48 protein-coding genes, 2 tRNA genes and 1 pseudogene are annotated in these 48,184 nt (G+C 58.3%); 20 read left to right on the top strand and 31 right to left on the bottom strand.

Annotated features, from left to right (window positions below):
- Positions 1-200: pseudogene (locus BN874_RS24855) on the bottom strand (hypothetical protein); the annotation flags it as partial.
- Between the two features lie 59 nt (positions 201-259).
- Between BN874_RS24855 and BN874_RS21060 the strand changes: the two are divergent.
- Positions 260-1,360, top strand: coding sequence for a 5'-nucleotidase C-terminal domain-containing protein (locus BN874_RS21060; RefSeq protein ID WP_051498172.1), 1,101 nt, complete (start codon positions 260-262; stop codon positions 1,358-1,360).
- A gap of 236 nt (positions 1,361-1,596) precedes the next feature.
- Here the strand turns inward: BN874_RS21060 and BN874_RS21055 are convergent.
- The 11 genes from BN874_RS21055 to wrbA form a co-directional block, all read right to left on the bottom strand.
- Positions 1,597-1,686: transfer RNA gene (locus BN874_RS21055), tRNA-Ser, on the bottom strand.
- A gap of 92 nt (positions 1,687-1,778) precedes the next feature.
- Entirely contained in the window at positions 1,779-3,857 is a 2,079-nt protein-coding gene (pnp, locus tag BN874_RS21050; protein WP_034436763.1) for a polyribonucleotide nucleotidyltransferase, read from the bottom strand.
- Positions 3,858-3,894: 37 nt separating this feature from the next.
- The gene (gene rpsO / locus BN874_RS21045; RefSeq protein ID WP_034436760.1) at positions 3,895-4,164 is read right to left on the bottom strand and encodes a 30S ribosomal protein S15; all 270 of its coding nucleotides are present in this window, start codon (positions 4,162-4,164) and stop codon (positions 3,895-3,897) included.
- A gap of 70 nt (positions 4,165-4,234) precedes the next feature.
- A complete protein-coding gene (gene truB, locus BN874_RS21040) occupies positions 4,235-5,161 on the bottom strand; it encodes a tRNA pseudouridine(55) synthase TruB (RefSeq protein ID WP_034436756.1) in 927 nt (308 codons plus the stop codon).
- 2 nt (positions 5,162-5,163) lie between these two features.
- Positions 5,164-5,580 carry a 30S ribosome-binding factor RbfA gene (gene rbfA, locus BN874_RS21035; protein ID WP_034436753.1) on the bottom strand — a complete coding sequence of 139 codons (417 nt, stop codon included), beginning with the start codon at positions 5,578-5,580 and terminating at the stop codon, positions 5,164-5,166.
- Positions 5,581-5,605: 25 nt separating this feature from the next.
- Positions 5,606-8,425 carry a translation initiation factor IF-2 gene (gene infB, locus BN874_RS21030; RefSeq protein WP_034436750.1) on the bottom strand — a complete coding sequence of 940 codons (2,820 nt, stop codon included), beginning with the start codon at positions 8,423-8,425 and terminating at the stop codon, positions 5,606-5,608.
- Between the two features lie 25 nt (positions 8,426-8,450).
- Complete coding sequence (gene nusA / locus BN874_RS21025; RefSeq protein WP_051498171.1) at positions 8,451-9,995, bottom strand: transcription termination factor NusA; 1,545 nt, start codon at positions 9,993-9,995, stop codon at positions 8,451-8,453.
- A 42-nt stretch (positions 9,996-10,037) separates the two neighbouring features.
- A complete protein-coding gene (rimP, locus tag BN874_RS21020; RefSeq protein ID WP_034436793.1) occupies positions 10,038-10,496 on the bottom strand; it encodes a ribosome maturation factor RimP in 459 nt (152 codons plus the stop codon).
- A gap of 237 nt (positions 10,497-10,733) precedes the next feature.
- Positions 10,734-10,810 (bottom strand) — tRNA-Met (locus tag BN874_RS21015).
- Positions 10,811-10,888: 78 nt separating this feature from the next.
- Positions 10,889-11,275, bottom strand: a complete 387-nt coding sequence (locus BN874_RS21010) for a DUF2069 domain-containing protein (protein ID WP_081756577.1) — start codon at positions 11,273-11,275, stop codon at positions 10,889-10,891.
- Positions 11,272-11,871, bottom strand: coding sequence for an NAD(P)H:quinone oxidoreductase (gene wrbA / locus BN874_RS21005; protein ID WP_034436747.1), 600 nt, complete (start codon positions 11,869-11,871; stop codon positions 11,272-11,274). The genes BN874_RS21010 and wrbA overlap by 4 nt, the downstream gene beginning before the upstream one ends.
- A 176-nt stretch (positions 11,872-12,047) precedes the next feature.
- Here wrbA and BN874_RS25250 point away from each other — a divergent pair, with 176 nt between their 5' ends.
- The 3 genes from BN874_RS25250 to BN874_RS20990 are packed head-to-tail and all read left to right on the top strand — an operon-like array spanning position 12,048 to position 13,210.
- Complete coding sequence (locus tag BN874_RS25250; RefSeq protein ID WP_051498170.1) at positions 12,048-12,365, top strand: DUF4398 domain-containing protein; 318 nt, start codon at positions 12,048-12,050, stop codon at positions 12,363-12,365.
- Between the two features lie 21 nt (positions 12,366-12,386).
- Positions 12,387-12,893 (top strand): TlpA disulfide reductase family protein, encoded by a 507-nt coding sequence (locus tag BN874_RS20995; protein ID WP_051498169.1) that lies wholly within the window; start codon positions 12,387-12,389, stop codon positions 12,891-12,893.
- 44 nt (positions 12,894-12,937) lie between these two features.
- Positions 12,938-13,210, top strand: coding sequence for an acylphosphatase (locus BN874_RS20990; RefSeq protein ID WP_034436744.1), 273 nt, complete (start codon positions 12,938-12,940; stop codon positions 13,208-13,210).
- 281 nt (positions 13,211-13,491) lie between these two features.
- On the opposite strand, the gene BN874_RS20985 is transcribed toward BN874_RS20990, so the two are convergent.
- Together BN874_RS20985 and BN874_RS20980 are read right to left on the bottom strand one after the other, a co-directional pair.
- The gene (locus tag BN874_RS20985; protein WP_034436741.1) at positions 13,492-15,213 is read right to left on the bottom strand and encodes a proline--tRNA ligase; all 1,722 of its coding nucleotides are present in this window, start codon (positions 15,211-15,213) and stop codon (positions 13,492-13,494) included.
- A gap of 27 nt (positions 15,214-15,240) precedes the next feature.
- The gene (locus tag BN874_RS20980; protein WP_034436738.1) at positions 15,241-15,705 is read right to left on the bottom strand and encodes a DUF4124 domain-containing protein; all 465 of its coding nucleotides are present in this window, start codon (positions 15,703-15,705) and stop codon (positions 15,241-15,243) included.
- A gap of 306 nt (positions 15,706-16,011) precedes the next feature.
- Between BN874_RS20980 and BN874_RS20975 the strand changes: the two genes are divergently transcribed.
- The 3 genes from BN874_RS20975 (at position 16,012) to ilvC (ending at position 19,357) form a co-directional block, all read left to right on the top strand.
- Positions 16,012-17,757, top strand: coding sequence for an acetolactate synthase 3 large subunit (locus tag BN874_RS20975; protein WP_051498168.1), 1,746 nt, complete (start codon positions 16,012-16,014; stop codon positions 17,755-17,757).
- Complete coding sequence (gene ilvN, locus BN874_RS20970) at positions 17,754-18,257, top strand: acetolactate synthase small subunit (protein ID WP_268258848.1); 504 nt, start codon at positions 17,754-17,756, stop codon at positions 18,255-18,257. The genes BN874_RS20975 and ilvN overlap by 4 nt, the downstream gene beginning before the upstream one ends.
- Before the next feature lie 86 nt (positions 18,258-18,343).
- Entirely contained in the window at positions 18,344-19,357 is a 1,014-nt protein-coding gene (ilvC, locus tag BN874_RS20965; RefSeq protein WP_034436736.1) for a ketol-acid reductoisomerase, read from the top strand.
- Between the two features lie 89 nt (positions 19,358-19,446).
- On the opposite strand, the gene phaR is transcribed toward ilvC, so the two are convergent.
- From phaR to BN874_RS20945, 4 genes are all read right to left on the bottom strand, one after another.
- Positions 19,447-20,019 (bottom strand): polyhydroxyalkanoate synthesis repressor PhaR, encoded by a 573-nt coding sequence (gene phaR, locus BN874_RS20960; RefSeq protein WP_051498167.1) that lies wholly within the window; start codon positions 20,017-20,019, stop codon positions 19,447-19,449.
- A gap of 52 nt (positions 20,020-20,071) precedes the next feature.
- The gene (gene phbB / locus BN874_RS20955; RefSeq protein ID WP_034436734.1) at positions 20,072-20,815 is read right to left on the bottom strand and encodes an acetoacetyl-CoA reductase; all 744 of its coding nucleotides are present in this window, start codon (positions 20,813-20,815) and stop codon (positions 20,072-20,074) included.
- Between the two features lie 51 nt (positions 20,816-20,866).
- Positions 20,867-22,048, bottom strand: coding sequence for an acetyl-CoA C-acetyltransferase (locus BN874_RS20950; protein ID WP_034436732.1), 1,182 nt, complete (start codon positions 22,046-22,048; stop codon positions 20,867-20,869).
- Between the two features lie 202 nt (positions 22,049-22,250).
- On the bottom strand, positions 22,251-23,270 hold the full coding sequence (locus BN874_RS20945) for an esterase-like activity of phytase family protein (protein WP_195912252.1): 1,020 nt from the start codon (positions 23,268-23,270) through the stop codon (positions 22,251-22,253).
- Positions 23,271-23,355: 85 nt separating this feature from the next.
- On the opposite strand from BN874_RS20945, the gene BN874_RS20940 reads away from it, so the two are divergent.
- Entirely contained in the window at positions 23,356-24,669 is a 1,314-nt protein-coding gene (locus tag BN874_RS20940) for a phenylacetate--CoA ligase family protein (protein ID WP_051498175.1), read from the top strand.
- Between the two features lie 7 nt (positions 24,670-24,676).
- Here the strand turns inward: BN874_RS20940 and BN874_RS20935 are convergent, their stop codons facing one another.
- Positions 24,677-25,732: an AI-2E family transporter gene (locus BN874_RS20935; RefSeq protein ID WP_034436729.1), complete on the bottom strand. Its 1,056-nt coding sequence runs from the start codon at positions 25,730-25,732 to the stop codon at positions 24,677-24,679.
- A 29-nt stretch (positions 25,733-25,761) separates the two neighbouring features.
- Positions 25,762-26,358, bottom strand: coding sequence for a CDP-alcohol phosphatidyltransferase family protein (locus BN874_RS20930; RefSeq protein ID WP_230314511.1), 597 nt, complete (start codon positions 26,356-26,358; stop codon positions 25,762-25,764).
- A 125-nt stretch (positions 26,359-26,483) separates the two neighbouring features.
- Here BN874_RS20930 and BN874_RS20925 point away from each other — a divergent pair, with 125 nt between their 5' ends.
- Entirely contained in the window at positions 26,484-27,017 is a 534-nt protein-coding gene (locus tag BN874_RS20925; protein WP_034436727.1) for a zinc ribbon-containing protein, read from the top strand.
- Positions 27,018-27,238: 221 nt separating this feature from the next.
- Here the strand turns inward: BN874_RS20925 and BN874_RS20920 are convergent, their stop codons facing one another.
- Genes BN874_RS20920 through BN874_RS20905 form a run of 4 tightly spaced genes read right to left on the bottom strand, consistent with a single transcriptional unit; the run spans position 27,239 to position 31,717 of the window.
- Positions 27,239-28,471: an esterase/lipase family protein gene (locus tag BN874_RS20920; protein ID WP_034436726.1), complete on the bottom strand. Its 1,233-nt coding sequence runs from the start codon at positions 28,469-28,471 to the stop codon at positions 27,239-27,241.
- Between the two features lie 2 nt (positions 28,472-28,473).
- Positions 28,474-29,910, bottom strand: a complete 1,437-nt coding sequence (locus BN874_RS20915; RefSeq protein WP_051498166.1) for a VWA-like domain-containing protein — start codon at positions 29,908-29,910, stop codon at positions 28,474-28,476.
- A gap of 1 nt (position 29,911) precedes the next feature.
- On the bottom strand, positions 29,912-30,997 hold the full coding sequence (locus BN874_RS20910) for an AAA family ATPase (RefSeq protein ID WP_034436724.1): 1,086 nt from the start codon (positions 30,995-30,997) through the stop codon (positions 29,912-29,914).
- Positions 30,998-31,036: 39 nt separating this feature from the next.
- On the bottom strand, positions 31,037-31,717 hold the full coding sequence (locus BN874_RS20905) for a hypothetical protein (RefSeq protein WP_154725059.1): 681 nt from the start codon (positions 31,715-31,717) through the stop codon (positions 31,037-31,039).
- 250 nt (positions 31,718-31,967) lie between these two features.
- Here BN874_RS20905 and parE point away from each other — a divergent pair, with 250 nt between their 5' ends.
- The 6 genes from parE (at position 31,968) to BN874_RS20875 (ending at position 39,083) form a co-directional block, all read left to right on the top strand.
- On the top strand, positions 31,968-33,860 hold the full coding sequence (gene parE / locus BN874_RS20900; RefSeq protein ID WP_034436719.1) for a DNA topoisomerase IV subunit B: 1,893 nt from the start codon (positions 31,968-31,970) through the stop codon (positions 33,858-33,860).
- Positions 33,861-33,984: 124 nt separating this feature from the next.
- Positions 33,985-34,485 (top strand): cache domain-containing protein, encoded by a 501-nt coding sequence (locus BN874_RS20895; protein ID WP_051498165.1) that lies wholly within the window; start codon positions 33,985-33,987, stop codon positions 34,483-34,485.
- A gap of 157 nt (positions 34,486-34,642) precedes the next feature.
- Positions 34,643-35,167: a gamma carbonic anhydrase family protein gene (locus tag BN874_RS20890; protein WP_034436717.1), complete on the top strand. Its 525-nt coding sequence runs from the start codon at positions 34,643-34,645 to the stop codon at positions 35,165-35,167.
- A gap of 1 nt (position 35,168) precedes the next feature.
- Complete coding sequence (locus BN874_RS20885) at positions 35,169-36,101, top strand: AAA family ATPase (RefSeq protein ID WP_051498164.1); 933 nt, start codon at positions 35,169-35,171, stop codon at positions 36,099-36,101.
- A gap of 14 nt (positions 36,102-36,115) precedes the next feature.
- Positions 36,116-37,138, top strand: coding sequence for a DUF58 domain-containing protein (locus BN874_RS20880; RefSeq protein WP_081756574.1), 1,023 nt, complete (start codon positions 36,116-36,118; stop codon positions 37,136-37,138).
- A complete protein-coding gene (locus BN874_RS20875) occupies positions 37,089-39,083 on the top strand; it encodes a transglutaminase TgpA family protein (RefSeq protein ID WP_195912251.1) in 1,995 nt (664 codons plus the stop codon). Before BN874_RS20880 ends, BN874_RS20875 begins: the two co-directional genes overlap by 50 nt.
- A 39-nt stretch (positions 39,084-39,122) precedes the next feature.
- Here BN874_RS20875 and aroE read toward each other — a convergent pair whose 3' ends face one another.
- From aroE to BN874_RS20850, 5 genes are all read right to left on the bottom strand, one after another.
- The gene (aroE, locus tag BN874_RS20870; protein WP_420886157.1) at positions 39,123-39,941 is read right to left on the bottom strand and encodes a shikimate dehydrogenase; all 819 of its coding nucleotides are present in this window, start codon (positions 39,939-39,941) and stop codon (positions 39,123-39,125) included.
- Between the two features lie 16 nt (positions 39,942-39,957).
- Positions 39,958-40,629 (bottom strand): hypothetical protein, encoded by a 672-nt coding sequence (locus BN874_RS20865; protein WP_034436715.1) that lies wholly within the window; start codon positions 40,627-40,629, stop codon positions 39,958-39,960.
- A complete protein-coding gene (gene hemB, locus BN874_RS20860) occupies positions 40,626-41,627 on the bottom strand; it encodes a porphobilinogen synthase (protein ID WP_034436714.1) in 1,002 nt (333 codons plus the stop codon). The genes BN874_RS20865 and hemB overlap by 4 nt, the downstream gene beginning before the upstream one ends.
- Before the next feature lie 147 nt (positions 41,628-41,774).
- A complete protein-coding gene (locus BN874_RS20855) occupies positions 41,775-42,350 on the bottom strand; it encodes a DNA-3-methyladenine glycosylase I (RefSeq protein ID WP_034436712.1) in 576 nt (191 codons plus the stop codon).
- On the bottom strand, positions 42,340-43,086 hold the full coding sequence (locus BN874_RS20850; protein ID WP_081756572.1) for a DUF502 domain-containing protein: 747 nt from the start codon (positions 43,084-43,086) through the stop codon (positions 42,340-42,342). The genes BN874_RS20855 and BN874_RS20850 overlap by 11 nt, the downstream gene beginning before the upstream one ends.
- Before the next feature lie 72 nt (positions 43,087-43,158).
- On the opposite strand from BN874_RS20850, the gene BN874_RS20845 reads away from it, so the two are divergent.
- Complete coding sequence (locus BN874_RS20845) at positions 43,159-43,986, top strand: sulfurtransferase (protein WP_034436710.1); 828 nt, start codon at positions 43,159-43,161, stop codon at positions 43,984-43,986.
- 41 nt (positions 43,987-44,027) lie between these two features.
- Here the strand turns inward: BN874_RS20845 and orn are convergent, their stop codons facing one another.
- Positions 44,028-44,582: an oligoribonuclease gene (orn, locus tag BN874_RS20840; protein WP_034436708.1), complete on the bottom strand. Its 555-nt coding sequence runs from the start codon at positions 44,580-44,582 to the stop codon at positions 44,028-44,030.
- A 117-nt stretch (positions 44,583-44,699) separates the two neighbouring features.
- Between orn and BN874_RS25245 the strand changes: the two genes are divergently transcribed.
- From BN874_RS25245 to BN874_RS20825, 4 genes are all read left to right on the top strand, one after another.
- Complete coding sequence (locus BN874_RS25245; protein ID WP_195912250.1) at positions 44,700-45,128, top strand: ribosome biogenesis GTPase RsgA family protein; 429 nt, start codon at positions 44,700-44,702, stop codon at positions 45,126-45,128.
- A 14-nt stretch (positions 45,129-45,142) separates the two neighbouring features.
- On the top strand, positions 45,143-45,733 hold the full coding sequence (rsgA, locus tag BN874_RS23055) for a ribosome small subunit-dependent GTPase A (protein ID WP_051498161.1): 591 nt from the start codon (positions 45,143-45,145) through the stop codon (positions 45,731-45,733).
- A gap of 72 nt (positions 45,734-45,805) precedes the next feature.
- Complete coding sequence (locus BN874_RS20830) at positions 45,806-46,267, top strand: pyridoxamine 5'-phosphate oxidase family protein (protein WP_195912249.1); 462 nt, start codon at positions 45,806-45,808, stop codon at positions 46,265-46,267.
- Positions 46,268-46,296: 29 nt separating this feature from the next.
- Positions 46,297-47,334, top strand: coding sequence for a sulfate ABC transporter substrate-binding protein (locus tag BN874_RS20825; RefSeq protein ID WP_420886156.1), 1,038 nt, complete (start codon positions 46,297-46,299; stop codon positions 47,332-47,334).
- Positions 47,335-47,343: 9 nt separating this feature from the next.
- Here the strand turns inward: BN874_RS20825 and BN874_RS20820 are convergent, their stop codons facing one another.
- Positions 47,344-47,601, bottom strand: coding sequence for a hypothetical protein (locus BN874_RS20820; protein WP_034436705.1), 258 nt, complete (start codon positions 47,599-47,601; stop codon positions 47,344-47,346).
- Between the last annotated feature and the right edge of the window lie 583 nt (positions 47,602-48,184).

Genomic DNA, 48,184 nt, shown 5'->3' with positions numbered 1-48,184 from the left:
TCGGCCATCCGCTCATCGTCCCAGCCCGGCCCGCCCGCGCCCGCATCGGCCTTGAGCAAAATCCGCGCGTGGCTCAGCACAGACGCCGCTCGCGTCCCCGTGCGGCTCAGATCCTCCCGTTGGGTGCGCTCTTCATCGGTCAAGCGGACGATGTATTTGGGCAGCGGCATCGCAGACTCCAGGTTGGGGGTTACCCTCACAGGAAAACCCATGCGCTACTTGAAGTCAACTCAGATCGGGTGAAGTACTAGCCGAGGCCGTGCCGGGCATTGATGTAGTGATCGGCGGCCACAGCCATACCGAGCTGCAAGAAGCGATCATCGTCAACAACCGCACACCGGTGGTCCAGACCGGAAAGGAAGGGAAGAACCTTGGCGAGCTGGTGATCACCCTGGATGGCGGCAAGTTGACGGTGGAGTCTTACCGGCTCTACCAGATCGACGACATCCTTGCCGGCGACCGGGCCACGGCCGACGTGATCGACACGTTCAAGAAGTCGGTCAGCGGGGCCGTGTTCGCGTCACGCGGTTACAGCATCGATCAGCCGCTGGCCGTAATCCCGCAGGACCTGCCTAACACCTTCACGGACATCGCGGCCAGCACCCTCCTCGCCAACCTCTGCACCGACGCCTTCAGAAGCGCCACGCAAGCGGACATCGGATTTTCCGTCAACGGGCTGATGCGCGCCGGTCTGACCCGGGGCAAGTCGGGCGTGCAAACGGTCTACGACGTGTTCGCCGTCGCGCCCCTGGGCTTCGGTGTAGTGGATACGACGGCGGGCAGCGCCCTAGTGACCGGCTACTTCACGGGCCTCGATCTGAAGAATCTGCTTGAGTACTTCCTCGTGGACAACCCGGCCCACCCCGGCGAGTTTTTCCCGCGTACCTCCGGCCTGCGGTTGCACTACGACCCGTCCCGCCCGAAGTTCGATGTCGTGACGGCTATCGAACTGGGCGACCTCAATCGCGGCTACCGCGTGATCGACATCACCGGCAAGGATCCACGCTGGTACAGCCTCACCTGCCCCCTGTATCTCGGCCTGATTCTCACGGCCATCCCCAAGTACACCCAGGGCAAACTGCCGCTGGTTGCCAAGAACAAAGAGGGGCAGCCGCTCAAGTCGAAAGTCGAGGCGCTGGACGACCCTCGCATCGACACGCCTTACCTGCTGCCGCCGCCGGGTACGACGGACAAGGGCAGTGTCGCCACTGGGTCGGGGAAAGGCACGGTCAGTGAGATTAAGGAATGGCAGGCGATCATGGATCACCTGCGCAAGCTACCGGTCAAGACTCCGGGCGAACTGCCCGTGATCCCGGTCGATGAGCGCGCTGCGGAGGTCCGGGCGATCAAGGTGAGCTGATCGGGTTTGGGCGGAATGGAAGGCGACCAACCGCCAAGCCATCGCATCGGGCCGCACCATCAGCCGGTGGGGGCCAAGCGCAACGCGCCACACACCACGAACTGACCCCGGAAAATGACCCCTTGCTTAGCGCGGATGCTTACGGCTGGCTATGGACGGTTGCGGAACTAAAGGCATTAAAAAACCCGCACTTGGCGGGTTTGAAAACTTGTAATGAAACATTACGGACTTGAATTTGGCGGAGAGAGAGGGATTCGAACCCTCGTTAGAGTTACCCCTAAACAGCATTTCCAGTGCTGCGCCTTCAACCGCTCGGCCACCTCTCCAAAACATCGCCGCGCTCAACACGGCACGGCGGGTAAGACTATCCGAAGCGACCATGCCAAGGCAAGCGGCCATGGCGAGACGCTCCTGGGCCTCAGAGACCCTTCATGCTCAGGCGGATACGACCCTGCTTGTCAATTTCCAGCACTTTGACCTTGACCACATCGCCCACAGTCAACTTGTCGCTGACATTTTGTAGCCGTTCCTCGCAAATCTGCGAGATATGCACCATGCCATCACGGCCGGGCAGAATCGCTACAAACGCGCCAAAGTCCATAATGCGGACTACCTTACCCTCGTAAACCTGACCGGCTTCCACATCGGCGGTAATCTGCTCGATACGGCGGCGAGCCTCGTCACCGGCAGCCTTATCAACGGCGGCGATTTTAATCACCCCATCATCGCTGATATCAATGGTGGCGCCGGTTTCCTCGGTAATGGAACGAATCGTGACCCCGCCCTTGCCGATCACGTCGCGGATCTTGTCCGGGTTGATCCGCATCGTGGTATAGCGCGGCGCATATTCGGACAATTCCTGACTGGGCTGGGTAATCGCCTGCGCCATCTTGCCGAGGATGTGCAACCGCCCCTCACGGGCCTGAGCCAGCGCCTGCTCCATGATTTCACGGGTGATGCCGTCAATCTTGATATCCATTTGCAGGGCGGTTACCCCGTCGGTGGTGCCCGCTACCTTGAAATCCATGTCGCCCAGATGATCTTCGTCGCCGATAATGTCAGTCAGCACCGCAAAGCGGTCATCTTCCTTAATCAGCCCCATCGCGATACCGGCAACTGGCGCTTTGATCGGCACACCCGCATCCATCAGCGACAGGCTGGCGCCACAGACCGACGCCATTGAACTGGAGCCGTTGGACTCGGTGATTTCCGATACCACCCGCACCGTGTAGGGAAACTGTTCGGGCTTGGGCATCACCGCCTGGACGCCCCGCTTGGCCAACCGCCCGTGGCCGATTTCCCGGCGCTTGGGACTGCCGACCTGACCAATCTCGCCGACCGAATAGGGTGGGAAATTGTAGTGCAGCAGGAACGGCTGGCGGTACTCACCCTCAATGGCGTCAATAACCTGGGCGTCCCGGTCGGTGCCCAGCGTGGTGACCACCAGCGCCTGGGTCTCACCCCGGGTGAACAACGCCGAACCGTGGGTGCGCGGCAATACGCCAACCCGAGCCGTGATCGGCCGCACCGTGCGGGTATCGCGGCCATCAATGCGTGGTTGGCCAGCCAGAATCCGTCCGCGCACGATCTGGCTCTCCAGCGTCGAAAACACGCCGTCAATCGCCAATGCGGTCCAACGCTCCGGTTCCTGAATGGTCAGTTGCGCCAGAACCTGGTCGTGAATGTCGCGCACCCGTTGCTGGCGAATCAGTTTCTCGGCAATCTGGTACGCCTCGGTCAGCGCAGCCTCGGCAGCGGTGCGAACAGCGCTCGTTAACGCCTCGTCATGGGCTGGCGGCTGCCAGTTCCATGGCTGTACCCCGGCTTCCGTCACCAGTTCGTTGATGGCGCGAATAACGGCCTGCATCTGCTCATGGCCGAACATCACGGCACCCAGCATCACCTCTTCAGACAGGCCATCGGCTTCGGATTCCACCATCAGCACCGCCCGCTCGGTCCCGGCGACCACCAAATCGAGTTGCGAGGTTTTCAGGGCCTCACGGTTTGGATTGAGCAGGTATTGGCCGTTGTGGTAACCCACCCGAGCCGCGCCAATGGGGCCGCTGAATGGCACCCCGGACAAAGCCACCGCCGCCGAAGCACCGATCAAGGCCAGGATTTCCGGATCCACCTGATTATTCAGGGACATCACGGTAGCGATGATCTGCATCTCATTGGTAAAGCCATCGGCAAACAGAGGGCGCAGCGGGCGATCAATCAGCCGGCAGGTCAGGGTTTCGCTCTCGGAAGGACGACCCTCACGGCGGAAGAAACCTCCGGGAATCCGGCCTGCCGCATAGGTCCGTTCCTGATAATCCACCCGCAACGGGAGAAAATCCCGACCTTTCTCGGCTTCCCGGGCAGCCACTACCGTGACCAGCACCACGGTATCGGCCATGTTGACCAGTACCGCACCACTGGCTTGCCGGGCGATCTCGCCGGTCTCCAGGGTGACGGTATGCTGACCATACTGAAATGTTTTTTTGATGGGCGTCACGAAAGCGTCCTATACAGCAAAAGAGCGGTGGAAAATCTCAGCGGCGCAAGCCAAGGCGGCTTATAAGAGCCTGATAGGATTGTAAATTCTTCCGCTTCAGGTAATCCAGCAACTTGCGACGCTGGTTGACCATCTTGAGCAGCCCGCGCCGGGAATGATGGTCTTTCTTGTGTTCGCCAAAATGAGGCTGCAAGCCATTGATGCGGTTGGTCAACAGCGCAACCTGGACCTCCGGCGACCCGGTGTCGGCGGCTCCGCGCTGGAAATCCCGCATGATCTGCGACTTCTGTTCGGTATTAAGCGGCATGGTAAAACTCCCGTGCAAATTCGATTCAGTCAATAAATCCGATGAAAAATACTAACCTCAGCGCCGACAATCAACAAGCAAGCCTCAGCGCTGAAGCTTGGAGCAGCAAACGGCGCGGGGCGACCCGGCCATCGTCGAGAATCTCACCGATCCCCAGAAACCGCTCATCGCCCTCATACAGGCGTACCCAACCCTGAGTCGGCGCGTGTGGCGCCAAAATCGGCTGGCCTTGGCCCAGGTAAAAGGCGGCATCACCGCGCACCCGCACCGCCGGCCATTCCGCCACCGCGCTATCTGCCGGCAGCAGGCATTCATCCAGTGCGGCTAACCCCTGTTCTGCCCGCTCGCGCAGGGTGTCCAGCGTCACCATTCGTCCGGCGTCGTAGGGCGCTACTGCCGTGCGGCGCAATGCGGCAATGTGCGCACCGCAGTCCAGTACTTCGCCGAGATCAGCGGCCAACGTCCGCACATAGGTACCTTTAGAACAGCGCAACTCGCACTCCAGCTCCTCGCCGTCCAAACGCAACAAGTGCAATTGGTGAATCGTCACCTCACGCGGCGCACGCTCGACCTCAATGCCCTGGCGCGCCAGTTTGTACAACGGCTGACCGTTGCGCTTCAACGCTGAATACATCGGCGGTATCTGCTGGATCACCCCGATGAAGCGCCGCAGCGCGGCTTCCACCCGCTCGCGGCTTAGTGACCCCACCGGGCGGGCGAGCATAATCTCACCATCAGCATCGCCCGTAGTGGTGGTTGCGCCCAGCCGACAGGTGAAGCGATAAGACTTGTCGGCATTCAGCAATAATCCCGACAGCTTGGTCGCTTCGCCCAGACAGATGGGCAACAGACCACTGGCCAGCGGATCAAGGCTGCCGGTGTGGCCGGCCTTTTGCGCCTGATACAGCCGCTTGACCGCTTGCAGCGCCGCGTTGGAAGTCCAGCCCTCCGGCTTGTCCAGCAACAGCACCCCGCTGACTGAACGCCGGTTACGCATCGTCAAGCCGCATTCTCCGAATCAGGGTCATTGGTTAGCGGCACTTCATCGTCGTGATGCCGGCGGGCATCAGCAGCGACCGCCGCATCAATCAAGGCTGACAGTCGGGCACCGTGTTCCACCACTTCATCGTAGCGGAATTCCAGTTTCGGCACGGTACGGATATGCATTCTCCGCCCCAGTTCCCGGCGCAGCAACGATGCCGCACGATTGAGTTCGGCCACTAACCCGGCTCGGTCATCAGGATCGCACACCACGGTAACGTAAATCCGGGCGTGAGCCAGATCGCGGCTGACCTCGATGCTGGTCATGGAGACCAGCGTCAATCGGGGATCGTGCAGTTCGGTACGGATGAGATCCGCCAGTTCCCGGCGAATCTGTTCACCGATCCGGCGGATACGCGAATTTACGTTCGCCATGGTTCAGCTTCGTCCTATCGCATCCCTACAGGGTGCGTTCCACCTGCACCCGCTCGAAGACCTCGATATGGTCGCCCTCGCGGATGTCGTTGTAATTTTTTACCCCCATGCCGCAATCCATACCGGCGCGGACTTCACTGACATCGTCCTTGAAGCGCCGCAGCGAATCCAGTGCGCCTTCGAAGATTACGACATGGTTGCGCAATACCCGAATCGGGTTGCTGCGGCGCACAACTCCATCCACCACCATACAGCCCGCCACTACGCCGAATTTGGGTGAACGAAATACTCCGCGCACCTCCGCCAAACCGATGATCTGCTCCTTAAACTCCGGCTTGAGCATCCCGACCATGGCGCGCTTTACGTCATCGATCAATTCGTAAATGATGCTGTAGTAGTGCGGTTTCAGCCCTTCTTCATCCGCCAGTTTTTTGGCAACATTGTCGGCGCGGACATTGAAGCCAATCAAAATGGCGCCCGAAGTCTTGGCTAAGTTCACGTCAGACTCGTTGATCCCGCCTACACCGCTGGCAACAATCTTGACCTGCACCTCGGCAGTAGACAGCCGGGTCAGCGCATCCACAATCGCCTCAGCAGAACCCTGCACGTCGGCCTTGAGTACAGCGTTGAGAGTGTTGACCAACCCCGCTTCAAACTGCTTGGAGATGCCTTCGATGTCCATCACCGGTTTCCGGGTCTGTTCCTCGCGGGCCTTGCCTTGCCGGAACAGGGCAATTTCGCGGGCCTTACGCTCGTCAGTGATCGCGATCACTTCGTCACCGGCCTTGGGAGTACCCGACAGACCCAGCACCTCCACCGGAATCGAAGGCCCCGCCTCGCTGATCCCCTGACCGGTTTCATTGAGCATGGCGCGCACCCGACCGTATTCGCGACCGCTCAGGATCATATCGCCTTTACGCAAGGTACCGCTCTGCACCAGCACCGTTGCCACCGGCCCACGGCCTTTATCCAGCCGTGATTCGATCACTACACCTTTAGCCGGCCCGTCCACCGGTGCATTCAGTTCCAGCACTTCGGCTTGCACCAGAATTTTATCCAGCAGTTCATCAACGCCCATGCCGGTTTTGGCGGAAACGTAGGTGAACAGAGTATCGCCACCCCACTCCTCAGAAATAACACCCTGCGCCGATAGCTCGCTCTTGACCCGATCCGGATCAGCACCGGATTTATCCATCTTGTTGACGGCGACGACCATCGGCACTCCGGCGGCGCGGGCATGCTGAATCGCTTCCAGGGTCTGCGGCATCACTCCGTCGTCAGCCGCCACCACCAGCACCACCACATCCGTCGCCTTGGCGCCGCGAGCGCGCATGGCGGTAAATGCAGCGTGACCTGGCGTGTCAAGGAAGGTCACCACCCCTTTTTCAGTGCCCACATGGTAGGCACCAATATGCTGGGTAATGCCTCCGGCCTCGCCCGCTGCGACCCGGGTGCGGCGGATGTAATCCAGCAGCGAGGTTTTACCGTGGTCCACATGACCCATAATGGTGACTACCGGTGGGCGCGGCAAGGTCTCATTGCTACCGGTTCCTGCCGTCAGATCTTCCTCCAGCGCGTTGTCCCTGAGCAGCTTGTAGGTATGCCCCATTTCCTCGACGGCCAGCGCGGCGGTTTCCTGATCAATAACTTGATTGATAGTGACCATCAGCCCCATTTTCAGGAAGGTCTTGATTACCTCAGTGGCCTTAACTGACATTTTTTGAGCCAGATCAGCAATGCTGATGGTTTCGGTCAAGGTCACTTCACGCACCATCGGGGCGGTAGGCTTAGCGAAACCATGTCGCTGTGCTGGCGCAGCGACTTTAGCTGGCTTGGCTTTCCTGGGGCGGCGGCGATCCGACCGGTCTGATCCAGTCTGATCACCACGCCCATGCCGCGATAGACGATCCGCCTCGCTCTCACCCTCCCGACGCCGGGGCGCTTCAGTTTCGCCTCGTCGCTTACTGGGGGCCGATCCTTCGGGGCGCTTTCTGGCTTTGGCGTCTACGGTTGGCGCAGGTTGCGGCCGGGTTCTGGTATCTGGCGCGGCTCCACCTGCGGCGGGGCGCCGTTGACCCGGAGTCGCTGCTACACCTGAATCGGCAGGCTTGCGTGCCCGCGCTTCCGACGGTCGGGACACTGCCGGGCGATCCGTGGGTTTGCGTCGATCATCGGTGGATTCCGGGCGACGGCGTACACCGGGATCAGAGGGTGGGCGCCGCACCGGATTTTCCGAGCGGTGCCGTGGGGCCTCAGCCACGGTGGGTTGCCGGGTTCCCTCTTCGGTCTGAGTACGGGGGAGGGCGTCCGGCTCACGGGGGGCAGTTTCCGATTCAGTCTGAAGGTGGGCTTCCGCTACGGGTGCTTGCGGATGCGTCGCTTCTGCCGTGCGGACAGCTTCATTGGCAACCTCAGTCGGGCGGGGTGGCTCGCTGATCTCCACTGCAGCCGACACCACTGGAACTGGCGCTTCGACCTGGATTTCAGGTTCGCGACGCAGTGCAGTTTGTGCAGTTTCATCCTCAACCAGGCTGCGCTTGACATAGGTGCGCTTCTTGCGCACTTCAACGCTCACCGTTTTGACCTGTCCAGCCGCGCCGCCCGTCATCCTGATTTCACTATGGGTTTTACGTTTGAGCGTGATTTTCTTGGGCTCGGCTACACCTTGGGTCGGCGGGTTACCGTGACTCTTGCGCAGGTGCGCCAGCAAATCCAACTTCTGTTTTTCCGTGATCGCCGTATCCGCCCCGGCGACGGTAATACCTGCCTCGGCAAACTGCTCCAGCAGACGATCTGCCGGGATGCCGACCACCGTCGCAAACTGTTTGACCGTTACGTCCGTCATTCAATACCCCCAGGACGAGCCAACCCTACCGCTCGTTCTTCAAAAACCAAGGCGCACGCGCCGTCATGATCAGCTTCGCAGCTCGCTCGTCATCCAATCCAGCGATCTCGTTAAGATCGTCCACCGATAATTCGGCCAAGTTATCCATCGTCGCGATCCCGCTGCCAGCCAGCGTGAACGCCAATTCCTCATCCATGCCATCCATGTGCAACAGATCTTCGGACGGTCGGGCATTGCCCAGCCGTTCCTCAGCAGCAATCGCACGAGTCAAAAACACATCACGCGCCCGTCCACGCAGTTCCTCGACAATCTCTGCATCAAATTCCGGAATTTCCAGCATCTCGTGGGCCGGTACATAGGCGACTTCCTCCATGCTGGCAAATCCCTCGCGAACCAGAATGGCTGCAATATCTTCATCGACCTCCAACTGATCCATGAACATGCGCTGCAGGGTCTCGTCTTCCTGACCGCGCTGGGCCTGGGCCTGTGATCGCGTCATTACATTCAGAATCCATCCGGTCAGCCTACTGGCCAACTGCACGTTTTGACCGCCCTTGCCAATCGCCTGGGCCAGTTGCTTCTCATCGGCGACGATGATGTCCATGCTGTGCGTGTCCTCATCCACGATCACCGACTCGACTTCAGCCGGCGACATCGAGTTCATAACGAAGCGAACCGGTTCGTCGTCCCACTGCACGATGTCCACCCGCTCGCTGGACAGTTCGTTGGTGACACTCTGCACTCGCGCCCCGCGCATGCCCACGCAGGCGCCGATGGGATCGATGCGCGTATCCTTGCTTTTAACCGCGATCTTGGATCGCGAACCGGGATCGCGGGCTGCACCCTTGATCTCGATGAGACCCTGGTTGATCTCAGGCACTTCCAGCGTAAACAAAGCAATCAGGAACTCCGGTGCTACCCGGCTGATAAAAAGCTGGGGGCCACGACTTTCGGCGCGAACGTTCTTCAGATAGCCCCGGATACGCTCGCCGATCCGGAAGGATTCCCGGGGGATTATATCTTCGCGGGCGACCCTGGCCTCGACGCTACCGCCGACATCCACAATGACATCGCCGCGCTCCAACCGCTTGACCGTACCCCCAATCAAATCACCTTTACGATGCAGGTAGGCATCCACGATCTGAGCGCGTTCGGCATCTCGCACCTTTTGAACGATGACTTGCTTGGCAGTCTGGGCGGCAATGCGACCACCAAAATTGGCGTTTTCCAGCGGGATCTCGACATATTCACCGTCCTGGGCACCCTCCCGGATCCGGCAAGCGTCGCTCAAGGCCATTTGCCGATCCGGGTTTTCAATCTGAACACCTTCGGCCACGACCAGCCAGCGCCGGAAGGTGTCATAGGTACCGGTACGCCGGTTGATTGCCACCCGTACATCGGGATCGCCTGGGTAACGCTTCTTGGCCGCCGATGCCAGCGCTACCTCCAAGGCGCTGAAGATAATTTCCTTATTAACGCCTTTCTCATTGGAGACAGCATCCACGACCAGCAGAATCTCTTTATTGCCTTCCTTATCTTTATTACTTTCTTTGCTGTCTTTAACGCGCATATCGCTCTGCCTCCTAGCCGGATCCGCATGCTGTCCCGTATTTCAGAGTTCAGGAACCAGCCTGGCTTTCTCAATCCGCTCCAGCGGCACCCGCCACTCCCGGCCCTCGTTATCAATGATCATCACGTCGTCATCGTGCATTCCCAGCAACCGTCCGATCAGTTTCCGCCGCCCATCCAGCAATTCCCGCAATTGAATCCGCACCTCCGAACCCGCGAAGCGGACAAAATGCTGAGCCTCGAACAGTGGGCGTTCCAATCCAGGTGAGGAGATTTCCAAGTTGTACTGCCCCTCAATCGGATCTTCAACTTCCAACAGACCACTCAACTGGTGACTGACCCGCTGGCAATCACCCAAGGTAATACCGCTGGGGCTGTCGATATAGACTCGCAGCAGGGCGTTAGTACGGTGAGGGTGAAATTCCACCCCAACCAGTTCATAACCCATGGATTCGACTACAGTGGCTAATCTTCGGCTGAGCGTCTGCAGATCTTGGCGCATCTTGATCATCGCAAAAATAAAAAATGGGCCTACGGCCCACTTGTTCGACCACCTGCCTGGTTTGCCCAGCGCAAAATCAGGTTTGAAATAAGCTGAACATTGCCTGCGCCAGGCTGCCCGTTCCCAGAGATTCATTCACCATCCCTGACCTATAGACTATCAACTATGCTCCGTTGTCCAAGGTAGTATCGGGAACAGCCGCACAAAAAAAGCCCTTGACGGGCTTCCCTAAAATTTTGGTAGCGGGGGCAGGATTTGAACCTACGACCTTCGGGTTATGAGCCCGACGAGCTACCGGACTGCTCCACCCCGCATCAGAGTTAATCAATATAGCAGCAAGATGAAACTCTTGCAAGCAGCATGACAGCGATTGCGTCGTCCTTTACCGGTCGTCAACGCACTATCGGGGTATCCGAATCTAAGGAAATCGTCGGTGCATACCGCAGTGCGCCAGTTCGAACGTACAGCACGGTGCCCAGGAATAGCAGTCCGCTGAAACCAATGTCCAACCAGGCCAGCCAAGGCCGCGCCATCGGCCCCGCAGCGTAAAAAATCCCGACTGCGAAGTAAAACAACGCCAAAAAACTGGTCCAGGCATGAGTGTAGGGTCGCCCATACAACAGGCCACGCAAGGGAAACAACAGCGGCCCCACCAGCAGGATCAACACTAGCGCGACCGGCATTCGGTCCAGCGGCTCCAGCCAAGCAAACCAAAATAACAATAGCCATAACAAGCCAAAATAGCTGATCAACGTAACCTTCTGCCAGACCCGATTCATAATACTACCCCCAGCCGTTGTGCGATTTTCGCCAGTCGTCGGCCTAGTATGCGACAAATTTGCTTTTCCTCGACGCCAAGCGTCACCTGGGATTCCGGCCCTGACCAATGGCTCGGACCATAGGGTGTACCACCACTCCGGGTCTCGCTCAACGCTGTCTCAGTGAAAGGCACACCCACCAGCACCATGCCATGATGTAACAGCGGCACCATCATCGTCAGCAGGGTCGATTCGTGACCGCCGTGCAAGGTTGAAGCGGAGGTGAACACCGCCGCTGGCTTACCGGACAGCGCTCCCGCCAGCCAGAGTCCGCCGGTGGAATCCAGAAAGTATTTGAGCGGGGCAGCCATGTTACCGAAGCGGGTCGGGCTTCCTAACGCCAGTCCGGCGCACTCCCGTAAATCGTCCAAGTGGGCGTAGGGCGAACCCGCTGCCGGAATCTCATCTTCGACCGCCTCGCAGACCGCTGAAACCGGCGGCACGGTACGCAACCGTGCAGTCATCCCTTCGATCTCTTCTACCCCGCGGGCAACCTGGCGCGCCATCTCAGCAGTGCCCCCGGTGCGGCTGTAATACAAAACCAGGATTTCCGCCACTTCTGTCTCTCTCCAAGCCGTTCAGCACACTTCACTCGCAATTCAGCTAACGCTGTATTGGCCAAATTCATCGCATGAAGATCATCATTTCGATAGGAATCCTGCCATCAGACGCGATCCGGTGCTATATAATTCCTTCAGTTTCAACTCCGCATCCATCAAACGCGGTGACTCCAGTGGCTTATCTTTCCTTGACGCGATTACTGGCAAAATTGATTCGGCTCGTCACTATCCTGCTGGTGCTGACAGCCTGCGTCAGTGCGCCGGTTCAGGAGATGAGCGACGCCCGCCAAGCGATCTACTCAGCCGAGGTGGCTGGCGCAGCGCAATACTCTCCCGATACTCTGCTCGCAGCCCAACGCTTGCTGCAGGAAGCGCAAACCCGTCTGGAAACGGGTGCTTATGACGATGCCCGACACCATGCACTGGACGCTCGCGATGAAGCAATCAAGGCGCGTGAGCGAGCGACTACCATACACTCTCCTCCTCCTTAGACTCACAGCACCGGTTTGAAAATGCCCGCCTTCGTTGCACACAGCCTATCCCGACCCGGCATCTGTTTGGCGCTGGCGCTACTGGCGCTGGCTCATCCTGTTAAGGCGCAGGGCGTCAACTTCACATTGCCTGACTTGGATGATCGACCGGTACAACTCGCTGATTTCCGTGGCCGGTGGGTAATCGTCAACTTCTGGGCAAGCTGGTGTACGCCCTGTCTGCTGGAAATGCCCGAGTTGCAAGCGTTCCACCAAGCCTACTACACCCGTGCCGTGGTCATCGGTGTCAATTTTGAAGAGCTTTCCGCCCGCGAGATCCGGCCCTTCGTAGCTCGGCTGGGTATCACTTTTCCTATTGTACTGAGCGGCAGCCAGCCCATACCGGGTTTCGAGATTAAGGGATTGCCTACCACGTTTTTTGTTTCTCCAACCGGCCAACGGGTTGACACTCATTTGGGCACCGTGAACACCGCCATGCTCATCAAGCGGCTGGCCGAACTGGAACACGCCAGCGGATCGGCGCGCTAACCCGGTTCTGCTATCCCTGCACTCCCCGACCATCAGGAGATTTCGTGAAAACCCTTTGCCTGCGTTGCTATGTAACTGGCCGTGTTCAGGGCGTCGGTTTCCGCTACGCCACCGCCGAAAAAGCCCTGAATTTGGGCGTTAACGGCTACGTTCGCAATCTACCGGATCGGCGAGTGGAAGTACTGGCGTGCGGCGAGGAAAGCGCTGTCGTTGCCTTACGCAACTGGCTGTGGCAAGGCCCACAGCCTGCACGGGTGAGCGATGTGCGCTGTGAAACGCTGCCTCATCAGGATGTTCACGGTTTCCAAATTGACTGAGTGAAGTCAGTTTTATTTTGCATCAGGCTTGATTTATCCACAGGCCTGTGAACCGTCTCCCGCTGGGCGCTTTTTCCTCGCCATCTACCCAAAAATCTTCCGAAGATTCCAAGCCTTACACACAACTTACTGAAAATAATCATAAATACCCAATGGTCAAAAATTCATCAAACTGTCATTCTGTTAAGGGTAATACGCAGTTAGCTACGCTGCACAAAAGTTATCCACAGAGTTATCCACAGGTTCTGTGGATAACTCTTAACCCATGTCTAGCCAGGAATCTAACCGCGTCCCGTCATCTCCAGCCGCTCCCGTAGCCAATCCAGCAGACCGGCACGCGCCACCAGGGTGTTATCCACATCGCGTCGTCCACGATATTCCACTTGGCCGGCGGTGAGGTTGCGCTCGCTGATCACTACCCGATGCGGAATACCGATCAGCTCCATATCCGCAAACATAACGCCGGGTCGGGCATCCCGGTCATCCAGCAAGGCATCGATGCCAACGGCTAACAGGTTTTGATACAGCGCTTCGGCAGCCTCGCGCACCGCAGCGGAACGACCCGCACCAATCGGTAGAACCGCTACTTGGAACGGCGCCATTGCCGCCGGCCAAATGATGCCGCGTTCGTCGTGGTTCTGTTCGATGGCGGCGGCTACCACCCGCGATACGCCGATGCCGTAGCAACCCATAGTCACGATCTCCGGTTGGCCGTCTTCGCCCTGCACCGCCGCATTCAAAGCAGCGCTGTACTTCTGGCCTAATTGGAAAACATGGCCGACCTCAATGCCACGGGCCATCGCCAGCGTACCGTGTCCATCCGGACTGGGATCGCCCTCAACCACACTGCGGAGATCGGCCACCTCGGGTTCCAGGCAATCCCGACCGAAATTAACGCCGGTGAAATGCCAGTCATCGGCATTGGCGCCCGTGACAAAGTCGGCCATTTTCACCACGGTGCGGTCGGCAATGATCACGCCAGAGAAGCCAACCGCACCAAGTGAACCCGGACTAGCCCCAAAGGCAGCGCGAATCGCGTCGGGACTGGCGAAAACCAGTGGTGTTTTCACCTGCGGCAGCTTCTCGGTTTTAATTGCGTTCACCTCGTGATCGCCGCGCACCAGCAACAGTACCGGCTGCTCGTCCACGCCCTCGACCACCACTGCCTTTACCGTGCGCTCGGCAGGAATGTGCAAGAAGGCGCATAACTCGGCAATAGTTTTGATCCCCGGCGTCGATACGCGGGTCATGGCTTCACCCGGCGCGGGACGCTCGCCCATCGGCGCCAGCGCTTCGGCCAGTTCGACATTGGCGGCATAATCGCTGCCGGTAGAAAAGGCGATAGCATCCTCACCGGAATCGGCCAATACATGAAATTCCTGGGAACGGCTGCCGCCAATACTGCCGGAATCGGCCAGCACGGCCCGAAACAGCAACCCCAGCCGGGTAAAAATGCAGGAATAGGCGTCGTACATCGCCTGGTAGCCTTCCTGCAACGAGGACTGGTCGAGGTGGAATGAATAGGCATCCTTCATCAGGAATTCCCGCGCCCGCATCACTCCGAAACGCGGCCGGATTTCGTCGCGGAACTTGGTCTGGATCTGATAAAGCGTGATCGGCAGTTGTTTATAGCTCTTGATTTCGCGGCGGAATAAGTCAGTGATCACTTCTTCGTGGGTCGGACCAAAGCAGAACTCGCGCTGGTGCCGGTCCTTGATCCGTAGCAGCTCCGGGCCGTACTGCTGCCAGCGACCGGATTCCTGCCACAACTCGGCCGGCTGTACCGCGGGCATGAACAATTCCAGCGCGCCGGCGCGGTTCATCTCCTCCCGCACCACTGCTTCGACCTTGCGCAATACGCGCAGACCCAGCGGCAGCCAGGTGTAGATACCGGCCGCGAGCTTGCGGATCAAGCCGGCCCGCAGCATGAGTTGATGACTGATAACCTCGGCATCGGCCGGGGTTTCCTTGACGGTGAACAGCGGAAAACGGGATACGCGCATGAATCGGCCTTGGGCAGCAGCAACGGGTTAGGGATTGCAAAAATAGTCGGCGTCTTTCTGGGCCTTCTTCAACTCGACTTCACGCTGTTGTGGGTCGATCACCACTTTTTTACCAGTGGCGTCAGTTTTTACAATCTGGCTGTCGCCTTGCAGCACTTGGACGTTTTTCTTGGCGATTTCACAATTTTTGGTACGCTGATCCTGAGCCTCCTGCTGAGTTTTCTCCGCTTGCTCCTTGCGCTCGGCTTCCTGCCGGGCCAATTCTTCCCGTTCCTTGGTTTGCTGATTGCTTAGGGCAGATTCGCCCGGCGTTGCTCCGGTCGGTTTACGCACCGTCTCATAAGCAACACCAGGGGGTGGCGCTAATTCGGAATACTGGAGCTTGCCCTGATCATCGATCCACTTGTAGATAGTTTGCTGGGGTTGAGTTTGGGCTATGGCCACTGCCCCGCAACCGCTGACTATCAATAGCAATAACACTTGTTTCAACATTGGATTCTCCAACCCGTCCTATCCGGGAGTAGCACTCCCCAGCATCGCAACGGGATTTTGCTGAAAAATAAAGTTGTGTAGTATAGCCAGTCCGCAAAACTTGCGCCCAACGAGTACCGGCGATTATCAGGACGAGTTGCGCCCGCCGGGGGCTACCCCCCCGCCGCACGGCGGTCATCCCGCTCAGTCGCGGCCCCGGCCATGCTACCTCACGGACCCGGCCATGATCCGCCCGTACCTCGGCGACCCTTTGTTTTGCTGGCTCACGTTTTTCCAACCCCCCATCGCCATGAGGAGTCAAAACCGATGGAACTCATAACGGGTGCTGAAATTTTAGTCCGTTGCCTCAAGGAAGAAGGCGTCGAGTGCATGTTTGGTTATCCAGGCGGCGCGGTGCTGCACATTTATGACGCCCTGTACGCCCAGGACGACATCAAGCATGTACTGGTGCGGCATGAACAGGCCGCTCTGCACGCCGCTGACGGCTATGCTCGCGCCAGCGGCAAAACGGGCGTCGCGCTGGTGACCTCCGGCCCCGGTCTCACCAATGCGGTCACCGGCATCGCCAATGCCTACATGGATTCCATCCCGCTGGTGGTATTCTCCGGTCAGGTGCCCACTGCGCTGATCGGTAATGACGCCTTTCAGGAAGTGGACGCAGTCGGCATTACCCGACCCTGTGTCAAGCATAACTTCCTGGTCAGGGATATCAAGCAACTCGCTGAAACTGTGAAGAAAGCGTTCTATATTGCCAGCACTGGTCGGCCTGGCCCGGTACTCATCGACTTGCCTAAGGACGTGACCATCACCAAGGCTGAGTATCACTATCCCAAGAAGGTCAAGCTGCGTTCCTACAACCCCACGGTTAAGGGTCACGCCGGCCAGATTCGCAAGGCGGTGGATTTAATCCTGTCGGCCAAACGCCCGATGCTTTACACCGGCGGCGGGGTGATTCTGAGCGACGGCTCGCCGGAACTGGTCGAATTGACCCAACTGCTGGGCTATCCGATCACCAACACATTGATGGGACTCGGTGCCTATCCGGCCACCGACCACCAGTTCATCGGCATGTTGGGAATGCATGGCACCTATGAAGCCAATATGGCGATGCACGAATGTGATGTGCTGATTGCCATTGGCGCCCGGTTTGACGACCGGGTGACCGGCAAGATCGATAAATTCTGCCCGACCGCGAAAATCGTTCATGTGGATATTGACCCCTCCTCGATTTCCAAGAATGTCCAGGTGGATATTCCCATCGTTGGATCAGTGCCGAGCGTGCTGCGGGCGATGATCAGCGTGATTCGCGACGAGAAGCTCAAACCTGACGCCGAAGCGCTGGCGAGCTGGTGGCGGCAGATTGATGAATGGCGCGACGTTAAGTCGCTGCACTACAAGAACAGCGACACGGTGATCAAACCGCAGTATGTGATCCAGAAGCTGTACCAGGTCACCGAGGGCAAGGCCATCATCACCTCCGATGTGGGCCAGCATCAGATGTGGGCGGCCCAGTATTATCACTTCGACCGGCCACGCCAATGGATCAACTCCGGCGGGCTGGGCACCATGGGCTTTGGGCTGCCGGCGGCGATGGGTGCCAAGCTGGCCTTCCCCGATCAGGACGTAGCCTGCGTCACTGGCGACGGCAGCATCCAGATGATGTTGCAAGAGCTTTCGACCATGAAGCAGTACCACACGCCGGTCAAGATCGTGAACCTGAACAACGGCTATCTCGGCATGGTGCGGCAGTGGCAGGAGTTCTTCTATCAGAAGCGCTACAGCATGACCTATCTGGAGGCACTGCCGAATTTTGTGATGCTGGCGGAGGCGTATGGCCATGTCGGGATGCGGATCGAGAAGCCGGGCGATGTGGAAGGGGCGCTGCGCGAAGCCTTTGCGATGAAGGATCGTACCGTGTTCCTCGATTTCATCACTGATCAGAGTGAAAACGTGTTCCCGATGATTCCTTCCGGCGGCGGCCAGAATGAGATGTTGCTGGCCGAACGCGACGAGATGGTTTCGACTCACGACGAAGGGATGGTGCTGCTGTGAACAACAATAATCGTCATCTGATTTCGATCCTGATGGAAAATGAAGCCGGTGCCTTGTCACGGGTAGCTAATCTGTTCTCGGCGCGGGGCTATAACATCGAGAGCCTGACGGTCGCTCCGACCGACGACCCGACGCTGTCGCGGCTGACCTTGGTGACCAATGGCAACGAGCAGATCATCGAGCAGATCGTCAAGCAGCTCAACAAGCTGATTGATGTGGTCAAGTTGGTGGATCTGAGTGAGACCGATGCCATCGAGCGTGAGCTGATGTTGATCAAGACCAAGGCAGTTGGCGAACAGCGGGCTGAAATGAAACGGCTGGCGGAGATATTTGACGGGCATATTCTCGATGTGACCGATGCGACTTACACCATCGAGCTGACCGGTCGTAGCGAGAAGCTGGACAACTTTCTGAACGCGGTCGAGAAAGACGCCGTTCTTGAAGTGGTGCGTTCCGGCACAACGGGCATTGCCCGTGGCCAGAAATCGCTGCACGCCTGATAGCTCTTGCCTTAAATCCATTGCCATCCCTACTGTCCATTCTGGTTAGGGATGGCTTGTTTTGAACCTTTGCAGGAAATCGTTCCATGAACATCTATTACGACAAAGACGCCGATCTGTCCCTGATCAAGGGAAAAACGGTCGCGATCATCGGCTACGGCTCCCAGGGCCATGCCCACTCACTCAATTTGCATGATTCCGGGGTTGAAGTCATCGTCGGTCTGCGTCCGGGTTCCGCCTCGGCGATCAAGGCCGAGAAAGCCGGATTGACGGTCAAGTCCGTTGGGGATGCCGTCGCAGCGGCGGACGTAGTGATGATTCTCGCGCCCGATGAGCATCAGAGCCAGATTTACCGGGAGATTGAACCCAGGCTCAAGCAGGGCGCGGCGCTGGCTTTTGCCCACGGTTTCAACATCCATTTCGGCGGGATTGTGCCACGCGCTGATCTGGACGTAATCATGATTGCGCCCAAGGGTCCGGGCCATCTGGTGCGCTCCACCTACACCCAAGGCGGCGGCGTACCCAGTCTGATTGCGGTGGCGCAGGACGCTTCCGGCCAGGCCAAAGAACTCGCCCTGTCCTACGCTTCGGCGAATGGCGGTGGTCGCGCCGGGGTCATTGAGACTACTTTCCGCCAGGAATGTGAAACCGATTTATTCGGCGAGCAGGTAGTGCTATGCGGCGGCTTGACCGCGCTCATTCAAGCGGGATTCGAGACATTAGTGGAAGCCGGTTATGCGCCGGAAATGGCTTATTTCGAGTGCCTGCATGAAGTGAAGCTGATCGTGGATTTGATCTACGAAGGCGGTATCGCCAACATGCGTTACTCGATTTCCAATACCGCCGAATATGGTGATTTCTCACGCGGCCCGCGCATTATCACCAATGAAACCAAGGCCGAGATGCGCAAGATTCTCAAGGAAATCCAGACTGGCCAGTTCGCCCGCGAATTCATCCTGGAGAATCAGGCTGGTGCGCCGGTACTCAAGGCCAATCGCCGCCTGAGCCGCGAGCATCAGATTGAGCAGGTCGGCGAGAAACTGCGCGGCATGATGCCGTGGATTAAGGCCAACCGGCTGGTGGATACCACCAAGAATTGAAGCGGTCAGTTAAATACCCCTGGCAAAACCGGGGGTTTAATTATGAATCAGGGAATAACCATTCCACAAACTTACCCCGAACCTTAGCCTCATACTCCCTTGTTCTTCCCGCTCTTGTAGGGCTTCTCGGAAGTTTCTGGTTCAGGATGTGGGGTAGTAGGAACATCGATCTGAGTGTCCGATGGGGACAACGGTGGCTCGCCAGCCATGGGGACATAGGGTTTTTGCAACCGCTCGTTGACGTTCTTCCACAGCGCCAAGTTGTGTTCCACCAGTTCAGTAATCATTGACAGCGGGTTGGTGCCAATCAGAGTGCGCATCTGTTCCCGAAACAGATGCTGCTGATCGACGAAGGCTTGCAGGCTCTTCTCCAGATAGTTGCCCATCATGCCTTGCAGCGTATCGCCATAGAATCGAATGATGTGAGCCAACACATCGGTGGTGAAAATCGGAGTGCCCTGTTCTTCCTGCTCGCTAATGATTTGCAGCAGAATTCCGCGGGTGATGTCGGTGTTGGTCCGGGCATCAATAACATGGAACTGGGCGCGTTCCAGCACCAGTTGCTTGACATCCTCAAGGGTGATGTAGCTGCTTACCGCCGTATCATAGAGTCGGCGGTTCGGGTATTTCTTGATGATGCGCGGTTGGGTCATGGCAGGCATATAAAAAAGGCGCGGCGCTGTCCATGGGGACAAACGCCGCACGATTCAGGACTTAGTGGTAGTAAAGACCACCGTTGACGGTAATGTCTTCACCAGTGATGTAGCCGGCCTCATCAGCAGACAGGAACACCACGGTACGGGCGATTTCGGAAGGCTCGCCCAAGCGAGCGGCCGGGATGCCGGCGATGACTTTCGCCAGCACGTCTTCGCGGATAGCCCGCACCATCTCGGTGCCGATGTAGCCCGGCGAGATGGAATTGACCGTGACGCCTTTCTTGACGCATTCCTGCGCCAATGCCTTGTTAAACCCGTAGATCGCAGCCTTGGTGGCGGAATAGTTGCTCTGTCCAGCCTGGCCCCGCAGACCATTCACCGAGGAGATGTTGACGATACGGCCCCAACCCCGCGCCACCATTCCGTCATAGACCTGTTTGGTCATATTGAAAACGCTGTACAGATTGGTTTTGATGACCTGATCCCACTGCTCAGCCGTCATCTTGTGGAACATGGCGTCACGGGTGATGCCAGCGTTGTTGATCAGGATTTCAATCGGACCCACCTCCGCTTCGATCTTCTTGCAGGCTTCGGCGCAGGAACTGAAATCAGTGACGTCCGCCAGATAGACCGGAATTTCGAACCCTTCCGCCTTGCGGTCGGCTTGCCACTTCTCTACTGCTTCCGGCTTTAGACCGTTGTAGTCCACCGCGACAGCACGACGGCCACTTTCGATCAGCGCCTTGCACATTGCGGTGCCGAGACCGCCGATACCACCCGTGACAACTGCAACTTTGGACATGCTTATCCCTCCTCAGGGTTGTTGTGGTGTATATAGTTTAAGCCGTTGTAATCAATCGCGCTCAACGGCAAGGGCGACACCCTGACCACCGCCGATGCATAGGGTCGCCAGACCTTTCTTGGCATCACGGCGTACCATCTCATGCAGTAGAGTCACCAGGATGCGGCAGCCCGATCCGCCGATGGGGTGGCCCAGCGCAATGGCGCCGCCATTGACATTAACTTTACTGGGGTCCCAGCCCATTTCCCGGTTGACCGAGATCGCCTGAGCGGCAAAGGCTTCATTGGCCTCGACCAGATCGAGTTGATCCACAGTCCAGCCGGCTTTCTTCAGGCAGACGCGGGAGGCGGGAATCGGGCCGGTACCCATGATTTTTGGATCCACTCCGGCCTTGGCGTAGGCGGCGATGCGCGCCAGCGGCTTGAGGCCAAGGTCGCAGGCGACGCTGGCAGCCATCACCAGCACAACGGCAGCGCCATCGTTGATGCCGGAGGCGTTGCCGGCGGTCACGCTGCCGTCCTGCTTGAACGCCGGTCGTAACTTGGCGAGCGCTGCGGCTGTGGTTCCTTCCCGTGGGAATTCGTCAGTATCGAATATTAGTGGAGCGCCCTTGCGCTGTGGAATTTCAATCGGCACGATTTCATCCTTGAACCTGCCGTCACGGATGGCGGCAATCGCCTTGATCTGGGAGGCAGCAGCGAAGGAATCCTGTTCCTCACGGGAAATGGCCCACTGGGCGGCGACGTTTTCGGCGGTGATACCCATGTGGTAGTGATTGATGGCGCAATGCAAGCCTTCGCTGAGCATGGAATCCACCAGCCGGGCATCGCCCATGGTGGTGCCGCGCCGCGAACCGAGCAACAGGTGCGGGGACAGGCTCATATTTTCCTGCCCACCGGCGATCACGATGCGGTTGTCGCCATCACGGATGGATTGGTAAGCTAGATGCACCGCTTTCAGGCCACTGCCACAGACCTTGTTGATATTTAGGCAGGGCACTTCGATAGGCAGGCCGGCGTTCAGCGCCGCAGTACGGGCGGGATTCTGTCCAGTGCCGGCAGTCAGCACCTGACCCAGGATCACTTCGTCGATCTGATCGGGTTTGACGCCAGTTTTCCGCAACAGATCCTGGATGACCTTGGCGCCCAGAATATTGGCGGGAATCGTTGACAGGGATCCCATGAAGTTGCCGATTGCGGTCCTTGCCGCAGCGACGATGACCACATCTTCCATTGAATTGACCTCCGGGTGATCTTGTTTGATTTATGTCAAAAACACGGTCTGGCACGAGTCAATTTAAGCGCCGCATATTGAAGGTTGTCATACTCATTGTCAACCGATTCTGGCATTGCAGCATAGAGCAAGCCTACGCTTTTTCTTCAATTTCTGGCGGGGATATCCCACGCCCGACGCATTTGACAGACTCTGCCCAGCGTCAGCGGAAACCGGATACAGGAGCGACGGGCAACAGCTCGAAATAAACCAGCAGGGTAGTCTGCCAGGAATTGCAGTTATCGTCGCTGACCATGAAAAAGCGCTGGTCACGGTAGCGGGTTAGACCCTCGAAATTGTCCAGCAGCCAGCCCTGACTGCTGTCGAAGACCGCAATGTCGGTGACTTTCAGCGGCACCCCGGCTGTCCCCAGCACTGGCAGTTCGGTGCGGCGCAGGCTGATGACCAAGGGACGCAGGGGGGCGACAAAAGCTCGCTCCAGCGTCAGCAAGCTACCGTCCGGCAATGCTTCCATCGCGACCAGGGCGCTGCTGGGTGCGCTGCCGAGCGGATAGATCCAAAACCGGCCACTGCTGGTGAAAATGCGGATCTGACCAGACGGGTCGTTGCGCAGCGGGGTTTCAGTCCCAACCAGGACGCCCCAGCGGGGATCAAGAGTTACTGCTTCCAACGCCTGATTGGGATCGCGATAGTTGCGGATGTCGCGCAGCACCGCCGGCAGCGATTCCTCGCCCCGCCACTCGCCCTTGGTACTGTAGCGAACCACGCGCGGCTTTACCTCGAACGAAATCAGCAGTTCTGTATCACCCTGGATTTGATGATCACCGTTGCGGATGGCCAACCCTTCAGAATCGTCGAACGGCGTGCGTAGCGGTTTGCCAGAGGCATCTTGCAGCGGATAAGCGGCTATGGATCGTGCGCCGGCCAGATACCCCTGGTCGTCGAAAACCGGGCGTAAATGGAACAAGGCGCCCTGGTCGGAAATGGCATACAGCAATCCAGCGCCTTCATCCCAAGCCAACCCGGACAGACCGCAGAGGCGCAAGCCGTTGATTTCGGAACTGCTCAGCCGCAATGCACCGAGCAAGCGAATTCCAGCGTAGATGTCACCGGGGGCGACGTGGTCGGCCAGCGAAATCGGAGTCGCCGCGAATTCCCGGGCGGCACACGCGCTGAGGGATAACCCGGAGAGCAACACGAGAAGCAGAATGAAGCGGGGCATGAAGACTCCAGGGCAACCATAGCGGCAATGCAGGGTGCGCATGGTAGCATTTCATCGCAAAATTCAGAGCAAAAAGGCATCACTCATGGGCAAGATACCGGTCTGGAACCCGGCGATTGAATTCATCGAACGGGAGGCATTGGAACAGTTACAACTCGCCAGGCTGCGCCAGACGGTGGAATGGGCGCTGAAGACACCGTTCTACCACCAGCGGCTTACCGAAGCCGGTCTGACCCGCCCGGAGGATATCGCCAGCCTGCGCGATGTGCGGAATATTCCCTACACCACCAAGGATGATCTGCGCGAAGCCTATCCCGCTGGCCTGCTGGCAGTCGCACCAGAACAGGCAGTGCGACTGCACACCTCCAGCGGCACTACCGGGATGCCGACCGTGATCTATCACACCCGGCGCGATATTGAACACTGGACCGAATTGGTGGCTCGCTGCATTGTTGCCACCGGCGCTACTGCCCGCGATGTATTCCAGAATATGACCCACTATGGACTATTCACTGGTGGCCTGGGCTTGCATTACGGGGCGGAACAGGTGGGCATGCTGGTGATTCCAGCCAGTTCCGGTAACACCCACCGCCAAATCCAGTTGATGAAAAATTTTCGCACCACGGTGGTTCACGCTACGCCCAGCTATCTGCTGCATCTGTACGAAGTGCTGGTTAATGATGGCATGACCCGCGAACAGCTTTGCCTGCGCAAGGCATTCATCGGCGCCGAACCGCACTCGGAGCAGACCCGCCGCAAGATTGAGGAACTGTTCGGGATCAAAGCCTACAACTCCTATGGCCTGAGCGAGATGAACGGCCCCGGCGTGGCCTTTGAGTGCGTGTACCAAACCGGTCTGCACCTGTGGGAAGACGCTTATATTCTGGAGATGATCGATCCCCGAACCCTGCAACCGTTGCCCGAAGGCGAAACCGGCGAAATCGTGATGACCACGCTGCAACGACAGGCGACGCCACTGTTACGCTACCGCACCCGCGATCTTTCGCATCTGATGAGTGGCCACTGTCCGTGCGGGCGCAGCCACCGCCGACTGGCGCGGATTACGGGGCGCAGCGACGACATGCTGATTGTCAATGGCGTCAACCTGTTCCCGTCCCAGATCGAGGAAGCCTTGATGAAAATACCGGAAGTCGGAACCAATTATCTAATTCAGTTGGAAAAACGGGGTTCCATGGATCGGTTGGTGGTCAAAACCGAGCTTTGCGCCAAGCTGTTTATGGGTGATCGGCAAACTTTGGACGATCTGCGTGAACGCATCGGTGAACGGTTGCGCTCGGCGATTCTGGTTAAGCCGGCGATTGAACTGCACCAACCGGGTAGCCTGCCGGTATCCGAGGGTAAAGCTCAACGAGTTCTGGATTTGCGACCGGCGTTCTAAGCAAGGTTCAGCCGTGATAGAGCGCACTCTTGAAATACTTGTCTTGAGCATGGCGGAGCAGCACCACGATAACCGCCGCCACCGGGAGCGCCAGCAAAATGCCGAAAAAGCCGAACAGGTGTCCGCCAGAAAGCACCGCGAACAGAACCGCCACCGGATGTAGGCCAATGCGGTCGCCGACCAGTTTCGGGGTCAGGTAGAGATCGCTGACCAGTTGACCGGCGCCGAACACCATCATGACAGCGATCAGGCTCAGGAAGCTGTGGAATTGCAGCAGAGCAGCGATGCCGGCAACGGAAATGCCGACGATCAGACCCAGGTAGGGTACGAAGCTCACCAAGCCGGCCAGCATCCCAATCAGCAGCGAGGCATCCAGCCCGATGATGGCTAGTCCTATCGAGTACATAACGCCCAAGGCCGCCATCACGATGAACTGGCCGCGCAGGAACGCGCCGATCACCTCATCCGACTCCTGCGCCAGCTTGGTCACTGTCGGCTCGATGCGTCGTGGTAGCAGATCGCGGACTCCGGCAACCAGCACATCCCAGTCGCGCAACAGGTAGAACGTTACCACCGGAACCAGCACCACATCGGCAATCCAGGTGAAAATCACGGTGGAAGAGGCCCGCAATGATTCCAGCAGGCCGCCTGCTAAATCGCCGATTTCCTGAGCATATGCAAGCGCCCGGTCGCGCAACTGATTTAACTCGAACAGCGTCGGATCAATCCCCAGCGTATCACGCAGCCAGGGCAGCACACTGGTGTGGAACCAGTCAATGTAGACCGGTATCTTTTGCATCAACCCTTTGAATTGGTGGGCTGAAATTGGGATCAGCAACAGGATCAGCAGCAGCAGTCCGATAATGATGACCCCGAACACCAATGTCACCGCCATAGACCGTTCTATCTTGCGCATTTCCAGCCGATCAATCAGTGGATCGCCCAGATAGGCCAGCAGGGCGGCAAATAGAAAAGGTGTCAGCACCGGTGCCAGCAGATACAGCAAGCCGAGGGTAGCCGCTACGAAAATCAGCCAGAAGCGGATACGGGATTCGCGTTCCATGGGGATGTTCCTCAGATCAGGGCGTGGGTTCAGCGCGGATTGCGGTGGGATGGAGGGGGCGGGCGGCGGATGCGATGCCAAGCGCGCGATCCCCAACGCCAGAGATAGGCCGCGCCACTCCAGAGCGTGGTCAAGGCGGTCAAATAGATCAAACCGATCAACAGCCAAGCGGGCAATGCGATCAACCCATAATGAATGATGATCGTGCAAACCAGCGTCAACTGGATGAGGGTATTTAGCTTGCTGATCATCAGCGGCGCGGCCTGGAAGCGCTCGATCAGCAGATGATAGGCGACGGCGCCGCCGAGAATCATGAGGTCACGCAGGATCACCAGCATCACCAGCCAGCCCGGCAGTTCATCCAGCCAGCCCAGCGCCAGAATGGCGCCCATCAGCAGTAGCTTGTCGGCTATCGGATCAAGCAGGCCGCCGAGTTCACTGGTCCAGCCGTAATACTTGGCGAGAAACCCGTCCAGCGCGTCGGAAATGCCGGCAATCACGAACAGCAGCAACGCCGCGCCATAGCGCTCTTGCAGCAGCAGCCACAGGAAGGGCGCTACGAGCAGAATACGCAAGCTGGTGATAAGATTGGGAATATCGCAGAGTTTCAAGGGTAATAATGCCACGTCAATACCATCCGGGCGATTGCGGGGAACTCTTTAATAATGCCGACAAGGCTCGAACAAGCATAACCCAACCGATGAATTTGCGACTAGAATTGGGCGTAATTGCGACAGAGGAAGAATCCGCTATGACCGAACCGACCCACGGCAGCCCACGGGCGCAGGCGTATGACCGGATGATGGAGCGGGTAAAGCTCCGGCTGGAGGAACTGGAACAGGCCGAGAAGGCGGCGTTTCCACGCTTGTACGCCAGCATTGAACATGCGGCGGAAAAGGCGGTGGAACTGGGTGAACTGACCGGCGAGGAGGCGCGGCTGATCGGTAGCTACCTGAAGCGCGATCTGGAGGACGCCGGCCAATATCTGAGCAGTACCGGTCACGATCTGGGGGCTTGGCTGCGGTTTGACGTAGAGTTGCTGGAAGACCGGATGCTGGATTTTTTCCAGCGCGGCGTGGATCAGTCGCGGCTGGATTTGTTGGCGTTCGAGGAGCCGGTTGCGGGCGCGGAACTGGCCGAGTATTGCAGCGGCGAAATCACCGGGCCGGGGACCTTGCAATGCGAACAATGCGCTGAGCTGATGGTTTTCCATGCACCTGCCGCCATTATTCCTTGTTCGGTCTGTGGCGGCACTGTTTTCATCCGCGTCAGTGAGGAGCCGTGATGACGGATAGGCGGTGTAGGTAAAAACCATGATCGGGCTGTAAATCTTCCTGATTTACCCTACCATCAGATTATTGTTAACTAAATGTCGCTTTAGCTGATTTTTACAGCAAAGCAGGTTTTAATCTTAATATCCTGTATTTAACCGCCAGCCGGATTTGCTGGCGGTTTTTTTATATCCAAAAATTCTGGGGCCTTTCCCTAATTTTGCTGGGGCATTATTCAAACCCTCAGCCATTTTTTAATCTGTTGATACACTCGTGGATCATTCAATAAAGCCATGTGATTTAATCCCCCCAGCTTGATAGCGTCTACGTCGCCCCTTAGGTGAGGCGCCGTGGCGCTCCCGAGCGTGACCAGTCCATCCCCTAGAATATGGCCCAACGGATGATCAGCGTTCTTGGCTAGATTGGCGCCAATAAAACGTAGAGCTACGCCAGGTAATCCGGGCGCGGCTTGGGGCTGCGGGCTGATGGCGCGTAACCCATAACGCAAGTTTTTGATGCCGACGCTGCGGGCATTGGCGATTTTCCCCAAGGGTGCGGTCATGTCGGAGCGATGCAGCGCTGCCGTGACCGCGTGACCGAGTTGTTCCAGCGCTGCGCCTTGATGCGGCGATCCGAGACAGATCACCATGCGGGTGAGATTCAGCCACGGCAGATTTTCAGCGGCGGCCTGCTGGCAGGCACTGCGCGCCACCAGCCCGCCCATGCTATGACCGATCAATATCAGCTCATGCACCGGCTGCGGATAAACGGCCAGCAATTGCTGTAGTTGCTGCGCTAATTGCTCACCGTTATCGGTGATGGTCAAGCCGGTGTTGTAGCGCAGGTAGAGCGGGGTGTAGCCCAGTTCAGCCTGTAAGCGCTGGCCGTAATCCTGACTTGGCGCGTTGCCGGCGGTTGCGGAGTTGCGCTGCCAACTGTGTTCATCGCAGCCCAGCCCGTGAATAAACAGGCACAAGCGGTCGCTGCGTTCCGGCAGATGGGCGGCCAGGCCCGCTGGCGTCAATGGAATCAGGTGGCCGCTGGCGTAGAAACCCATGCGAATCGCCAGCGGATTGGCGCTGTGTTGCAAATGATCGCCGACCACTGCATTCAGGGCGCTCCGCAGCCCGACGGCCAATCGACTGGGCGGTTCGGTGGGTGTTGTGGGCGTTGTGATGGCCGCGACAGCGTGTGGCTCCAGCAGATCGGCGACGGTAAGCGCCCCGCCGACGCCTTGGCGGATGGTGGCGTAAATGCCGCCAGCAATCGCATCATGCGTACCCTGCGCCAGCCGCACCGGCCCGGCCAGTCCGGGAATCCAGCCCAGCATCTGGAAAGACAGTCCGGCAATCGCCTGATGGATTTCCTGCACCCGCGTGGTCGCTTCCTGAAAGCCGGTTTTTAGCACCGGGTAATAACCGCTACGGTTTTCCCGTAGCTTTACTTCACGAATGGCATTGAATGGCATTGTTATGTTCCATAGCTACCCGGTTCAGGGTGGTCAAGGTCGGGAGTCATTAGCGCTCGACTTTTTCGGGGCTTTACCGCAGTCGGATTCGATTTTGCGTCGGCCTTCAAAAAAATGGATCGCCCAATCGGGCGCAATAGCGCTGCCGCCCGTTGATAATTCGATTCATGGTTAAACAGCCATAAAACCCGCGTCTGCCGATTTTTAGGACGCAGTGGAATCGGTGCATAACCATCGGTGAAAATAATCAGCCCATCGTAATCACGATGCTGGTCAATGTAATCAATCACAGGAGTGAAATCAGTGCCGCCCCGCCCGGTAATTTGCACCTGACGACGGGCTTTTTTTAGTATTAGCGGCGGGCCTTTGATCTCGGTATCAAACTGAATCACGTCAATCTGCTCAATGCCATAGTTGAAAAACCGGTTAATGGTGGAAAAGCCGCGTTGCAACTCATCGCTGCTCATCGAGCCACTGACATCGACCGCGATCAACAGCTTGGTAGTGAAGTGCCGCCGACTACCCATGTAGAGAAATTCATAGCGACGGCTGGGTTTCATCCGGGTCAATTCCCGGTTCAGCGCGATAATGTTGGCCCGAAACTGGCGCAGCACCGTTCGATAATCCAGCTTCGGTTTGAGCGTTGCCAGAATCTGTTCGCGCAATTTTCCGGCAATGCTTCCCCAGCTTTGGCTTTCGCGCACCGCTTCAATGGCCTGATTAAGGCGTTCATTCAGCCAGTCATCTTCGTCCCAGCATTCCGCATTCTCGACTCCGGCCTGCGTATAATGTTCCAGCGGCGAACCAGCGGCGTTTTCGCTATCGGCATTTTGATCAGAAGCTTCACCTGTCTTTTCATCCGGTTGTTCCGCTGAGGGTTCCTCCAGGGTTTCATCGGCAGCGGCGGCATTCGCACTTTCACCAGCACCCTGAGTCTCAGCGGCGCTTTGCCTGCCTCCGGCTGATGACTGGATGTTGCTGAGCGGAGCGGGAGTTTCCGGCTTTACCGCTGCACGGGCCGCATCGCTGATCTCCTCCAGTTTGTTGTAGTAAAACTCGAAATATTGCTGATTAAAAGCGCTATCGCCAAATACATCTTTGGCATTGGGAAAGGGCAGGCTGCTGTGCAAATACTCCTGCAAGGTGATATTACTGGCAAGGTAGCTGCGCTCGCTGTTTTCCTTGCGCCGGGAATAAGGATGTCTTAATAAAATCCGGGTCGCCTCAAACTGCATGGCTTGTTCCAGTTCACGCGGATTGAGTGAATCAATAAAGCGCGGGTTATATTCAATTTGTCCGTGGTTAACCCGGATACTTTGCAAATGCGGCGACGCGAGCAATTGATGGGTCATCCAGACGCCAAACAGCAACGGTTCCCGCAGAAACCAGACTTCGGCAATGCGGCGAATGCGTTCACGGGCGGTCAGTTTTTGCGGCATGTTAGACCTGAATGCCTTCAATATAATCCGTCATAAAAGTAATCAGTTCCATTGACTCCGCGATAAAGCCCATCGCTTGAGAAAATTTGGGACTCTGCATCATCCCAGCCAAGTGAGCAATCGCTTCATTTTGTTTGGCTTTTTGCAGGAATTTCAGATAGGCCAGCAGATTTTGGCGGATGAGATCGGCCTGTTCCGGTTTGTATTTTTTGCTGTTTAGCCAGAACACCATTTGCTGGTTCAACAACGTAAACTCGGCCAGGGACAGCGTTTTCAACTTGTCCTGATGCTGATGGAACCGCAATAATAGCTGTTCCGGGGTGACTTTTGCCACGACATGAAGATTCTGCCTGAAAGCCGCAGCCGCCGCTGCGCCCACCATCCCTGCAATGATTTTCAGGTGAATCTCTTCGAGAGCGGGATGGTATTCGATAAACCGGGCGACTTTGACCCAGGCTCGCCGATCCGGGGTTTTCACCAGCCCGGCAGTCAACCAGCTTTCATCAGCAGCACGATCCGGACTATCCAGATGCTCGTGATTTTTCTGGATGAAATTAATCACTCGTTCATCGATGCCGGTGCTATTGGCCCACAACAGCCAGTCTTCTACAGTCGGCGAGAACTCATACAGGTTAAACCGTGAAACCAGCGCCGGATCGAGTTCCGTCAACTGGTATTCATCGCCCTCATTAACTGCGGCAATCACGATGCTGCCGGCGGGCAAGGTTTTACCCGCCAAGGTTTTATTCAGGCTTAAATCCTGTACCGCTTGCAAAATTTCCGGTCGCGCCCGGTTGAGTTCATCCAGAAACAGCACGATTGGCTCGTTAGCTAACGGCCACCAATACGGCGGCAGGAATAGCGAGCGCCCGGTCTGTTCATCCTTATTCATCAGGCCGATTAAATCGCCAGGATCGCTCATTTGGCCGAGAAAGAAGGGCACCACCCGCATATTTTTCTGGCGATAATACGCGGTAATAATTTCCGATTTGCCAATGCCGTGTTTACCGATCAGCATGATATTTTGCTCCGGCGGACTCAAGCGCAGGAGATCATGGAGTTCTTTTGCATCAATCCGAATGGACATGAATAAACCTTAGCCAAGAAAACGGTTGAAAATTTTTCACTACCGGTTGCGAAGATCCGCATCGGAATGGATAAATTTACTCTGTTCCCGCGAGCCGATTTGCTTCATCTTAAAATGAACGCCCTGCTGATAGACCTCGCGCACTGAAGCAATAATCGAGCGGAGCTTCGACAATACTTCCTGAAAGCGATTGAACGGGATGTTAATTTGAATGGCTTGGTTTTTGTCCAGCCGGATCGATAATTTTAGCTTGATCGTATCGTTTTCAGTGAAAAATTCAAACCGATCTTCCGCCGCAATTTGTTTGACTTGGGCGATAATCGCCTGGGCCTTGAACTCGCGCACTTTTTGCCGCCGGTTGGCCAGAGCTGCTTGTCGATTGAACTGCGCCTGACAAGCCGCAATAAAGGCTTCAATCTCGGCAAGACTGGAAACAACTACGGCTTTGCCATAAGAATAACCGATCATCAATTCTTTGCGATCATTTAATAATAGCCCAAAATCGTAGCAGCTATGCCAACTATCGTTTGGATCGTCGAAGGAAAAGGTACACAACACATCGCTTTTATTTTTATGCTGCTGGTTGAATTCACGATATTGATTCCGGTCAATCTTAATGTAATTCAAGCGCGATAGTCGTTCTTTCAACTGCTGTTTCGCTGGTTCTCGTTCATTCGGCGCAATACACCACGGCGCTGCCCCGGTAAAAATTTCGCGCATGGTTTTCTGGATAAAGGCTACGCTTAAACTCATTATTTTTTACCTTGCTGTGGAACCCTTTCGATCACTGTGTTATTGCCACCAGCCACCGGCTCAGAACGGATTCTAGCTTATTCTTGATCCGGTTCGCTCTCAGCTCGGATTACAGTCAAGCCGGGATCGCCCATTTTAATCAGACGCTGGACGGTTCCCTACCCTTCCGTTAGCTTAAGCACCCCTTCTCGCCCGACTGCCGCCCAATTCCTCAAGCATGAACGCTACCGCTACCTACGACGCCGCCGCGATTGAAGTCCTCAGCGGCCTGGACCCGGTTCGCAAGCGACCGGGCATGTACACCGATACCACTCGGCCCAACCATCTGGCGCAGGAAGTGGTTGACAACAGCGTGGACGAGGCCATCGCCGGCCATGCCGGCGCAGTCACGGTCATTTTGTACGCCGATGGTTCGCTGTCCGTCGCCGATGACGGACGCGGGATGCCCGTTGACATTCACCCCGAAGAAGGCATCCCCGGCGTTGAACTGATCCTGACCCGCTTGCACGCCGGCGGCAAATTTTCCGACCGCAATTACCGCTTCTCTGGTGGTCTGCACGGCGTCGGGGTGTCGGTGGTGAACGCGCTCTCCAGTCAGTTGGAGGTGTGGGTACGGCGCAACGGCAAGGAATACCACATGGCCTTTGCCGGCGGTGACAAAGTCTCTGATTTGAAAGAAGTCGGCACCGCCCCGCGCCGGACCACCGGCACCACGGTGCGGTTCTGGCCGGACCCGCGCTATTTCGATTCGCCCAAGTTTTTGACACCGCGCCTCAAGCATGTGTTACGCGCCAAGGCAGTGCTGTGTCCGGGGCTGAAGGTCGCGTTCACCGACGAGGCCAGCGGCGAGCAAATCATCTGGCATTACCAGGATGGCTTCACCGACTACCTCAAGGAGGCGCTCGGTCAGACGCCGTTGTTGCCTGATCCGCCGTTCGTCGGCCATGTCAGCAGCGAACGTGAGGCCGCCGACTGGGCCTTGACCTGGTTGCCGGAAGGTGGCGAGCCGGTGGCGGAAAGTTACGTCAACCTGATTCCCACGCCGCAGGGCGGCACCCACATCAACGGCTTGCGCGGTGGCTTGACCGATGCGGTGCGCGAGTTCTGCGAGTTCCGCAACCTGGTTCCGCGTGGGCTGCGGATTGCGCCGGAAGATGTCTGGGACGGTTGCTGCTATGTGCTGTCGGTCAAGCTGGCCGACCCACAATTCTCCGGACAGACCAAGGAGCGCTTATCCTCGCGGGAGTGCGCGGTATTCGTGGCCGGGGTGGTCAAGGACACCCTGAGTCTGTGGTTGAACCAGCATCCCGAAATCGGCGAGCGGATTGCGCAACTGGCGCTGGCGAATGCCCATAAGCGGATGCGCGCCAGCCGCAAAGTGGTGCGTAAACAGGTGACCAGCGGCCCGGCGCTGCCCGGCAAGCTGGCCGATTGCACCGCACAGGACTTGGCGCGCACCGAACTGTTTCTGGTCGAAGGCGATTCCGCCGGCGGTTCCACCAAACAGGCCCGCAGCCGCGAGTTTCAGGCGGTGATGCCGTTGCGCGGCAAGATATTGAACACCTGGGAGGTAGATTCCGCCGAAGTGATGGCTTCGCAAGAGGTGCATGACATCGCGGTCGCCATCGGCGTTGATCCCGGTTCCGAGGATTTAGCCGGACTGCGCTACGGTAAGGTCTGCATTCTGGCCGACGCCGACTCGGATGGACTGCATATTGCGACGCTGTTGTGTGCGCTGTTCGTGCGCCATTTTCGCCCCTTGGTTGAGGCCGGTCATGTCCATGTTGCCATGCCGCCGCTGTTTCGCGTCGATGTCGGCAAGGAAGTGTTTTACGCCCTGGACGAGGCCGAGAAACAGGGCATTCTCGACCGCATCAGCGCCGAAAAGAAAAAGGGCAAGGTCAACGTCACCCGGTTCAAGGGCCTGGGCGAAATGAATCCCCTGCAATTACGGGAAACCACCATGGACCCCGCTACCCGTCGGCTGGTGCAATTGACGCTCGACGCCAGCGACGACACCTTGGTGCTCATGGACATGTTGCTGGCGAAAAAACGGGCCGGGGATCGCAAGCATTGGCTGGAAGCAAACGGCAATCTGGCCGAGGTGTGAGAAAAAGAAAGGGCTTTATCACGCCGCACCTTGCCGCTCCCGGATTCAGCAACTAGAGTTTGAAGACGCCGCTACCCCCGTGGCGGCGGAAACCCAAACCAAAACACACCAAAAGAGGTTGCGGATGAACAAGAAACTGCTAATGAGTATGGCCGCGTTCTGTGCGATGGGTCTATCCTCGGGCGCGTGGGCGGCTGACGCTGCAACCGCCGACGAAGTGGTCGCCAAGACCAAGGAAGCCGCCGTCGAGGTGAAGGCCAAGGCTGATGTCGCCTTGTCGGAATTCGACAAGAAAGACGGCAAATGGGCATGGAAAGATACCTACGTCTTTGTGCTTGATTGCACCAATGGGGTGATGAAGGCTCATCCAGCCGAGGCGGTTAGAGGCAAGAAGTTAGCCGATATCCTCAAGGACAAAGCCACAGGCAAGGAGTTTGCTACGGCCATGTGCGATGCCTCCAAGAAGGCTAACGGTGGCTGGGTCGAGTACATGTGGACCAAACCGGGCGCTGAGGGCAATCACCGCAAAATCGCCTATATACTGGCCGCCGGCAATTATACTGTGGGCGCCGGCGTCTATGACGACAAGATGACCGTCCAGCAACTGGAAGCCAAGACCAAGTAAGCCCCTATCGATTCCGCCGCGATCCGATCCTGCCGCTGGTTTCCCCACCAGCAGCGGAACGCGGCGGTTTCACCCGCACTATCGCTTTCCCCGCCGTTCGCCGTCACTCGTTTATACTGCCCAGCCTTTTCCAGGCCCAACATTTAAGGAGGATTCGGTGATTTATTCTCTTGGCGACCGCAAGGTCGAATTTCACGGCGCGGACTGGTTTATCGCCGACAACGCCACCGTCATCGGCTCAGTCATCCTCAAGCAGAACGCCAGTATCTGGTTCAACGCCGTGGTGCGCGGCGATAATGACCCCATCATCATCGGCGAGAATTCCAACATTCAGGATGGATCGATCCTGCACACCGACCCTGGCATTCCGCTCACCATTGGCCGTGATGTCACCGTCGGCCATCTGGCGATGCTGCACGGCTGTATCATCGGCGACAACAGCCTGATCGGGATCAAGAGCCTGATCATGAATCGGGCGGTAATCGGCAAGAACTGCCTGATCGGCGCCAACAGCCTGATTCCCGAAGGCAAGATCATCCCGGACGGGTCGCTGGTCATGGGTTCGCCGGGCAAGATCGTGCGAACGTTGAGCGAAGCGGAGATTGAGGGCTTGCGGTTATCCGCCGCCCGCTATGTGGAAAACTTCAAGCGGTTCCAGCGCGAACTGCGCCTCCAGGACTGACATGGCGACGGTGCTGGAGGATCGCCTGGATCTGGCGATCCGGCAGGTCGGATCAACCATTCTCGGCAAGGAACACGCCATCCGTCTGGCGCTGAGCTGCCTGCTGGCGCGGGGTCATCTGTTGATCGAAGATCTGCCGGGGATGGGTAAAACCACCCTGGCTCACGCCTTGGCGCGCTGTCTGGGCCTGCACTATCAGCGCATCCAGTTCACCAGCGATTTGCTGCCCGCCGACATTCTCGGCGCGGCGGTGTACGAGCGCCAGCGCGAGACCTTCGTGTTTCATCCCGGCCCGATCTTCGCTCAATTGATTCTGGCCGATGAGATCAACCGTGCTACCCCGAAGACCCAGAGCGCATTGCTGGAAGCGATGGAAGAAGGTCAGGTCACTATTGAGGGCGAAACCCGCAAACTGCCGGATCCGTTCTTCGTTATCGCGACCCAGAATCCGGCGTATCAGATTGGCACCTTCCCGCTGCCAGAATCGCAACTTGACCGGTTCCTGATGCGGATTCAACTCGGCTATCCCAATGCCCAGGCCGAACGGTTGCTGCTGGAAGGCGAGGATCGTCGCGAGGTGCTGGCGCGGTTGCCCGCCTGTTTGACCCCGGCCCAATTGCACGAAGCGCAGGCGCGAGTAACGGGAATTCACGCCGCGTCGCCGCTGTTGGATTACATCCAGGCGCTATTGACCTTCTCGCGCCAGTCCAGCCATTTTCGGGGCGGCCTGTCACCGCGCGCCGGACTGGCCTTGCTGCGGGCGGCGCGGGCCTGGGCGCTGTTGCATCGGCGCAGTCATGTGCTGCCAGAGGACGTGCAGACCGTGTTGCCGGCGGTGGTCGGCCATCGCCTGCATCCCAGTGAAGACCATCTGGAGCAGTCCACCTCCCATCTGGTCGAGCGCCTGCGCGCTGGCGTAGCGCTGCCCCTCTGAATCGAATCCTCATCATGGCTACGACGCTGTGGCAACGATTCGAGAGGTGGGTCATGCGTGGCCAGCGTCCATCGAATGATCCGGTGCAGTTAAACCGCCGCCGGATTTACATTCTGCCGACCCGTCAGGGCTATGCCTTTGCCTTATTGCTGTTCGTGCTGTTCCTGTGGGCCATCAACTACAGCAACAGCATGGGCTTTGCCTTTACCTTCCTGCTGGCCGCAGTGGCGCTGAACAGCATGTGGCAGGCGCATGACAATCTACTGGGGTTGATCCTTCATCCTGGCTGCGCCGAGCCAGTGTTCGCCGGTCAGGATGCACAATGGAGCTTTCGGCTGGAAAATCCCGATTCCAGGCCGCACTACGGTGTCGCCCTGCAATGGCAGAACCGACCGCCTCAGTATGTCAATTTACCTGCACAGGGTTCAGCAACCGTGACTTTAGCGATCCCCGCCGAACGGCGTGGCTGGCTGCGACCGGGACGGCTGCGGGTGCTGACCCGCTATCCGCTGGGGTTATTGCAAGCCTGGAGTTGGGTGGAATTCGATCAGGGTGGCCTGGTTTATCCGCAACCGCGTGGGCAACGACCATTGCCAGCGGCGTTACCGGGCAGTGCCGGCAGTGGCTTGGGTGAGCAGGGCTTGGGCAGCGAGGATTACGCTGGTTTCCGTCCTTATGTGCCCGGCGACTCGCCGCGCCGGATTGCCTGGAAAACCGCAGGCCGTGCCGATCAACTTCTGGTCAAATGCTTCACCGATCAAGCCCGCCCGGAACTATGGCTGGACTGGCGATTGCTGGGCATTGACAACCTTGAACCCCGACTGTCGCAGCTTTGTCAGTGGGTGCTGAAAGCCGACAGTGATGGTCGCCAGTACGGGTTGCGCCTGCCGGGGTTGCAAATACCGCCGGGACACGGCGCTGTGCAACGGCGTCGCTGTCTGGAGGCGCTGGCCCTGTTTATCGACTCCGAAGGGATTTCCCGCCGCCATGATGCCGTGGAACCGGAACAACCGGCCCAAGCCCGAACCGCCGGTTGAGCTGCTGACCCCGCAGGCGCTGATCGGACTGCTGGCGGCGCTGGTGCTGGCGGTGGGGCCTCACGCCCGCGAACTGCCGGTCTGGTTGACAGCCTTGTTCGCCGCTGTCGCCGGTTGGCGGGGATTCATCGTGATCCGTAATCAGGCGCTGCCACCCCGCTGGCTGTTGTTAATTCTGGCGACGCTGGCGGGCGCCGGGGTGTTGCTCGAATACCGCACCCTGCTCGGCCGTGAAGCGGGGGTGGCGTTGCTCACTGCGATGACGGCCTGCAAATTGCTGGAAACTCGCAGTTTGCGCGATGGCGTCGTGCTGGTGTTCCTGGGCTATCTGCTGGTGATGAGCAACCTGCTCCATAGCCAGGATATTCCGATGGTGGCCTATCTGTTGGTGGTCATTGTCGCTATGCTGGCGGCCCAAGTGATGATCCATCGCCAGCATGCCGGCCTGACCGCGTTGGCGCCGTTATGGCTGGCGGGCCGGATGCTGTTGCTGGCGATTCCAGTGATGCTGATCCTGTTTGTGCTGTTCCCGCGTATCCCTGGCCCGCTGTGGGGTCTGCCCAAGGATGCCCATGAAGGTCGCACCGGCCTGTCCGAGGAGATGGCGCCGGGCACGATCAGCGCGTTGGGCCAATCGGACGAAGTGGCTTTTCGGGTTCGTTTCACCAGCGCCATTCCCCCCCCGAACCAGCGTTACTGGCGCGGACCCGTATTATGGAATTTCGATGGTCGGCGCTGGACCCGGATTGAGGAACTGCCGAGCAATGTTCCCGCGCCTTTTACCCCGGAAGGCGCGGCAGTGGAATACACCGTGATTCTGGAGCCGAGCAACCGGCGCTGGCTGTTGGCGCTGGATCTGCCCGCCAGCCTGCCGCCCCGCACCAGCATGACGGCCTCGTTTCAACTGCTGCGCAATCAGCCGGTTAACGAAGTGTATCGTTACGAAATGCGGTCGTACCCGCACTATCGAACCGGTGATCTGACCGCAGCGGAACGAACGCACGGTCTGCAATTGCCCTCGCGCACTAACCCGCGCACTCGAACGCTGGCGGCAGCGTGGCGGCAGCGTGACGCTCAACCCGAGGCGCTGGTTAATACGGCATTGGCACTATTCCGCGAGCAGGCGTTTTATTACACCCTGACTCCGCCGCTGTTGATGAGCAGAGATAGCGTGGATGATTTTCTGTTCCGCACCCGCCAAGGCTTTTGCGAACACTACGCCAGCGCCTTCGTATTTCTGATGCGAGCGGCTGGCGTACCGGCGCGAGTGGTGACGGGCTATCAGGGCGGCGAGCGCAACGAGCTGGGCGGGTATTTCATCATCCGCCAGGCTGACGCCCACGCCTGGGCTGAAGTCTGGCTGGAGGGGCGCGGCTGGGTGCGGATAGACCCCACCGCAGCGGTGGCGCCGAGCCGAATTCAGGAGGGGCTGTATGCCGCCTTACCTGATTCGGGGGCGCTACCCTTTCTGCTGCGTCGAGGCGGCAATAGCGAGTGGCTGCGACAACTGGCCCTGAGTTGGGATTCATTCAATATCGTCTGGAACGAGTGGGTGCTGGCCTACGGCCCCGACCGGCAGAAGGAGTTTCTATCAGGGCTGGGTTTTGGGGCGGTGGACTGGGGTGAAATGACGGTAGCGATGATCACGGCCTTGAGCGGTCTCGGTCTCGCCTATGCAGCTTTGCGCTGGCGTCGTCGCTACGCTCGCGATCCGGTGGTGCGCGCCTGGCAGCGGTTTTGTGTCCGGTTGGCGCGGCGCGGGCTGGTGCGGGAGGCCGACGAAGGCCCGCTGGCGTTCGTGGAACGGGTGACGCATTGCCGCCCGGATTTGGCGCAGCCGGCTGGGGAGATTGGGCGGCTCTACGCGGCGCTGCGCTACGGACCCACGATCTCGCCAGCAGCGGTGCGTCAGTTGCAGCAATTAGTCCGGCGGTTTCGGGCTTGAAGGTTGCCTTGACCGTCGCGCCATGCTTTCAGGCAAAAATCAGCGACAGTTCTCAATGACCGGCCTGGTTTCCGGCCAAATTCCGCGCCACAGGTAAAACGACTGCGCCGCCTGTTCCACCAGCATCCCCCAACCATCCAGTGATCGGGCTGCGCCCTGCTCCTTCCCCCAACGTACAAAGGCCGTCGGTTCGCTGCGGTACATCAGGTCGTAACACCAGCCATCCGCCGCCAGCACCCCCTCTGGCAGTAGCGGCACGGCGTCGCTCAGACCGGCGGACGTGGCATTGATGATCAGATCGAACTGCCGCCCGGCCAATTCGGCAAAGCCGCAGCCGGATACCCGCCCCAGATCGCCAAACCGCAACGACAGCTCCAGCGCCTTGCCAGCGGTGCGGTTGGCGATCACCAGTTGCGCCGGTTGTTCCAGCAGCAGCGGCTGCAACACCCCTCGCGCCGCGCCGCCCGCGCCCAGCAGCAGAATTCGCCGACCCGCCAGCGCATAACCGTGGTTGACCGTCAGATCGCGCACCAGTCCCGGCCCGTCGGTGTTGTCGCCGCGCACTCCGGTTGAATCGAAAATCAGCGTATTCACCGCTCCAGCCCGTTCGGCGCGGGCGCTCAGAAGGTCGGCAAATACCCAGGCATCCGGTTTGAACGGTACGGTGACGTTTAGCCCTTTGCCGCCCGCCGCCCGAAACGCCCGCGCCGCTGCGGCAAAACCACCCGGTTCCACCCGAATGGCACGGTATTCAAGACTCTGGCCGGTCTGCGCCGCGAACAGGGCATGAATGTGGGGTGATTTGCTGTGGGCAATGGGGTTGCCCATTACGGCGTATTGATCGAGCATCGTCGCCATGGTTTCTTCTCCGTTTTCAATGCTTCCGCAGCGGCGCCCATAGCCGTTGCTCAAATTCCAGCGGCGGGACGTATTGCAACAGCGCTTCGCCGTCATTGCCGAGCAGCAAATCCACACCCCGCGCTGGATAGAGCCAGTGCGATCCCCCCTCGGCGGCGATCCGTTCAGCGGGTTCGCCGAAGCGCTTGCGCACCAGTTCGGCATCGAACTTGACCACCGGCAGATAGGTGATCGTGGTTATGACCGCCCCCAGCGCCAGATCGGCATCTGCCTCAGCCACCGGATAACGCCGACTGCCGTCGGTAGTGGGCTTGCCGGCACCCGCGTGAATTCGCAACGTATTCAACATCGGATCGGGCAACCGCGCCGCCAACACCAGCCGCGCGTTCAAGCCGCCGACCACCGCATCCCGAAAATAGGCTTCCAGCTTCAAAGCCCCATCCTTACCCTGAAATAGTCCCAGATCATAACGCCGACCCAGTTTGTTCACCGCGTCCCGCACCGTGCTTTCGCCCAGGGTCAAGCCAAATACGGTGAGCGCCGCGCCGTCTTGTCCGATGCTCGCCTGCCACGGCAAATCCTGTCCCGGCGTGGAAGATTGGCCGCCGGGCGGGCGCATGATCGCCAGGAAAAAGCCGCTCATTGCCACACTGAGCGCCGCCAGCAGCAGGATTTTCCAACGCTTCATGGCTTCTGCCGCAGCCAGTCCGCTGCCTGACCGGCGAAATAGCTCAAAATCGCATCGGCCCCGGCCCGCTTGATAGACAATAGCGATTCCATCACCACCGCCCGCTCGTCCAGCCAGCCATTCCGGGCAGCGGCCAGCAACATCGCGTACTCGCCGCTGACCTGATAGACAAACGTGGGCGCGGCGAACTGGTCCTTGACCCGCCGCACGATGTCCAGGTACGGCATTCCCGGCTTGATCATCACGATGTCCGCGCCCTCATCCAAATCCATCGCCACCTCGCGCAAGGCTTCGTCGCTATTGGCCGGGTCCATCTGGTAGCTGTATTTGTTGCCTTTACCAAGCGCGCCTGCCGACCCGACCGCATCGCGGAACGGCCCGTAGAAACTGGAGGCGTACTTGGCGGAATAGGCCAGGATGCGGGTATGGACAAAATCGTTGGATTCCAGCGCCTCGCGGATCGCGCCGATCCGTCCGTCCATCATGTCCGAGGGCGCAACGATGTCCGCACCCGCTTCAGCATGAGAGAGCGCCTGCCGCGTCAGTACGCTCACCGTCTCGTCGTTCAGCACATAACCGGAGTCGTCCAGCAATCCGTCCTGACCGTGGCGGGTGAAGGGATCCAGCGCCACATCGGTCATCACCCCGAGTTGGGGAAAGCGGGCTTTCAGCGCCCGTACCGCCCGTTGCGCTAATCCTTGAGAGTTATAAGCTTCGGCGGCGTCCAGCGATTTTGCTTCCGGCGGCGTCACCGGAAACAGCGCCACCGCCGGCACCTCCAGCGCCGTTAGTCGCTCAGCTTCACGCAGCAGTTGGTCAATGCTCAGCCGCTCTACCCCTGGCATGGATGCGACCGGTTCGCGCCGCTTATCGCCTTCGATGACGAACAACGGCTGGATCAGATCGGCGGCAGTGAGCACGGTTTCCTGCATCAGTCGGCGTGAGAACTCATCGCGCCGCATCCGGCGCGGGCGGGCACCGGGAAATTGGCCGGTCATAATCTGCGGCGATCTGGACACGTTACCTCCTCCTGTAGATTTTCCTGTGATCAGCTATAGCAATGGTTCGGACAGCTTCATGCGGCGCTTGGTGATTGATACCGCCAAATTCAATGCCAAAGTAGCAGAGAAGGCAATCCGGTCAGCTTAGGCCAGTTCCTGTACTTCCCGGTGGCGGAAACAGTTGGTGGTGTGGTCATTAACCATGCCGACCGCCTGCATGAAGGCGTAGCAGACGGTCGGGCCTACGAAATTAAAGCCGAGCCGCTTCAGATCGCGGCTCATTGCTTCTGCTTCCGGGGTGCGGGTCGGTACCTCCACCAGCGTCGGCCAAGCGTTCTGCCGGGGCTGGAATTCGACATAGCGCCACAGGAAGGCATTGAATCCGCCCTGCTGCTCCCGAATCGTCAAATAACCTTGGGCGTTGCGAATGGCGGCAGCGATCTTGAGGTGATTGCGCACAATGCCCGGATTGGCCAGCAGATCGGCAATTTTGGCGGCATCATAACGGGCGATCCGTTCTGGATCGAAATCATCGAACGCGGCGCGGTAATGTTCCCGTTTACGCAGAATGGTCAGCCAACTCAAACCGGCCTGCACGCCTTCGAGGATCAGCATCTCAAACAACCGGTGATCATCGTGCAGCGGTACACCCCATTCATGATCATGGTAATCCACATACAGCGGATCAGCGCTGCACCATGCGCAGCGCTCAGGCAGCATCAGAATTAGACCCTGAAGAAGATGGAGCGGCTGGTTCATTATCGCTATCGCTCTGTTCCAGCCGCTCAACCCCTTGGTTGTAGTGAATGGTATCAGGCGCCACTACCCCGCCGGAAATGATAAAGGTCATGGCTTCGTCCATGGACCAGTTCGTCGCGGTGAGTTGGCTCAGTGGCAAAATCTCCAGATAACCGGAGGTCGGATTCGGCGCAGTTGGTACATAGACCGCCGCCAGTTTCTCGCCGGTATCCGCGTCGCACATGATATGGGTCACGAACCCGACGACTTTCATCCCCGGCGAAGGGAACTCGATGAGTACCACCCGCTGAATTTGGGTCGGTTCCTGTTGCAGCGACTGAACCAGTTTCCGGGTCGATCCGTAGATGGTTTGCACCCCGGGCAGCCGGTGCATCAAATCCTCGAAACCGGCAATCACCCGCCGTCCCACTACGCGAGACGCCATCCAACCCAGCAGATACAGACCGATCAGCGTGATCAGTGCCGCCAGCAGGTTCTGAAACCAGGGTTGCAACAGTAAACCCGACAGAACCGGTAAATCATCGTAAATATTCTTGGAGAGCGCCCGCACTCCTGGCATCCCGATCCGGGTCAACTGGTTCAGCACGAACCCGAACACCAGCCAAGTGATCCAAATCGGAATAATTGTCAGAATACCGGTCACCAGATACCGTTGCGCATGGGGCGGCAACTTGTGATGATGTTTAAGATTTGCCATTGTTTGAAACCTCGAACCGATTACTTACATTAAATTGTGCTACACCTAGCATCCCATTTTTCAGGAGCCTGCATGTCTTCCGTATCCTATCCGCCGCTGCTGATTGAACCGGAGCAGCTTCAACCGTGTCTCGCCGATCCGGCCGTTCTGATTGTCGACTTGTCCGATCCGGCCCGCTACGCCGCTGGGCACATTCCCGGTGCGATCCATCTCGACTACTCCGATCTGATCCGGGTCGTGCCACCGGCAATGGGATTGCTGCCCGACGCAATGCGACTGAGCGAGGTACTGGCGCGGATCGGTCTGACCCCAGAACGGCATGTGATCGCTTATGACGCGGAAGGCAACGGTCGCGCCAGCCGGTTATTATGGACGTTAGTGACGCTCGGTCACCCACGGGTATCGCTCCTCAACGGGGGCGCCCACGCCTGGAATGCCGCCGGCGGGTTGCTGGAAGCGCAATTTCAGCATCCGTCGAGCAGCACCTATCAGGCTCGCTTTGTCGATCCGCCAGTCGCAGTCGCCGACCGAGCTTATATCCTGAAACGACTGGGCCAGCCGGATGTAGCCCTGCTCGATACTCGAACTCCAGCGGAATACGCCGGCATGGATCAACGCGCCGCCCGGGGTGGACATATCCCCGGCGCGGTCAACCTGAACTGGATGGATACCATGGACCCGCAACGCCAATTGCGCCTCCAGCCCGCTCCGGTGTTACGCCAGTTACTGGATCTGCGTGGTGTCACCACCGACAAGGAAGTGATCGTCTATTGCCAGACCCATCACCGCTCTGCCCATACCTACTGGGTGTTACGCTATCTGGGCTATCCACGGGTGCGCGGCTATCCGGGCGCCTGGTCGGAATGGGGCAACGATCCCAGTGTGCCGGTCGAGGCGTGAGCAGTGGCACTGTGTTTTCCGCTCGCTCGCCGAAGCGGCAGTTAGGTCCCCACGCCTTCCGCCGCTACGAACAGTCGCTCGCGATAAAAGCGCAGTTCATCAATGGAATCGCGGATATCCTGCAATGCCAGATGCGTCGAGGTCTTGCTGAAACTCTTGAGGTTCGGATACCAGCGGCGGGCCAGTTCCTTAACCGTACTGACATCCAGGTTGCGGTAGTGAAAATACGTCTCCAGTTCGGGCATCCAGCGGGCCAGAAACCGCCGATCCTGGCAAATGCTATTGCCGCAGATGGGCGATTGGCCCTTGGGCACATACTGGCTCAAAAATTCCAGAGTGCGCGCCTCGGCCTCGCGCTCATTCACGCGGCTGGCACGAACCCGGGCCACCAACCCAGACGCGCCGTGCTGTTTGCGGTTCCAGTCGTCCATCGCCGCCAGCACAACGTCGTTTTGGTGGATCGCCAGCACCGGCCCTTCGGCCAGAAGATTGAGCTGGCTGTCGGTAATGAGCGTAGCGATTTCAATGATAAAGTCAGTCTGGGGTTCCAGGCCGGTCATTTCCAAATCAATCCAGATCAGGTTATCAGGGGACATGGTTGCTTTATTTATGGAGTTAGGGTGAGTGAAAAAATCATGCTGCCGGCGGCGAATCCACAATGATTGCCGACGAAAAGTGTACGCCGATTCCGGCGGTCGCGGGGTAGAGGCGCTATGGCCGGTCGCCGTCTGACCCAACGCCAGCAGGGTCGCATCCAGCGCTTGCAGGAGCGCCGCCGCGACCGCGCTGATCAGCGGATGGAAACGCTGGATAGCGCCGGGCTGGGTTCGGAACAGACCGGCCTGGTTATCGCCCATTACGGACAGACGCTGATTGTCGAGGATAGCGCCAGTCGGCTATATCGCTGCACCGCCCGGCAGAATCTGGGACGGCTGGCGTGTGGCGATCAGGTCATTTGGCAAGCGTCCGGCGCGGAGGATGGAGTGATCATCGCCCTGGGCGAACGCCGTTCGCTCCTGACCCGCCCCGACTACAACGGCCAGCCGCGCCCGGTCGCCGCCAATCTCGACGCGGTGGCGGTGGTGCTGGCGCCGGAGCCGGAACCGAGCGAGCGCCGGAGCCGGAACCGAGCGAATACCTGATTGATCGCTATTTAGTGACCATCGCCGCTCTTGGGGTACACGGGCTGTTGGTGTTGAATAAGCTGGATGTGCTGAACAAGCCCGCGCTGGCGACTTTGACCGAGCGGATGGAGCCGTATCGCCGGATCGGTTATCCGCTGCTACTGACCAGCAGCTACACCGCACAGGGTCTGGACGAACTGCGCACCTGGCTGCGGGGTCGCGTCAGCCTGCTGGTTGGGCAATCGGGCGTAGGCAAATCGTCGCTGATCAAGGCGTTGCTGCCGGATCGCGAGATTCGCATTCAGGCCGTGTCCCAATTCACCGGCCACGGCACTCATACCACCACTACCAGTACGCTCTATCATCTGCCGGACGGCGGTGATCTGGTGGATACTCCCGGCGTGCGCAGCTTCGAGTTGGGAGAAATCAGCCTGGGCGATCTGGATCGGGGTTTCGTGGACATTGCGCCCTATCTGGGCCGCTGCCGATTTTCCGACTGCCGCCATCTGACTGAGCCGGCTTGCGCGTTGCGGGAGGCAGTGGCGCACGGTGAGATTGCGGCGCGGCGGCTGGAAAGCTACCTGCAACTCTGGGCGGCGCTGAAAGCGGCAAGGCCGGGGTGAAAATGGCCGAATATCCGCTCATCCTTGATGTACAAACACCTCTTCTGCCTCCTCCAGCCTGACTGGTTCCTCATGATGACTCCCGAATCCCTTCGTCCTATGGTTCAAACCCTGCTGAATTCCCAGATTCAGGCGGTGCTGGCGACTCAACACCAGCAGCAGCCCTACACCAGTTTAATGGCCTTCGCCGTCACCCCGGATCTGCGGCAGATCGTGTTTGCCACCGCCCGGGCGACACAGAAGTACGCCAATCTGATGACCAATCCTCGCGCCTCGCTGCTGATTGATAACCGTGGTAACGATTCTGCCGATTACCGCAATGCAGTAGCCATTTCGGCTCAAGGCGTGACCCGTGAGGTAGACGCCGCGCAGCGCGCTGAACGGCTTCAACTTTATCTGAGCAAGCATCCGCAGTTACGGGATTTCGTCACCGACGCTGCCTGTGCGCTGCTGCAACTGGATGTGGAATGCTATTACGTGGTCAGCCAGTTTCAGAACGTCGTCGAATGGCGTTTTTCAAACCCGGCGGCTTGATGACTGGCACTCTGCGAAAGAGAATCCCGATGAAAATGAAACAGTTGCTCTGGCTGATTGTACCTCTGCTGATTTTGGCGCTGGTGTCAGGATGCAGCGACCGCAGCGATGACGGTACTACCCGTCAGACCGTGGCACTGCTGAACGTGTCCTACGATCCCACTCGCGAGTTTTACAGCGAACTCAACGCTGCTTTTAGCAAGGACTGGCAGGCTAAAACCGGCGAATCCGTCACTATCCGACAATCGCACGGTGGCTCTGGCAAGCAGGCTCGTTCGGTGATTGACGGGCTGGAAGGCGATGTCGTTACCTTGGCGCTGGCTTACGATATTGATGAAATCAGTATCAAGGGTGGTTTATTGCCGACAGACTGGCAACAACGGCTACCGTACAACAGCGCTCCCTACACCTCGACGATTGTATTTTTGGTGCGCGAGGGCAATCCCAAGGGCATTAAGGATTGGGATGATCTGGCGCAGCCAGGGGTGAGCGTGGTTACTCCCAATCCCAAAACTTCGGGTGGAGCGCGCTGGAATTATCTGGCGGCCTGGGGCTACGCACTGCGCCAGCCGGGCGGTAATGAGGATAAGGCGCGTGAGTTTGTCGCCCGTTTATACCGCAACGTGCCAGTGCTGGATTCCGGGGCACGGGGTTCCACTACCACCTTTGTGGAACGCGATATAGGTGACGTGTTGCTGACCTGGGAAAACGAGGCGTTCTTGGCGGTCGAGGAATTAGGCAAGAACCGGTTTGAGCGAGTGACACCATCCAGCAGCATTTTGGCAGAACCCCCGGTGGCACTGGTGGACAAAGTGGCCGACCGGCATGGCACCCGTACAGCGGCCCAAGCCTATCTGGAGTATCTGTACAGTTCAGTCGGGCAGGAATTGGCGGCCAAGCACTATTACCGACCGCGAGATCCAGCGGTGGTCGAACGTTACCGGAATCGGTTCCCAACCTTGAATCTGTTCACTATTGACGAAGCGTTCGGCGGCTGGGCCAAGGCGCAGGCCACGCATTTCAAAGACGGCGGAACCTTCGATCAAATCTATCAGCAGGCCCGCTAGACGGTGGGTTCAAGCCAGCCGCTTGCCGCATTGAGTGGCGATGAACTCCACGGCTTCATCCACTGAAGCCAATGGCATTTCATAACCGTCAGGCATATAGCCATAGATGCCCTGCTTGAAGTGACTGTTGCGAGAAGCATAGAGCCGAATGATCAACTGAGCGGGGGGATAATTCGGGCCAGTGTGGAAGTCAATAATGATTTTATCGTTGAAAATCCAGAAATATACCAGTGGGCCAAGGGTTGATCTTGGGTGTTCTTCCGCCAACAGGCATCAACAAACCGTTGCGTAAACCATGGTCTTTTATTCCATAGCTCACTTCTTGCTTCAACGAGGTTGCCCAAGGGTACGGCTTGGTTTTCGCCACTCAAATTCCCCACGGGTGGGGAACTTTACGCTGATGAGGCGACCGCATGTTCCCCCAGGTCTCACGCCCTCTCTGCAAGCGTTACTTTCCGCCCAACTGGCGGTAGGTTCCTGAGAACGGCCAAGATTCTTAAATGAAAGCCCATGAAAGTCAATAAAGTTTTCAGTAGCTGTCAACCCCGTCGTTCGCAATAAGTCAACCGCGCATTCATCCAAGAAACGCCAGGTCCTGACGCACCTCGCTATCGAGCGCTATTTCGGCTAACGCTTCCCGTTCTTCGGCAAATCGCTAACCCGCCTTACCATGCCGTACCCATCCTGGTAGGCTACCGGGCTGTCTAATTTTGGGTAGCGGTTATAACGCGATGTGCAACTTTAGCGGATAGGTCTTGAAGCGACACGGCTATCGGCATAGGTTATTGATGGAGATAGAAAACCTAACCTAGAGGGCGATAGCCATGCCGCTGGAAGAGTTTATCATCAG

This window comes from Candidatus Contendobacter odensis Run_B_J11 (genome assembly GCF_000531125.1).
GTDB classification, from domain to species: domain Bacteria; phylum Pseudomonadota; class Gammaproteobacteria; order Competibacterales; family Competibacteraceae; genus Contendibacter; species Contendibacter odensensis.
The sequence above is the reverse complement of the archived record's forward strand: the minus strand, read 5'-3'. Positions and strand labels throughout refer to the sequence as shown.

Bases quoted from the DNA above. Each gene is read 5' to 3' on its own strand.
- BN874_RS20945 (WP_195912252.1), bottom strand. From the start codon at position 23,270: ATGCCCCGCTTCATTCTGCTTCTCGTGTTGCTCTCCGGGTTATCCCTC.
- BN874_RS20880 (WP_081756574.1), top strand. From the start codon at position 36,116: ATGGCTACGACGCTGTGGCAACGATTCGAGAGGTGGGTCATGCGTGGC.
- BN874_RS20875 (WP_195912251.1), top strand. From the start codon at position 37,089: ATGATGCCGTGGAACCGGAACAACCGGCCCAAGCCCGAACCGCCGGTT.
- phaR (WP_051498167.1), bottom strand. From the start codon at position 20,019: ATGCCTGCCATGACCCAACCGCGCATCATCAAGAAATACCCGAACCGC.
- BN874_RS20855 (WP_034436712.1), bottom strand. From the start codon at position 42,350: ATGCTGCCTGAGCGCTGCGCATGGTGCAGCGCTGATCCGCTGTATGTG.
- truB (WP_034436756.1), bottom strand. From the start codon at position 5,161: ATGCGTAACCGGCGTTCAGTCAGCGGGGTGCTGTTGCTGGACAAGCCG.
- BN874_RS20995 (WP_051498169.1), top strand. From the start codon at position 12,387: ATGCCCGCCTTCGTTGCACACAGCCTATCCCGACCCGGCATCTGTTTG.
- ilvC (WP_034436736.1), top strand. From the start codon at position 18,344: ATGAACATCTATTACGACAAAGACGCCGATCTGTCCCTGATCAAGGGA.
- BN874_RS21010 (WP_081756577.1), bottom strand. From the start codon at position 11,275: ATGAATCGGGTCTGGCAGAAGGTTACGTTGATCAGCTATTTTGGCTTG.
- BN874_RS20865 (WP_034436715.1), bottom strand. From the start codon at position 40,629: ATGAAGCGTTGGAAAATCCTGCTGCTGGCGGCGCTCAGTGTGGCAATG.
- BN874_RS20915 (WP_051498166.1), bottom strand. From the start codon at position 29,910: ATGCCGCAAAAACTGACCGCCCGTGAACGCATTCGCCGCATTGCCGAA.
- BN874_RS20920 (WP_034436726.1), bottom strand. From the start codon at position 28,471: ATGCCATTCAATGCCATTCGTGAAGTAAAGCTACGGGAAAACCGTAGC.
- BN874_RS20975 (WP_051498168.1), top strand. From the start codon at position 16,012: ATGGAACTCATAACGGGTGCTGAAATTTTAGTCCGTTGCCTCAAGGAA.
- rimP (WP_034436793.1), bottom strand. From the start codon at position 10,496: ATGCGCCAAGATCTGCAGACGCTCAGCCGAAGATTAGCCACTGTAGTC.
- BN874_RS20825 (WP_420886156.1), top strand. From the start codon at position 46,297: ATGAAAATGAAACAGTTGCTCTGGCTGATTGTACCTCTGCTGATTTTG.
- BN874_RS20910 (WP_034436724.1), bottom strand. From the start codon at position 30,997: ATGTCCATTCGGATTGATGCAAAAGAACTCCATGATCTCCTGCGCTTG.
- BN874_RS20935 (WP_034436729.1), bottom strand. From the start codon at position 25,732: ATGGAACGCGAATCCCGTATCCGCTTCTGGCTGATTTTCGTAGCGGCT.
- rpsO (WP_034436760.1), bottom strand. From the start codon at position 4,164: ATGCCGCTTAATACCGAACAGAAGTCGCAGATCATGCGGGATTTCCAG.
- BN874_RS20885 (WP_051498164.1), top strand. From the start codon at position 35,169: ATGGCGACGGTGCTGGAGGATCGCCTGGATCTGGCGATCCGGCAGGTC.
- BN874_RS20950 (WP_034436732.1), bottom strand. From the start codon at position 22,048: ATGGAAGATGTGGTCATCGTCGCTGCGGCAAGGACCGCAATCGGCAAC.
- BN874_RS20830 (WP_195912249.1), top strand. From the start codon at position 45,806: ATGATGACTCCCGAATCCCTTCGTCCTATGGTTCAAACCCTGCTGAAT.
- BN874_RS20925 (WP_034436727.1), top strand. From the start codon at position 26,484: ATGACCGAACCGACCCACGGCAGCCCACGGGCGCAGGCGTATGACCGG.
- rbfA (WP_034436753.1), bottom strand. From the start codon at position 5,580: ATGGCGAACGTAAATTCGCGTATCCGCCGGATCGGTGAACAGATTCGC.
- phbB (WP_034436734.1), bottom strand. From the start codon at position 20,815: ATGTCCAAAGTTGCAGTTGTCACGGGTGGTATCGGCGGTCTCGGCACC.
- BN874_RS25245 (WP_195912250.1), top strand. From the start codon at position 44,700: ATGGCCGGTCGCCGTCTGACCCAACGCCAGCAGGGTCGCATCCAGCGC.
- BN874_RS20980 (WP_034436738.1), bottom strand. From the start codon at position 15,705: ATGTTGAAACAAGTGTTATTGCTATTGATAGTCAGCGGTTGCGGGGCA.
- BN874_RS20985 (WP_034436741.1), bottom strand. From the start codon at position 15,213: ATGCGCGTATCCCGTTTTCCGCTGTTCACCGTCAAGGAAACCCCGGCC.
- BN874_RS20905 (WP_154725059.1), bottom strand. From the start codon at position 31,717: ATGCGCGAAATTTTTACCGGGGCAGCGCCGTGGTGTATTGCGCCGAAT.
- BN874_RS20895 (WP_051498165.1), top strand. From the start codon at position 33,985: ATGAACAAGAAACTGCTAATGAGTATGGCCGCGTTCTGTGCGATGGGT.
- BN874_RS20845 (WP_034436710.1), top strand. From the start codon at position 43,159: ATGTCTTCCGTATCCTATCCGCCGCTGCTGATTGAACCGGAGCAGCTT.
- infB (WP_034436750.1), bottom strand. From the start codon at position 8,425: ATGACGGACGTAACGGTCAAACAGTTTGCGACGGTGGTCGGCATCCCG.
- orn (WP_034436708.1), bottom strand. From the start codon at position 44,582: ATGTCCCCTGATAACCTGATCTGGATTGATTTGGAAATGACCGGCCTG.
- BN874_RS20940 (WP_051498175.1), top strand. From the start codon at position 23,356: ATGGGCAAGATACCGGTCTGGAACCCGGCGATTGAATTCATCGAACGG.
- BN874_RS20850 (WP_081756572.1), bottom strand. From the start codon at position 43,086: ATGGCAAATCTTAAACATCATCACAAGTTGCCGCCCCATGCGCAACGG.
- nusA (WP_051498171.1), bottom strand. From the start codon at position 9,995: ATGCGCGTTAAAGACAGCAAAGAAAGTAATAAAGATAAGGAAGGCAAT.
- parE (WP_034436719.1), top strand. From the start codon at position 31,968: ATGAACGCTACCGCTACCTACGACGCCGCCGCGATTGAAGTCCTCAGC.
- hemB (WP_034436714.1), bottom strand. From the start codon at position 41,627: ATGACCGGCCAATTTCCCGGTGCCCGCCCGCGCCGGATGCGGCGCGAT.
- aroE (WP_420886157.1), bottom strand. From the start codon at position 39,941: ATGGCGACGATGCTCGATCAATACGCCGTAATGGGCAACCCCATTGCC.